General features: G+C 44.2%; 56 protein-coding genes and 5 pseudogenes (2 of these 61 running past the window's edge). 17 read left to right on the top strand and 44 right to left on the bottom strand.

Annotated elements, in window-relative coordinates:
* Window positions 1–184, top strand: partial view of a hypothetical protein gene (locus ACE1TF_RS10895; RefSeq protein ID WP_375016668.1) — the 3' portion only. Its footprint begins 53 nt before the window's first position; the window shows 184 of its 237 coding nt (coding positions 54–237); its start codon lies off the left edge, out of view; the stop codon is at window positions 182–184.
* A gap of 720 nt (window positions 185–904) precedes the next feature.
* Here the strand turns inward: ACE1TF_RS10895 and ACE1TF_RS10890 are convergent.
* From ACE1TF_RS10890 to ACE1TF_RS10875, 4 genes and pseudogenes are all read right to left on the bottom strand, one after another.
* Window positions 905–1,210: an ATP-binding cassette domain-containing protein gene (locus tag ACE1TF_RS10890; RefSeq protein ID WP_375016666.1), complete on the bottom strand. Its 306-nt coding sequence runs from the start codon at window positions 1,208–1,210 to the stop codon at window positions 905–907.
* A 333-nt stretch (window positions 1,211–1,543) separates the two neighbouring features.
* Window positions 1,544–1,864: pseudogene (locus ACE1TF_RS20465) on the bottom strand (ATP-binding protein).
* Between the two features lie 27 nt (window positions 1,865–1,891).
* Window positions 1,892–2,329 carry a Mu transposase domain-containing protein gene (locus ACE1TF_RS10880; RefSeq protein ID WP_375016663.1) on the bottom strand — a complete coding sequence of 146 codons (438 nt, stop codon included), beginning with the start codon at window positions 2,327–2,329 and terminating at the stop codon, window positions 1,892–1,894.
* A 60-nt stretch (window positions 2,330–2,389) separates the two neighbouring features.
* Complete coding sequence (locus ACE1TF_RS10875) at window positions 2,390–2,794, bottom strand: transposase (protein WP_375016661.1); 405 nt, start codon at window positions 2,792–2,794, stop codon at window positions 2,390–2,392.
* Between the two features lie 164 nt (window positions 2,795–2,958).
* On the opposite strand from ACE1TF_RS10875, the pseudogene ACE1TF_RS10870 reads away from it, so the two are divergent.
* Window positions 2,959–3,189 (top strand): annotated as a pseudogene (locus ACE1TF_RS10870) (transposase); the annotation flags it as partial.
* A 78-nt stretch (window positions 3,190–3,267) separates the two neighbouring features.
* On the opposite strand, the gene ACE1TF_RS10865 reads toward ACE1TF_RS10870, so the two are convergent.
* The 8 genes and pseudogenes from ACE1TF_RS10865 to ACE1TF_RS10830 form a co-directional block, all read right to left on the bottom strand.
* On the bottom strand, window positions 3,268–3,879 hold the full coding sequence (locus tag ACE1TF_RS10865; RefSeq protein WP_375016659.1) for a hypothetical protein: 612 nt from the start codon (window positions 3,877–3,879) through the stop codon (window positions 3,268–3,270).
* Between the two features lie 19 nt (window positions 3,880–3,898).
* The gene (locus ACE1TF_RS10860) at window positions 3,899–4,453 is read right to left on the bottom strand and encodes a M10 family metallopeptidase domain-containing protein (protein WP_375016657.1); all 555 of its coding nucleotides are present in this window, start codon (window positions 4,451–4,453) and stop codon (window positions 3,899–3,901) included.
* 129 nt (window positions 4,454–4,582) lie between these two features.
* Window positions 4,583–5,157 (bottom strand): annotated as a pseudogene (locus ACE1TF_RS10855) (transposase); the annotation flags it as partial.
* A gap of 151 nt (window positions 5,158–5,308) precedes the next feature.
* Window positions 5,309–5,701: a DUF4362 domain-containing protein gene (locus ACE1TF_RS10850; protein WP_375016655.1), complete on the bottom strand. Its 393-nt coding sequence runs from the start codon at window positions 5,699–5,701 to the stop codon at window positions 5,309–5,311.
* Between the two features lie 217 nt (window positions 5,702–5,918).
* Window positions 5,919–6,122 (bottom strand): hypothetical protein, encoded by a 204-nt coding sequence (locus ACE1TF_RS10845; protein WP_375016653.1) that lies wholly within the window; start codon window positions 6,120–6,122, stop codon window positions 5,919–5,921.
* A gap of 379 nt (window positions 6,123–6,501) precedes the next feature.
* Window positions 6,502–6,909: pseudogene (locus ACE1TF_RS10840) on the bottom strand (FAD-binding domain-containing protein); the annotation flags it as partial.
* A 412-nt stretch (window positions 6,910–7,321) separates the two neighbouring features.
* Complete coding sequence (locus tag ACE1TF_RS10835) at window positions 7,322–7,447, bottom strand: hypothetical protein (protein WP_375016651.1); 126 nt, start codon at window positions 7,445–7,447, stop codon at window positions 7,322–7,324.
* Window positions 7,448–7,534: 87 nt separating this feature from the next.
* Window positions 7,535–8,032: pseudogene (locus ACE1TF_RS10830) on the bottom strand (TetR/AcrR family transcriptional regulator); the annotation flags it as partial.
* A 191-nt stretch (window positions 8,033–8,223) separates the two neighbouring features.
* On the opposite strand from ACE1TF_RS10830, the gene ACE1TF_RS10825 reads away from it, so the two are divergent.
* Entirely contained in the window at window positions 8,224–8,715 is a 492-nt protein-coding gene (locus tag ACE1TF_RS10825) for a carboxymuconolactone decarboxylase family protein (RefSeq protein ID WP_375016649.1), read from the top strand.
* A 167-nt stretch (window positions 8,716–8,882) separates the two neighbouring features.
* On the opposite strand, the gene rlmD is transcribed toward ACE1TF_RS10825, so the two are convergent.
* Window positions 8,883–10,265, bottom strand: a complete 1,383-nt coding sequence (gene rlmD, locus ACE1TF_RS10820; RefSeq protein WP_375016647.1) for a 23S rRNA (uracil(1939)-C(5))-methyltransferase RlmD — start codon at window positions 10,263–10,265, stop codon at window positions 8,883–8,885.
* A 64-nt stretch (window positions 10,266–10,329) separates the two neighbouring features.
* Here rlmD and ACE1TF_RS10815 point away from each other — a divergent pair, with 64 nt between their 5' ends.
* On the top strand, window positions 10,330–10,614 hold the full coding sequence (locus ACE1TF_RS10815) for a DUF4190 domain-containing protein (RefSeq protein WP_375016645.1): 285 nt from the start codon (window positions 10,330–10,332) through the stop codon (window positions 10,612–10,614).
* 49 nt (window positions 10,615–10,663) lie between these two features.
* Here ACE1TF_RS10815 and ACE1TF_RS10810 read toward each other — a convergent pair whose 3' ends face one another.
* Together ACE1TF_RS10810 and ACE1TF_RS10805 are read right to left on the bottom strand one after the other, a co-directional pair.
* Entirely contained in the window at window positions 10,664–11,794 is a 1,131-nt protein-coding gene (locus ACE1TF_RS10810) for a glycerate kinase (RefSeq protein ID WP_375016643.1), read from the bottom strand.
* 291 nt (window positions 11,795–12,085) lie between these two features.
* A complete protein-coding gene (locus ACE1TF_RS10805; RefSeq protein WP_375016641.1) occupies window positions 12,086–12,985 on the bottom strand; it encodes a diacylglycerol kinase in 900 nt (299 codons plus the stop codon).
* 162 nt (window positions 12,986–13,147) lie between these two features.
* Here ACE1TF_RS10805 and ACE1TF_RS10800 point away from each other — a divergent pair, with 162 nt between their 5' ends.
* Both ACE1TF_RS10800 and ACE1TF_RS10795 read left to right on the top strand, forming a co-directional pair.
* On the top strand, window positions 13,148–13,714 hold the full coding sequence (locus ACE1TF_RS10800; RefSeq protein WP_375016638.1) for a copper resistance CopC family protein: 567 nt from the start codon (window positions 13,148–13,150) through the stop codon (window positions 13,712–13,714).
* Window positions 13,714–14,817: a copper resistance D family protein gene (locus ACE1TF_RS10795; protein ID WP_375016636.1), complete on the top strand. Its 1,104-nt coding sequence runs from the start codon at window positions 13,714–13,716 to the stop codon at window positions 14,815–14,817. Before ACE1TF_RS10800 ends, ACE1TF_RS10795 begins: the two co-directional genes overlap by 1 nt.
* Window positions 14,818–14,902: 85 nt before the next feature.
* Here ACE1TF_RS10795 and gatB read toward each other — a convergent pair whose 3' ends face one another.
* The 7 genes from gatB to pcrB form a co-directional block, all read right to left on the bottom strand.
* Complete coding sequence (gatB, locus tag ACE1TF_RS10790) at window positions 14,903–16,336, bottom strand: Asp-tRNA(Asn)/Glu-tRNA(Gln) amidotransferase subunit GatB (protein ID WP_375016634.1); 1,434 nt, start codon at window positions 16,334–16,336, stop codon at window positions 14,903–14,905.
* A gap of 13 nt (window positions 16,337–16,349) precedes the next feature.
* Entirely contained in the window at window positions 16,350–17,792 is a 1,443-nt protein-coding gene (gatA, locus tag ACE1TF_RS10785; RefSeq protein ID WP_375016632.1) for an Asp-tRNA(Asn)/Glu-tRNA(Gln) amidotransferase subunit GatA, read from the bottom strand.
* A gap of 14 nt (window positions 17,793–17,806) precedes the next feature.
* Window positions 17,807–18,097: an Asp-tRNA(Asn)/Glu-tRNA(Gln) amidotransferase subunit GatC gene (gene gatC, locus ACE1TF_RS10780; RefSeq protein ID WP_042400082.1), complete on the bottom strand. Its 291-nt coding sequence runs from the start codon at window positions 18,095–18,097 to the stop codon at window positions 17,807–17,809.
* A gap of 119 nt (window positions 18,098–18,216) precedes the next feature.
* A complete protein-coding gene (locus ACE1TF_RS10775; RefSeq protein WP_375016630.1) occupies window positions 18,217–19,416 on the bottom strand; it encodes a CamS family sex pheromone protein in 1,200 nt (399 codons plus the stop codon).
* Between the two features lie 35 nt (window positions 19,417–19,451).
* Window positions 19,452–21,464, bottom strand: a complete 2,013-nt coding sequence (gene ligA, locus ACE1TF_RS10770) for an NAD-dependent DNA ligase LigA (RefSeq protein WP_042400080.1) — start codon at window positions 21,462–21,464, stop codon at window positions 19,452–19,454.
* A gap of 14 nt (window positions 21,465–21,478) precedes the next feature.
* Window positions 21,479–23,680 carry a DNA helicase PcrA gene (pcrA, locus tag ACE1TF_RS10765; protein WP_375016628.1) on the bottom strand — a complete coding sequence of 734 codons (2,202 nt, stop codon included), beginning with the start codon at window positions 23,678–23,680 and terminating at the stop codon, window positions 21,479–21,481.
* A 14-nt stretch (window positions 23,681–23,694) separates the two neighbouring features.
* The gene (pcrB, locus tag ACE1TF_RS10760) at window positions 23,695–24,396 is read right to left on the bottom strand and encodes a heptaprenylglyceryl phosphate synthase (protein WP_042427123.1); all 702 of its coding nucleotides are present in this window, start codon (window positions 24,394–24,396) and stop codon (window positions 23,695–23,697) included.
* 286 nt (window positions 24,397–24,682) lie between these two features.
* On the opposite strand from pcrB, the gene ACE1TF_RS10755 reads away from it, so the two are divergent.
* The 7 genes from ACE1TF_RS10755 to ACE1TF_RS10725 all read left to right on the top strand — a co-directional run bounded on the left by ACE1TF_RS10755 (window position 24,683) and on the right by ACE1TF_RS10725 (window position 33,139).
* Entirely contained in the window at window positions 24,683–25,042 is a 360-nt protein-coding gene (locus ACE1TF_RS10755; protein WP_375016626.1) for a cupin domain-containing protein, read from the top strand.
* Between the two features lie 114 nt (window positions 25,043–25,156).
* On the top strand, window positions 25,157–25,708 hold the full coding sequence (locus ACE1TF_RS10750; RefSeq protein ID WP_375016624.1) for an NADPH-dependent FMN reductase: 552 nt from the start codon (window positions 25,157–25,159) through the stop codon (window positions 25,706–25,708).
* Window positions 25,709–27,074: 1,366 nt separating this feature from the next.
* Window positions 27,075–28,265 carry a CynX/NimT family MFS transporter gene (locus ACE1TF_RS10745; protein ID WP_375016622.1) on the top strand — a complete coding sequence of 397 codons (1,191 nt, stop codon included), beginning with the start codon at window positions 27,075–27,077 and terminating at the stop codon, window positions 28,263–28,265.
* Window positions 28,266–28,561: 296 nt separating this feature from the next.
* Entirely contained in the window at window positions 28,562–29,266 is a 705-nt protein-coding gene (locus tag ACE1TF_RS10740; protein ID WP_042400068.1) for an MIP/aquaporin family protein, read from the top strand.
* 27 nt (window positions 29,267–29,293) lie between these two features.
* A complete protein-coding gene (gene glpK / locus ACE1TF_RS10735) occupies window positions 29,294–30,790 on the top strand; it encodes a glycerol kinase GlpK (RefSeq protein WP_375016620.1) in 1,497 nt (498 codons plus the stop codon).
* 154 nt (window positions 30,791–30,944) lie between these two features.
* Window positions 30,945–32,600: a glycerol-3-phosphate dehydrogenase/oxidase gene (locus tag ACE1TF_RS10730; RefSeq protein ID WP_375016618.1), complete on the top strand. Its 1,656-nt coding sequence runs from the start codon at window positions 30,945–30,947 to the stop codon at window positions 32,598–32,600.
* Window positions 32,600–33,139: a glycerol-3-phosphate responsive antiterminator gene (locus tag ACE1TF_RS10725; protein ID WP_375016616.1), complete on the top strand. Its 540-nt coding sequence runs from the start codon at window positions 32,600–32,602 to the stop codon at window positions 33,137–33,139. The genes ACE1TF_RS10730 and ACE1TF_RS10725 overlap by 1 nt, the downstream gene beginning before the upstream one ends.
* Window positions 33,140–33,183: 44 nt before the next feature.
* Here the strand turns inward: ACE1TF_RS10725 and ACE1TF_RS10720 are convergent, their stop codons facing one another.
* Window positions 33,184–34,674, bottom strand: a complete 1,491-nt coding sequence (locus ACE1TF_RS10720) for a carboxypeptidase M32 (protein WP_375016614.1) — start codon at window positions 34,672–34,674, stop codon at window positions 33,184–33,186.
* 147 nt (window positions 34,675–34,821) lie between these two features.
* On the opposite strand from ACE1TF_RS10720, the gene ACE1TF_RS10715 reads away from it, so the two are divergent.
* Window positions 34,822–35,754, top strand: a complete 933-nt coding sequence (locus tag ACE1TF_RS10715; RefSeq protein WP_375016612.1) for a Gfo/Idh/MocA family oxidoreductase — start codon at window positions 34,822–34,824, stop codon at window positions 35,752–35,754.
* An 897-nt stretch (window positions 35,755–36,651) separates the two neighbouring features.
* Here ACE1TF_RS10715 and ACE1TF_RS10710 read toward each other — a convergent pair.
* Both ACE1TF_RS10710 and ACE1TF_RS10705 read right to left on the bottom strand, forming a co-directional pair.
* A complete protein-coding gene (locus ACE1TF_RS10710; RefSeq protein WP_042400065.1) occupies window positions 36,652–36,861 on the bottom strand; it encodes a hypothetical protein in 210 nt (69 codons plus the stop codon).
* A gap of 14 nt (window positions 36,862–36,875) precedes the next feature.
* A complete protein-coding gene (locus ACE1TF_RS10705) occupies window positions 36,876–37,091 on the bottom strand; it encodes a DUF2642 domain-containing protein (protein ID WP_042400062.1) in 216 nt (71 codons plus the stop codon).
* 178 nt (window positions 37,092–37,269) lie between these two features.
* Here ACE1TF_RS10705 and ACE1TF_RS10700 point away from each other — a divergent pair, with 178 nt between their 5' ends.
* Window positions 37,270–38,367 (top strand): glycosyltransferase family 2 protein, encoded by a 1,098-nt coding sequence (locus ACE1TF_RS10700; RefSeq protein ID WP_375016610.1) that lies wholly within the window; start codon window positions 37,270–37,272, stop codon window positions 38,365–38,367.
* On the opposite strand, the gene ACE1TF_RS10695 is transcribed toward ACE1TF_RS10700, so the two are convergent.
* The 18 genes from ACE1TF_RS10695 to ACE1TF_RS10610 form a co-directional block, all read right to left on the bottom strand.
* Window positions 38,358–39,446 carry a DegT/DnrJ/EryC1/StrS family aminotransferase gene (locus tag ACE1TF_RS10695; protein WP_375016608.1) on the bottom strand — a complete coding sequence of 363 codons (1,089 nt, stop codon included), beginning with the start codon at window positions 39,444–39,446 and terminating at the stop codon, window positions 38,358–38,360. The two genes, ACE1TF_RS10700 and ACE1TF_RS10695, sit on opposite strands and share 10 nt — an antisense overlap.
* Complete coding sequence (locus tag ACE1TF_RS10690) at window positions 39,443–40,735, bottom strand: nucleotide sugar dehydrogenase (RefSeq protein WP_375016606.1); 1,293 nt, start codon at window positions 40,733–40,735, stop codon at window positions 39,443–39,445. The genes ACE1TF_RS10695 and ACE1TF_RS10690 overlap by 4 nt, the downstream gene beginning before the upstream one ends.
* Window positions 40,736–40,807: 72 nt before the next feature.
* Complete coding sequence (locus ACE1TF_RS10685; RefSeq protein ID WP_375016604.1) at window positions 40,808–41,938, bottom strand: glycosyltransferase; 1,131 nt, start codon at window positions 41,936–41,938, stop codon at window positions 40,808–40,810.
* Between the two features lie 89 nt (window positions 41,939–42,027).
* A complete protein-coding gene (locus ACE1TF_RS10680; RefSeq protein ID WP_375016602.1) occupies window positions 42,028–42,798 on the bottom strand; it encodes an STAS domain-containing protein in 771 nt (256 codons plus the stop codon).
* On the bottom strand, window positions 42,773–43,438 hold the full coding sequence (locus ACE1TF_RS10675) for a cobalamin B12-binding domain-containing protein (RefSeq protein WP_375016600.1): 666 nt from the start codon (window positions 43,436–43,438) through the stop codon (window positions 42,773–42,775). Before ACE1TF_RS10675 ends, ACE1TF_RS10680 begins: the two co-directional genes overlap by 26 nt.
* A gap of 9 nt (window positions 43,439–43,447) precedes the next feature.
* The gene (locus ACE1TF_RS10670; protein WP_042400048.1) at window positions 43,448–43,795 is read right to left on the bottom strand and encodes a hypothetical protein; all 348 of its coding nucleotides are present in this window, start codon (window positions 43,793–43,795) and stop codon (window positions 43,448–43,450) included.
* Window positions 43,792–44,097, bottom strand: coding sequence for an antibiotic biosynthesis monooxygenase family protein (locus tag ACE1TF_RS10665; protein ID WP_042400045.1), 306 nt, complete (start codon window positions 44,095–44,097; stop codon window positions 43,792–43,794). The genes ACE1TF_RS10670 and ACE1TF_RS10665 overlap by 4 nt, the downstream gene beginning before the upstream one ends.
* 151 nt (window positions 44,098–44,248) lie before the next feature.
* Window positions 44,249–44,908, bottom strand: a complete 660-nt coding sequence (locus ACE1TF_RS10660; RefSeq protein WP_375016597.1) for an acyltransferase — start codon at window positions 44,906–44,908, stop codon at window positions 44,249–44,251.
* Window positions 44,901–45,806, bottom strand: a complete 906-nt coding sequence (locus tag ACE1TF_RS10655) for a glycosyltransferase family protein (RefSeq protein ID WP_375016595.1) — start codon at window positions 45,804–45,806, stop codon at window positions 44,901–44,903. Before ACE1TF_RS10655 ends, ACE1TF_RS10660 begins: the two co-directional genes overlap by 8 nt.
* Before the next feature lie 73 nt (window positions 45,807–45,879).
* Entirely contained in the window at window positions 45,880–46,134 is a 255-nt protein-coding gene (locus tag ACE1TF_RS10650; RefSeq protein WP_375016593.1) for a CotD family spore coat protein, read from the bottom strand.
* Window positions 46,135–46,200: 66 nt separating this feature from the next.
* Complete coding sequence (locus ACE1TF_RS10645) at window positions 46,201–47,145, bottom strand: serine hydrolase domain-containing protein (RefSeq protein ID WP_375016591.1); 945 nt, start codon at window positions 47,143–47,145, stop codon at window positions 46,201–46,203.
* 17 nt (window positions 47,146–47,162) lie between these two features.
* The gene (locus tag ACE1TF_RS10640) at window positions 47,163–48,191 is read right to left on the bottom strand and encodes a hypothetical protein (RefSeq protein WP_375016589.1); all 1,029 of its coding nucleotides are present in this window, start codon (window positions 48,189–48,191) and stop codon (window positions 47,163–47,165) included.
* Window positions 48,192–48,201: 10 nt separating this feature from the next.
* Window positions 48,202–48,987, bottom strand: coding sequence for a hypothetical protein (locus ACE1TF_RS10635; RefSeq protein ID WP_042400027.1), 786 nt, complete (start codon window positions 48,985–48,987; stop codon window positions 48,202–48,204).
* Window positions 48,984–49,667, bottom strand: coding sequence for an ATP-binding cassette domain-containing protein (locus tag ACE1TF_RS10630; protein WP_042400026.1), 684 nt, complete (start codon window positions 49,665–49,667; stop codon window positions 48,984–48,986). The genes ACE1TF_RS10635 and ACE1TF_RS10630 overlap by 4 nt, the downstream gene beginning before the upstream one ends.
* The gene (locus ACE1TF_RS10625; RefSeq protein ID WP_042400023.1) at window positions 49,660–50,046 is read right to left on the bottom strand and encodes a GntR family transcriptional regulator; all 387 of its coding nucleotides are present in this window, start codon (window positions 50,044–50,046) and stop codon (window positions 49,660–49,662) included. Before ACE1TF_RS10625 ends, ACE1TF_RS10630 begins: the two co-directional genes overlap by 8 nt.
* A 1,395-nt stretch (window positions 50,047–51,441) precedes the next feature.
* On the bottom strand, window positions 51,442–51,744 hold the full coding sequence (locus tag ACE1TF_RS10620; protein ID WP_042400019.1) for a YerC/YecD family TrpR-related protein: 303 nt from the start codon (window positions 51,742–51,744) through the stop codon (window positions 51,442–51,444).
* A gap of 51 nt (window positions 51,745–51,795) precedes the next feature.
* Entirely contained in the window at window positions 51,796–52,827 is a 1,032-nt protein-coding gene (locus tag ACE1TF_RS10615; RefSeq protein WP_193744710.1) for a DUF3048 domain-containing protein, read from the bottom strand.
* A gap of 49 nt (window positions 52,828–52,876) precedes the next feature.
* Window positions 52,877–54,619, bottom strand: coding sequence for an adenine deaminase C-terminal domain-containing protein (locus ACE1TF_RS10610; protein WP_375016585.1), 1,743 nt, complete (start codon window positions 54,617–54,619; stop codon window positions 52,877–52,879).
* A 319-nt stretch (window positions 54,620–54,938) separates the two neighbouring features.
* Here ACE1TF_RS10610 and ACE1TF_RS10605 point away from each other — a divergent pair, with 319 nt between their 5' ends.
* Window positions 54,939–56,333, top strand: a complete 1,395-nt coding sequence (locus ACE1TF_RS10605; protein WP_375016583.1) for a hypothetical protein — start codon at window positions 54,939–54,941, stop codon at window positions 56,331–56,333.
* Window positions 56,334–56,470: 137 nt separating this feature from the next.
* Window positions 56,471–57,412 carry an aldo/keto reductase family protein gene (locus ACE1TF_RS10600; protein ID WP_375016581.1) on the top strand — a complete coding sequence of 314 codons (942 nt, stop codon included), beginning with the start codon at window positions 56,471–56,473 and terminating at the stop codon, window positions 57,410–57,412.
* A gap of 71 nt (window positions 57,413–57,483) precedes the next feature.
* Here ACE1TF_RS10600 and ACE1TF_RS10595 read toward each other — a convergent pair whose 3' ends face one another.
* Window positions 57,484–57,671, bottom strand: the 3' end of a protein-coding gene (locus tag ACE1TF_RS10595) for a GntR family transcriptional regulator (protein ID WP_152549006.1). Its footprint extends 457 nt past the window's final position; the window shows 188 of its 645 coding nt (coding positions 458–645); its start codon lies beyond the right edge, outside the window; its stop codon occupies window positions 57,484–57,486.

The following is a 57,671-nucleotide window of genomic DNA, read 5'->3' as shown; positions in this document are numbered from 1 at the left end:
AAAACGAAATGTACTATCCATGCTTGCGCTTAGTGTCGTTGGAATTATTTTAGGCTTTATTATTCATGATATCCTTCTATTCATCGGCATCGCCTGGCTATTCGCTTCCCCGTTAATGATACTCTTAAAAGAGCACTATCAGTGTAAAGACTGCCGTAAGCAATTTAAGAAAAAACCTGCATGAGCTTGCTTAACGTGCTACTTAAAAATTAGTTCGAGGTAGTGATTAACCCTGTGTTTTTACACCATTGTACGTATAGTACGGTATACAACGAGCAATAGAAATGGGAACGAACGAATGATGTTCACGAGAAGATCAAACGTCAAAAACAGCCACCGGCTAACACACCGACCCTTCGACAAAGGAAGAGATGCGTTCCAACTGGCAAGACGACGAGCACTGCTTAAACAATCGACACACCTACCATAATAGCGGTTTACCCAATCGCTTGCCAGATTTCTGATAGGTAATGAACTATAAAGTCAGACAAGGCTCGTTACGCCATCCCCCAGGGAGCTATTCAACGAATCTTGCCGGTCGATTGTAGGCCTGCAACGCCTCTCGCCTCAATCGAGACCGGCTCATATACCTAGCTTTCGATCATTCCGTCACCCGATTGCACATGCTTTTAATGACGTCCAGCACGTGACCGACGATCACGACTGCCACGCCAATGCGCTAATCGATGTTCTCTAAAACGTTAAAGATTTCTGCCGTCGGGTGCAGATCAATAGAAGAAGTCGATTCTTCGCACCCCAAGACTTCTGGTCTGTTCGCAAGCTCGCGAGCAATCGAGACACGCTACTTTTGCCCGCCGCTTAGTTGCGCCAGATATTAGTATACGCGATGTTATCGAAGACACTCCAACACCTGGTTTCGCTGCTTACTTTATATTTCTTTGTGCTAGTTTGAACGAAACCACAATATTTTCAATGACCGTTTTTTGGCACCGAGGTTGAAATGCTGAAAGATCATATCGATGGACTTACGCGCGTTCCGCAACTCTTTCGAAGACAACCCTGTTAAGTCTTGACAGTTCACGCGCACCTCACCCACGTCAGGCATTTCAAGCAAGTTCATAATCCGAAGCAGCTTCGACTTCCCCGTCCCGCTCGCGCCGATCCTGCCATAAACATCACCTTTTTCGATGGATAAAGAGACCGAGCGGATCGCCTCAAGTCCACCTAAAAGTTTACTCACATTACTCATTAAAATCACAAAAAACACTATCATATAAAGTTTAGGATGCAACCTTTATGAGTAAGGCAAAGGACATTTACCACTAGTGCAATCTTTTGAACCACTTTGTGCATGAGAATGTACCACTCCCTGCAATCTCGTTTACCATTCAGGAAATTGAAGCCCGAAATAGCTTGATGAAGCGTATTCCGGGCATGGTTCTCTCGTCTGTGTGATGATTCTGTTAATCGAGGATTGCATCCGCAAGGGTTCCGTCTCCCAATTTCTTATACCACCCCTCCATATCAAACTGCGTACAGAAAATATGGGACTCTCTTGCTTGACGACGGGCGTTGATGATTTCTAATAATAAATGAGGGCGTGCAGAAGCCATTCTTCTAGGATGAGCAGGTCGACTTTGACGAGTTTCTTCATTAACTTACGATAACTATCATCTGCTTGATGCCTTGCAATCTTAAATGAATCGATAAGATCGGGTAATCGTGTATAGTGTACATGGTAAAACTGACGGCACGCCTGAACGCCAAAAGCCACAGCCATTCATATTTTCCCTGCCCCAGAAACCCCTTTTAGTATCAGGTTTCGCCCCTCGGCTAAGTAAGTTCCAGAAGCTAAACGCAATAACAAATCTTGATCGAGGTTTCGGTCGTCATAATAAAGGATGTCTTCAATCGAGGCGCTTTCCGGAAATTAATCAAAAGGAACCGAGTAGAACATGCTTCTCACAGAGACATGGTAATCTGGCTGGACCTTCGCTCTACGCCATTCAGAGAGGACGTAAGGGTGAGCCGGAAGAGGGGACAAGGCAAATTGTTTTTCTTCTCGGAACGCGGACCATCGGGAGCCTTCTCGCTTTGTAAAAGGACGCTGGTCCAACTCTTCTAACCGTTTTGCAAATTCTTGGTTAATTTCTTGAATACTCAAACATTTAACGTTGCGCAATGCCACAGTAATCCATGTCGATACATGATTGACGGAACTTTCCACACTCGCTTTGTCTCTAGGAGAGCGAACCCGTGCCAGCATGATCACGAAACCGTAATGGCGGGCAAACTCCTCGTACGTTTTATTTAAAACCAATTCCTTGGAGGTGTGTTTCGTTACGCCTGTTTTCAAATTATCAGGCACGAGAATTTTAGCTGCTCCTCCCATATACGTGAAGGCATTCGTATGAAGACGATTCCACGCCTACATGTCCATGGATAAAGCCCCTTCGACATAAGCCAATTGTGAACAAGGAAGCGAGGCAACAAAGAGATAGACCTTCACGTTTTCACCTGTGTCTGGGTCCGTAATGAACAAGGGCTTCCCCGCCCAATCGACCTCCATGATTTCTCCTGGCTTTCTTCGGATGCGAAGTGTAGCCTTGTGTTTTTGAGCATACGAACGGTAGTGCTCGGTAAATGTGCGATACGCATACGGTACGCTTCCGATTTTTTGTGCATCGCGTACATACTCTTCATGTAACAGAGACAATGTCACATGGGGCTTCGCTAATTCCCGGTGCACACCCTCAAAGTCAATGATATGTCGACCCGAAGCAACTAGTTTCTTTTCAGGGTAAAGAAAATCATCGATCCAAGGGTCCGTCATCTCCTCATGAAACAGTGAATCTATGTATGAAAATCTAAAATTTGTCAAAGCATATTTAAATACGATTTGAAGGTTCACACTATCCCTCTTCAAAAATCCTTATGAAATAAGAATTGAAAGAGCGGTAGAATTAAATACTTCTACCGCCTTTCTTGACAAACTTTGCAAGGGGTTCAAACGCTTGGAAAACCATTTATAATTGTCGAACAACTGTAGAGCGTGTCATTGCTTATCTCAAATAGTTTTTCCAATTGAACAACATCCGGTATCGTACCGGAGAACGAGCGAAGGTTCATTTCGATCTTGCCCACTTACTTTACAATGGTGCAAAGCTTGCCTGTGATCGTTTAACACAACGTCTGTTCGGTCACGCTGCTAAACTTTTAAAAGCATAATTTCAACATCGGTGTACTCTGTACTTTTTTAGGCAGAGGACTTATGAAATTGACCCATATAATTAATACCAAATATTTTTAGTTTATATTGTATCTTTTTGTGGCTTCTTCAAATAAATTGCTTTTAAATTCTGATGCTGCTTCATAATCACTTTTTGATGAATATAAATCAGGGTTCCCAATGTCATCGCTCTCCAAATTGAATTTACCATAATTTTGCCAGACAACTGACATATCTCCGAAGATATTCTCTTTTAAGAAAATTAAATAATCAGTATCTGCCTTTAATTCCTCATAACCTTCCGATATTAGCTTTACTTCCTCTTCTTCGTTTCCGACAATAGATAGCGGCTCAACTATTTTAATTTCTTCACTGAAATTAAATCTATCTTCTGAATAGTGCATAACATCATGAACATCTATATTTGTTAATGTATAAAAATCTTCTAGATACCCGTCTTCATAATAGATATTCACATGCTCCCTATCAATAAAATCGTCTGAGGTTCTACCTATGACTACAGCGTCAGAAAATTCTTCCATTTCTTCTAAATTATCAAAAGTTATTGTATCAGCGAAAGAAATAGCTACTGGAAAATCATCTGGATCGTCAAAATTCAGGGTATATAACAAGATCCCAGAAAAAGTTAGTAAAGTTGTAATGGATAAAATTCTAGTTTTTATTTTCAATATAATCGCCCCTTTTATATTAATTACCCCATTTATTAATTAAACTTTCCCGATCAATAGCTCTAATTGCGGAGAAGTTTTTTCTTCCTTGCACCATAATAGAATTTACACCGTCAGGTTGATGACTTAACTTTAAGGCATGACCTACTTCGTGAACTGCTACAGCTCTTGCATTAGTACTAGTGAAATTTGCTGATCGAATATTGTTATCAAAAAGCACTGATTGAGTAGTTGCCCATGTGCCATCTAAACTAGCAGGAATTCCTCCAGCATTATATGGAGTCATCCTGCCTGTAGTGTTTGCGTCACTTGTTGTTCCAACCATAAATGTGTCTGTTCCTGTTCCAGAAGATATCACTTCACTTGAAACACCAGTCCATTGATCCTCAGCGTATTCATAATATGAGGTATAATTATGTATGCTATCACTGTATGAAGTTAAAGAACTGTGATAGACAGGTGAAAAAACACCACCAGTAGCTCTCGTACCATCAAAAGATCTTGCCTCTGTAACATCAGGACTAAACACCATTGCAAAAAGACCTAGAACTAAAAACGAAGAAACTTTTTTCATAAAAACACACCTTTCAGAGTATTAAGTGATATACACTTTATTACCTTGTACCCAATTTACATCATTAACAAACATAAATATTCAGAAAAAATTTTATTTAAACAAATTTCATAACCCATTCGTTTTTTGCTAATTAAGACGCTCCGTTAGTGAATCACAAGCGAGTTTTGCACCGTTATAAAGCAGGTGAACGAGTTCGAAATGCACCATCGCTCGTTTTCCCGTCCGGTAGCGAATATTGTTCAATTGAATGAACTCTTTGAGGTAGCCAACCACACGTTCGACGGTCGTTTGGCGATTGTAGAAGGTTTTCTGCGCTTTTGAGACTCTTGCGGGCGCATTCTTTCTCACGCGAATACTTGATAGTTTCATATTGAGGGTCATAGCTGTCAAGAGCTATACGAATGTTCCCCGACACATTTCGGTGCGAAATGTTTGTCAAACCCGGTAAACTCCGCTTCATTTCGCTTATTATAGGCGTTCACGGAATGGGATCCATGTTGATTGGTCTGTTGATAAATGGCTGGGGAATCACCGCCGGCGTCCGTCGTATATTACGTGACATCAAGGTCTGGCAGTTGCCCTTTCACACCCTTAAGTAAGGCAATCGTTGCTTTTCCATCATTCGAATTCCCTGACGATTGAAGGATGTATTGACTTTGGGTCCCGACCGTGTGTAGTGCAAAATAAAAGTAACCAACATTGCAATACATAAATGAGAGTTTCGCAACACAAAAAAAAGATTGCCAGCCCCATCAAATCACTCTTTCGTGGCGTGAAAACTTTGAGAGACTAGGGTTAGTAGTTATGAAATTCGTTAAAATATATCAAGATATCTTAATTGCTCATAACAACTCAATTCATGTAGTATACCAGTCTAATGTCATCTATTTCATTACATCCTGTAATGTAATAACCATCTACTACATGTTCAATTGAATGACATTGCGTTGAAAAAGGTTCAAGGTTTGAATAGTCATCTCTTGAAGGATCATACTCCATAAGTAAGCCATTATATAGATCATATGATAAATCTATAAGTATTGGATCACCTTCTTCAGTAAATTGCGTCACCCTTAGAGAGGACTCTTTATTGCTATTCATGTCAACAATAAAATTCTCCAACTTATATAGATTTTCTAAATTCCCATGACTATCGATAACATCACCATTTCTAAGTGCACTATTTAAATCATACCCACACCCATATAATAAAAAAACTAAAGATAATAGAAACAGCTTCTTCATGGCAACCTCCTATATCTTGATTCGAAATTGTCATAACCTATATTCTGTTTTGAATTCGCATTTATCCTTGCCAACTTCTAAAGAGTTCGTTCCTCTCCTTAACATATAGACCTGACCCCCAAAAATTAATGAAATTCATTCCAAACAAACTTGGATCTTCAACATAAAAATATCTGCACTAAACAAAGTTAATTTGCTATCTGGAGCACAAGCGCGATTACCGTTCCCTTCGAGCCAAAATTCCTCCCGCCACTTCTTTTCCGATTTCTAGAGAAGCTGTCGCAACTGGTGAGAGCGCATTTATGACATGCAGCGAACGCTTGCCGGTCACGAGATAGAAGTCATCGACCATCTTCCCATCAACGGTAAGCGCTTGTGCTCGCACGCCACTCGGCACAGGCTCAAGATCTGATGCGGTCACTGCCGGGACGGGCCGTTGTAGCTTTTTACTAAGTGTGGCTTGCTATATGAACTGACCATCTCGCCAACACCCGTTTTCATATACTTACGCACAACCATTAGAAAGCCAGCCTGGGTAAGCCTGCAACTGAGTTCTTTAAGGCGAATATCCGTCTTACAATACCCTTCCTGTTCAAACTTCCTCGCATCGGCACGAGAATGTCGTGTGTCCCCTTTAAAATGGTCACTTCCGCATCAATGTGCACGTCGCCAAACATGCCCCGTTCGAATTCCTCGCCTGTCTTTTGCCAAAATTGCTTTCTGCGTGACAACCGTAGCACAAACTTTTTGCTCTGATAACTTGCCATTCTCCTTTTTTTGTAAATTCTACCATTAAAGGTGTTTGATGCTGAGTCGTAATCAATCAGCATCTCTTCAAAGTATCGTTCGCCGAGCCGCCAGTCCAATAGAAGGTCTTTTGTCAGAAATGAAGCTTCGACCATTCGCAGGCGATTGTGCATCCACCCCTCTTGGTGCAGTTGCCTTATCGCTGCATCAACGAGCGGAAATCCGTTTTTGCCACTTTTCCACAGTTGAAAATCTTCCTCGTCATACGACCAATTGAGCTTTCGATATTTTTTCTTAGGCGAGTTATTGGATAAACGTATCTGCACCTTTGTTGCCGCCATACTTGTCTTCGACAATTTGCAGCACCTTATGCACCATCCGTGGTGACAGTGCGCCTGTGCGCAAGTACGGGGACAAACGACTCGTGCCGTTAACGACCGGAAGATCACGTTCCTTGTCATAAGTAGCAAGCCATCGTTTAGAAATGCTTTCAGACGTTCATGTCCGTCCTCTTCCCCTGCTCTGTCACTCCATTGGTCGATGTTTTTCTGCATTAGTTCATTGTAGACTTTTTGCCCATTTGTAAAGGTGTCGCGCTTATCTAGACAATACGATTGTATTTTCTGTTCAGCGACGATCCGCAGCTCTAGTTTTGAGTAATTCCTTGCTTCTCAAAAATGTGTGCATCGTCTCATTACGCTCCCCCCCCCCCCCGAAGCCGCCCTCATTTACATAATAATGAACGCTGCATTCCCCCCACCCTTGCCCCACGAGTTCATAAAAAGCTGCTTCAAGAGCTCGATATATAAAATGAACAGCAATTCCCTTACTGTTCCACACGTCATCAAATGCTTTTAATGTCTTATGGGAGTATCATGTCGCTGCGAGAACGGTTTTTCTTGTCATCACCTTCAAAAACATCCAATGCAGCCGAAAGTGCAGTGCGGTACGGTCCTTCCAACGCAAATCGCGTCGGAACCAGACAATGTGAATGCTCATGAACGAATCCTCCCTCTAAAAACATAATTCCTCTTCTTCTCTCCAACAACGCTGAACGCTCAACATGGATGGTTATTTAAATTCCTTTTATTTATAGCTATTAAACTTACTAATTTCATTGAACGCGCGAATCAGATCTGTATACGGCTCTTTCATACCATTATCAATCCAACTCATCAGCATATTCCACATTCCCCCAGCATTAAAAGCTAGAGCATACATTAAATATTCATCCCCCACAAGGTACTCCAATTTATGTGTCACCACTTTATGAACATATGGCAATTGTTCATTAAAACTTTCCAGAACAAAATTCGATAAACCGTTATTGCGTAAAGTTACGAAAAAGTCCAGTTCATCCATACACAACTGGATAAACACATGGCTAATTTCCTCTATTGACAGTCGATTATTTTCTTGAAGACGACTAATAAATTCTTCGGCAAGTTGTTGTATATACTCATTAAGCAAACTTTCTTTCGTATCATAATTTCGATAAAATGTGCTCCGGTCTACATCGGCTCTTTGAGCAATTTCTGTTATCGTAATTTTTTGATATGGCTTTTCATTCATCAGTTCCATTAAAGCATCTAGTAACCATTACTGTGATTTTAGGGCGACTGGATTGTCAGTTTCGTACTTCATCTAGCTTTTCTCTCCCTCTACAACATTCGTCTGTGATATGTGGTACTTACTCAAATTCTATTGCTACTGATGTGAATTGAGTATATAATAATTTCAAAATTGCAACAAGTGTTGCAGAGGAGTGAAAACTCATGGCTGGTTTAGTAAATAAAGGGATTGTCAAAGGTGCAAGTTTGATAAACTTGAAAAATCGAATAAACTACTACAAAGTTGCTCCTGAAGCACTGGAACATATCATGGCTTTAGAAAGGTACGTAAGAAAAACGAAGATTGATCGGAAGTTAAAAGCACTGATTAAAGTCTATGTATCCAAGTTGAATGGTTGTTCTTTTTGCATAGAGATGCACACAAAGGAAGCCAAGAAGTTTAAAATATCGGACGAAGTGCTAAACGAGCTAGAGAATTGGAGAGAAAATGAGTTATTTGATGAGATGCAAGGCGTATCATTAGAACTTGCTGAACATATTACGCATATTTCTAACTTAAGAGTAAATGATGAATTATATCACAGAGTCAGAGAATATTATGATGAAAAAGAATATATTGATTTGGTTATGGTCATCAATCAGATTAACGTATGGAATCGACTAGCAATTTCTATGGGTAACACTTCGAGCACCTAAATACCAAACGAATAACTACGTGAAAAAGCCGCATTAAATTTGTTCGATAATGCGGCTTTAAGTTATGGGTTTTGATTATTATTTTCCTTAAAACAACGCAGTGACTAGTCGATACGATTGAAAAAACGATTATGCCCTCGTTTTTTTCAAAAGGTGGCAGGTACCTCTCAAACTCTTTCCAACCAGCTCACACTCTCCACATGCGTCGTCTGTGGGAACATGTCCACAGGGGTAATTTCTTTCGTTTCATACCCACCTTCTTCAAGAATCTTGAGGTCACGGGCTAACGTTGCCGGGTTGCATGACACGTACACGATTCGCTCCGGCTTCATTTCAATCATCGTATCGAGCAGGGCGGGGTCGCACCCTTTTCTCGGTGGATCGACGACCATGACGTCGGATTCGATGCCGTGGGCGGCGCGCCACCACGGGACGATTTCTTCGGCTTTGCCGACGGCGAAATCGACGTTGGTCATACCGTTCAGCTCGGCGTTGTTTTTGGCGTCACGGATGGCGTCACCGACGATTTCAACACCGTAGACGTGCCTTGCTTGTTGGGCGAGAAATAGCGAGATTGAACCGATGCCACAGTAGGCGTCAATGACCGTTTCTTTTCCGGTGAGTGCGGCGTACTCCATCACTTTGTTGTATAAGACTTCGGTCTGGGTCGGATTCACTTGGAAAAATGAACGCGGTGAGATCAGGAAGCGAACGTCGCCGATTTTGTCTTCGATCGTACGCGATCCCCACAACACTTCGCTTTGGTCACCGAAGATGACGTTCGTGTCTTTTGTATTAATGTTTTGGACGATGGAACGAACATTGTTGACTTCGTTTTTTATATCGTGAATGAGTGCTTCTTTGTTTGGAAGTTTTTTGCCGTTCGTGACGAGAACGACCATCACTTCTCCACTCGTATGGCTGTGACGGGCGGCGATGTGGCGAATCACTCCGCGTCGGGTCTTTTCATCATACGGCTGTATGGTATACTTTTTGAGTAATGATTTGACAACTTGGACGGCTCCATCATTGGGCGCGCCTTGGATGAGGCAGTGGTCCATGTCGACGATCTGATGCGAGCGCTTCGCGTAAAATCCGGCAATTAGTTCACCGTCACGATTCGCGGCAACGGGTACTTGTGCTTTGTTTCGATAGCTCCACGGCTCGTCCATCGCGAGCGTCGGATGTACTTGAATTGTACTGTTGCCCATATACTTATGCAGGGCGTTGACGATCTGCTGACGCTTTAAATCGTTTTGTGCCCCTTCGGACAAGTGCTGCAGCTGGCAGCCGCCACAACGGTCGTATATCGGGCACGGCGGTTCAATTCGATGTTCACTCGTTGTCAATCGGTTCATTAGCTTTCCGAAGCCGAAGCCTTTGCCTGCTTTTACGACTTTGATTTCTGCTTCTTCGCCGGGAAGTGCATTCGGCACGAAGAGCGGATAGCCGTCAATTTTAGCGACACCTGCCCCTTCGTGGGTCAGATCTTCAAAGGTTACGGTCAGGCTTTCATTTTTCTGGACAGGTGCTTGTGCTTTTTTTCCCAAAGGTTTCACTCCACTAACTTTACGTCTTAGAGTTTAATTGTACACAATGAAAGGGGGAATTTCTATGACAGAGCAGTATTCACAACCGCAAACGAACAGCAAAGCCGTTACTTCTCTCGTACTCGGGATTTTGGCCGTTGCGATTCCTTATGCCGGCCTTGTAATTGGAATCATCGGACTTTTCATCGTTCGAATGGCCAACCGAGAGCTCGCTCATACGGGTGAGGGTGGCAGAAACCTCGTGCTTGCCGGAAAAATTTGTTCAATTGTCGGGATAGCGCTTTATGGTGCGATTATTCTATTCTTTGTATTTTTTATGCTTTTAGGTATGCTTCTTTCATTTTTATGAGAATGACAAAATCCTCTGAGCGACTTGGCTTAGAGGATTTTGTATAGGATTATTTATGCCACACTCTTGCAATATTTTCCGCGGCATCTTCTAAATAGGAGGTGCCATTGGTCATCGCGTCTTCGAGTGACACTGCTCCGGGCACGATGCTGAAAACGGCGTCGATGCCGTGCTCATACACGTCTTTGTATCCGGTGCCAAGCGCTCCACAGACGGCAATGACTCGTTTTCCTTCTCGCTTCGCTGCTTTCGCTACACCGACCGGTGTTTTGCCGTAGACAGATTGGCCGTCAATCTTCCCTTCGCCAGTAAAAACTAAATCTGCTTTCTGGACGCGCGTATGAAAATCGGTCTCGGCGAGAACGAGCTCGATGCCTGGTTGTAACGTTGCATCGAGAAAGGCTAACAGCCCAGCTCCTAGACCGCCAGCGGCTCCTGCGCCGGGGATATTGCTCACATCTTTTCCGGTCGCTTCGATCGTTCGCTCATTAAATACCTCAAGGGCGTGGTCAAGCTCCACTACGGCTCGTTCACCCGCGCCTTTTTGCGGTCCGTAGACGGCACTTGCCCCTTCGGGACCGAGCAGTGGATTGGTCACGTCACAGGCGACAATAATTTCTGTTTTCGCAAGTCTTTCGTCAAGACCGGAGATGTCGATTTTCGCGAGCTTTACGAGTGCCCCGCCTCCCCGGTTAATCGCGTTTCCGTTCTCATCCAAAAGCTTTGCCCCTAAGGCTTCAATCATTCCGGCACCTGCGTCATTGGTCGCGCTACCGCCAATGCCGATCATGATTCTTGAGACACCTCGATCTAGCGCCGCGCTGATCATTTCACCGGTTCCATACGTGGATGCTTCATAGACGTTGCGGTCGGCTTTCGCTGTAATATGAATCCCGCTTGCTGCAGCCATATCCATGACTGCGGTTGTTCCGTCTTCTGAAAGTGCATAATGTGCGGTTACGCTTTTAATATTAGGGCCTTCAACCTGCAGTTCAATCCTTTCACCCCCGAGATTGGCGGTTAAGGCTTCCATCGTCCCTTCTCCGCCGTCCCCCATTGGAATGACATCAAATGTCGCTTCAGGATCGGTTTTTTGGAACCCTCGTTGTATTGCTGTAGCCGCTTCAAGTGCTGTCATACTTTCTTTAAAAGAATCGGGAGCGATGACAATGTGAACCATAAGTATTCGCACCTTTCAAGTAGGATGGTTTGTCTTGACGGACCTACAAAAAACTCGTATGATTTCTAGTAAGAGCGTTTCCCTTCTTTGATGGACAGTGTCACGTACATACGCTGTTGCTTCTTAAGAATGAAACTGTTGCAGGAAGGATGAATGTTTACAATGGATATGCCACATTGGTTTGTCATCGTAACAGTAATCTATTCGGTTGCTGTGCTTGCATGGTCAGTGTTTAATATCACGGTCGCAAAGAACTAGGAATAAAACACGACGGAGAAATCCGGTCGTGTTTTATTTTTCTTCTTGTTCAGGAACGAGCATTTCAAAATGGTGATGAAGGTTCACGAATTCTTTCGGAATCGTGCCTCCGTGCTCCCCGTCTAAGTTCAACTGCATCTCGCCTTCGATCTCCAACTTAATTCGGTTCGCTTGAATATAAACCACTTTGTCCTCGTGAATATGTTGACCCGTTAAGGCAAGACTACCGATGCGGACAAAATCAGGCAAATTCGTCTTTTTCAACAATAGCAAATCAAACAATCCATCATCCAATCTGGCTTCTGGACTTAACTTCTCAAACCCTCCTACAGAATTGGAGTTGGCAATTAAAAAGAGCATGATCTCTCCTTCAAACAATTTCCCGTCGTACTCGACTCTCGCTTGCCTAGGCTTTAAAAAGAAAAGCTTCTCAAACCCTTTTACGTAATACGCCATCTGTCCGAGCATCGTTTTTAATCGGCTCGGTGTATCATACGTAAGCTCGGTAAGGCTCCCACCAGCGGCAATGTTAACAAAGTATTGGTCTCCTGCCTTACCTACATCAAGTGGGGAGACGTGAGATCCGGTGAGTACGTCACAAATTTCTTCAATATCCAATTCATTCATATGAAACGCACGGGCAAGGTCATTCGTCGTCCCAGCAGGGATTAAACCGAGACGCGGGCGCTTCTCTAATTCCGCAAGTCCGTTAATGACCTCAAAGATCGTCCCGTCACCACCCGCTGCAATGACGAGGTCGTAGCCATTTTTCCCCGCTTCAAAAGCCGCGTCTTTCGCACATCCTTCTTTTTTTGTTTGGTGTGCGGAGGCGACATAACCTGCTTGTTCTAAACGATCAAGGATATACGGTAAATGTTTCTTTAATTGCTCTCGACCTGACGTCGGGTTATAAATGACTCTCGCATTTTTCAAGGTTCATTTCTCCCATACAAATAAAATCCGTCAAAAAGACGTAACTGGAATAGTTTTCGTTTTCTTTTATACTATGTATTGTATAGGAGAAATGATAGACAGGCAAAGTCTGATCAATCTCCTCATCGGATTTATATATATTTACAGGGGGTTTTTAACAGTATGAAATCATTCAAAGCTACGTTTGTTGTCGTATTGCTCGTTTTTGGATCAGCAACTATGGCCTCACAAACGCTCGCCCATTCATACGTAGACACAAGCACACCTGAAGATGGTGAAACTGTCGAAGAGACAGTGGATACGATTACGATGCATTTCGATGCGGGTATTGAACCCGCGACTACTGCCGTAGTTACGGATGTAGATGGAAATGAATACACCATCGGATCGGAAGAATTTGAAGGCGATGATTTTATTGTCAATCTGGACGAGCCTCTTCCTAGTGGTGACTATACTGTTGCGTGGCAAGCGCTCGGTGCTGATGGCCATGGAACAGAGGGAGAATTCAACTTCACCGTTGATGCTCAAGATGAGGAAGAAATTGTAGAGGAAGAAGAGCCTGAGGTGATTGAGGAAGAGGAAGAAGATCTAGAAGTCGAAGAATCGGCTGAGACAGATGTAGATGACGAAGAAACTGATCAAAACAGTGGTCTAGTAATTGCCATTGTTGTCGCCGTTCTCGTCGTAGGTTTAGCGGTGTTCTTTATGTCTCGTCGCAATAAATCATAATGACTGTCATTATCGCAAACATCGTCTTGTTCATCTCACTATCGGTATGGACAGGGATCCATCTAGTAGAGGCTCTCCCAAAGCGAAAACGTCCATCGTTAACGATTTCGAGAAAATGGCCACTGATCATCGGTGGTATGATCATTATTTCAAGTAGTATTCCAGCATTTCTCGTTGCCCAATCAACCGCTGAAATGTTCGACGAACCGCTCGTGAGTACACTTGGCTCTGTATTGCTAGAATATCGCATCGGACAATCAGCTGTTGTCGTCTTCATCCTGATTGTCGTCACACTACTTGCTCGTTTCACATTGGAAAAACGCGCACACTTGATGTGGATCCATTTAATTCCGACATTCGGCTTGTTTGTAGCGAGCAGTTGGAGCGCTCACGCTGCGTCACTTGCCGACATGGGCTTTTTTCTAAATGTCTTCCACCTTATGGCCGCTTCAATTTGGGCAGGGACACTGCTTACTGTCGGATTTTTCGCCTCAAAAGAGCGTGACGGCAATTGGCTTCAATTCTTTCAATGGTTTACGCCTTTTGCGATCGGTCTCGTCCTGACGATGATTGGAACGGGCATTGGAATGATGATGATGATTACGCCAGACTATACAGATAGTTGGCTACTTGATTACGGACAACTGCAAGTGCTTAAACATCTGCTTTTCATTCCACTCGTGTTTTATGGATTTGCCCATGGCTTTCTCATGAAAAAGAAATTGAAGCGTGGGCTTGAGGAAGAAAAAACCGTCCGTTCCGTCCGAATGGAAGCGGTATTACTCATCGTGATTTTCATTGTGACCGGTGGAATGATTAATCAAGAACCTCCGCACGTTGTCGCCGAAACGCTTGCATATACGGAAATGGCGGTACCAGCTGAGTCCTTGATTACGACGAGTTTTGAGGTAGGTGACGAGATTGTATGGACACTTACACTTACTACTGGACTTCTAATCTTCACGGGGGTTTTCATTCTCGGTTTATTCATTGATCATGTTGGAAATGCCAGGAGGCCTCTCGCTGTCCCCATTTACGTATTTCTGTTCGTTATATGCATTTACAGTGCCATTATGTTTGGCGCAGTCAAGATACCCGCCTAGACACTTTTTATCGAGGCACATACCGTATAAAAGAGGGGCAAAACCCCCGACACTTTTCATTAAGCGTCGGGGGTTTTCATATTCGTTATCGAGCTTCGATGCCTTCTTTAATGAGCTTATTTATCACTTGTGGGTTGGCTTTACCTTTCGTTTCCTTCATCGCTTGACCGACTAAGAAACCGAAAGCTTTATCCTTACCATTTTTGAAGTCTTCAATGGATTGTTCATTGTTATCTAGAATCTGATCAACAATCTTCTTGAGCTCACCCTCATCCGAAATTTGTACAAGCCCTTTATCTTCAACAATCTTTTTCGCGTCGCCGCCATTTTTCATCAGCTCCGTGAAGACTTTCTTTGCGATTTTTCCAGAAATCGTACCGTCTTCAATTAACTGAATCATGCCTGAAAGCCCCGCAGGTGTCATTTGAATGTCTTTAAGTTCAACACCTTCTGCGTTCAAATAGGCGTTCACTTCACCCATCAGCCAGTTTGCCGCTTGCTTTGCATCTGCACCTTCAGCAACCGCGGCTTCAAAGAAATTCGCCATCGCCTTCGATTGCGTTAATACGTCGGCATCGTATGCAGGAACATTCCAATCGTTCATGTACCGCTGTTTACGTGAATCAGGAAGCTCAGGAATGTCTTGTTTGACACGGTCGATCCACTCTTCATCAATAAACAGACGCACGAGATCTGGTTCAGGGAAGTAACGATAATCGTCAGACCCTTCTTTAATTCTCATAAGCACCGTTTCTTTGCGGTCTTCATTCCAACGACGTGTCTCTTGCAAAATCTCCCCGCCAGAAAGCAGTTCTTGTGCTTGACGCTTTTCCTCGAACGCCAACCCTTTTTGTACGTTTGTGAACGAGTTTAAGTTTTTAAGTTCTGCTTTTGTTCCAAACTCGACTTGTCCTGCTGGTCGTAAAGAAATGTTCGCATCACAACGTAGGGACCCTTCTTCCATCTTACAATCCGATACCTCTGTGTATTGGAGTATCGCTTTAAGTTTTTCTAAATACGCGTACGCTTCATTTGGCGTGCGAATGTCTGGCTCTGAAACAATTTCAATAAGCGGCGTGCCGACACGGTTGAAATCAACGAGTGAGGCATCATCATAATCATCATGCGTCAACTTCCCCGCATCTTCCTCTAAATGTATGCGTGTAATACCGATTCTCTTCTTGTAACCATCCACTTCAATTTCAATCCAGCCATTTTCACCAATCGGCTTATCAAACTGTGAAATTTGGTAGGCTTTTGGGTTGTCTGGATAAAAGTAATTCTTCCGGTCGAATTTCGTCTCTTCGGCAATGTCACAGTTTAGGGCGACGGAGGCTTGAACGGCAAAATCAACCGCTCGTTGATTGAGTACCGGTAGCACACCAGGATGACCGAGACAAATCGGACACGTTTGCGTGTTCGCCGGTGCACCAAACGCTGTAGAACAGCTACAAAAGATTTTCGTATCAGTTTTTAATTCTGAATGGACTTCGAGTCCAATAATCGTGTCGAATTTCATATCGATTCCCTCCCTATAGCTGCGGCTTTTCTTTCGTAAATTGTGTGACTTGTTCATACGCATAGGCCACTTTGTACAACGTGCGCTCTTCGAACGGTTTAGCGATAAGCTGTAAGCCAACCGGTAAGCCATCGGAGAAGCCGCAAGGAACTGAAATGGCTGGGTTACCTGCAAGGTTTACAGGGATGGTCAGCAAGTCCTTTAAATACATCGTTAACGGATCATCGGTATTCTCTCCGACCTTAAACGCGGTTGTTGGCACGGTTGGTCCTAAAATTACATCATAACTGTGGAGGATTTGCTCATAGTCCTCCCGAATGAGTGTGCGAACCTTTTGTGCTTTCTTATAGTACGCATCATAATAACCAGAGCTAAGGGCAAATGTTCCGAGCATAATGCGGCGCTTCACTTCATCACCGAAGCCTTCGCTTCTTGATTTCTTGTACAAATCGAGAAGATCTGTGCCTTCTTTTCGAACACCGTAACGAACGCCATCAAAACGGGCAAGGTTCGCGGAAGCTTCTGATGAAGCGAGCAAATAATAAGCGGCGACAGCGTATTTGGAGTTTGGCAATGACACTTCTTCCCAAGAAGCTCCAAGCTCTTCAAGTTTTTGTAACGCTTCTTGGATGCGCGCTTTAACGCCTTCATCGACACCTTCACCGAGGTATTCTTTCGGTACAGCTATTCTCAAGCCTTCAACGCCGCCGTCAATTCCTTTAGTATAGTCGGCAACATCCATATGGGCAGAAGTCGAGTCGAGGGGGTCATGACCGGCAATTTGTTGAAGCACATAAGCATTGTCTTCAACGGTTCTTGTAATCGGACCGATTTGATCTAGGGAAGAGGCAAACGCAACGAGGCCAAAACGTGAAACACGGCCGTACGTCGGCTTAAGGCCCACGACACCACAAAAAGAGGCCGGTTGGCGAATGGAACCACCTGTATCTGATCCAAGAGCAAACGGAACTTGTCCTGCGGCTACCGCAGCTGCTGATCCCCCGCTTGACCCTCCAGGAACATGATCGGTGTTCCAAGGGTTCCGCGCTGTCACGTATCCAGAATTCTCATTAGATGAACCCATAGCAAACTCATCCATGTTCAGCTTGCCGACAGAAACGATATTCGCATCGTTTAAACGGTTCATGACCGTCGCATCATGGACGGGCTCAAAGTTATCAAGCAACTGGCTCGCACACGTTGTACGCAACCCTTTCGTAACAATATTGTCCTTAATCCCGGCAGGAATACCATACAACAGGTGATTGGCGTCTTGCTTGTCCAATTCAGCTGCTTTTGCCATCGCACGCTCTTCATCTAGCGTAAGAAATGCATGGATTTTATCATCAGTTGCTTTAATCTGGTCAAAAGAAGCCTTTGTGAGCTCTGTAACCGTTACTTCTTTATTTTTTATCTTCGTATGTAATGAAGACAATGTTTCATCAAAGAAACTCATCGCTTGTTCACTCCTTATTCGAGGACAGACGGCACTTCAAATTGCCCGTCTTTTTGTTTTGGCGCATTCTTTAGTGCATCTTCACGATCTAATGAAGGTTTCACTTCATCTGCTCGCAAAACGTTTCTCACATCCATTACATGTGTCGTCGGTTCTACATTCTCCGTATCTAATTCATTCAGCACTTCAGCGTACTCAATGATCTTACTCATTTGTTTTGTGAAATCTTCAATTTCATCTTCGTTAAACGTAAGTCTGGCAAGATCAGCAACATGCTGAACTTGTTCTTTTGAGATCTTAGACATCTCTTCACCCCCGCGTTGGCTTATCATTAGAAAAACTTGGCAAAGCGCCAAGTTTTCGCTAAACATTCTTAAAGTATACCAAACACATACTAGAGCAAGCAATTGCTTAACCCTTTCAGTTAATCGTAAATATACACATCAACTTCTTCGCCTGCTGGGCGCCTAATTAATGCTTCTTGCTGATCGTTGCTTCTTACCTTTGCGACAATATCAACATTGGATGAAAAGCGCTCATCAATTAAGCTTGCCACTTGTTGAGTAACAGCAATCGTTTCCATCTTACTTTGGAAACGAATCGGAACCGTAATGGTTAGTTCTCTCAACTCACTGTTTTGATAATATCCGATGGCGGTAGCGCCAATATGATCATCGAAGTAGCTGTTTAACTCCATATGAAATTCGTTAAATCGGTCTGCGTCACCCGTAACTGCATCAGACGCCGCATTAGATGGGAAGAAGTGATGCGTCTCATCCAGCTCGGTCCAGCCTCCAAGGCTACTGCCCGGATCGGCAACCGCATAGCTGACAAATTCCCCTGGCGTTGTTGATTCGCGAACAGCTTCATGATACACGGCTACAACAATAGGCACTTCATCCAAGTTGACGCCATCGGTTCCGTCGTGAGATTCACGTAGCCGTTCAACGACTTCTTCAGATATCCGGTCTCTTGCCGCATCCAGCTCTTCCTCTGATAACTCTTCATCAAATGGACCGTGTAGGCCTTCATCATCTTCAACGGTAAATGTATACACCGAGTTTAACGAGATGGCAACCGCTACCCCTGCTACAGCAAGGTCACCTTCACTCGTTTCTCTCATAAAATTATGTTCGGTTAAGTGAGATAACACTCTCGGTGCATTACGCTCTCGCTCAACGAGTGTTTCCCCTTCACCAAGAGGTGGGTTTAAACCGTTAGGGTTTTCCATATTGCCGTCTTCGTCTTCGGTTTCGTCAAGGCGACGCAACCAGCTGTTTAGCACGTTCCGCTGAATAAATTGACCTTCTTGAATAAAATATTCTTCAGGTGAAAATGTTTCCGAAGCAATCTCACTTAAGCCCACTTCTAATCGTTCAAGGTCGTGGCGATTATGAACCATCGCTGTCCCAAATCCTCTTGCATGCCCCGGCTCATAAGATCCGTCGCGAAAGATCGTTCGATAATAGTTCGATAAGCTTGGGATTTCCCCGCTCACTTCCGCCGAGTTTTCCGCCTCTTCCGCTTCTGTGTCTGCCTCTTCCTCTGGTTCTAGAAAAGCCATACATCCTGCTAAGAACATGAGCATCATCGCAAAAAGTGGGATGATGAGCGCGTTTCTCATACCTAGCAGCTCCTCTCCGTATTCATTTCATTGACCTAGTCATCTTGAGAAAGAAATTCAGCTGTTTCTTCCTCGTTCCAGACGGTAACCCCTAAGTCTTGAGCTTTATCAAGCTTTGATCCAGCGTCTTCCCCTGCAATTAACAAATCCGTCTTCTTACTTACACTAGACGTTACTTTTCCACCATTGGTTTCAATTAATTGTTTCAACTCGTCTCTTGTCCATCGTTCTAACTTTCCGGTTAGTACGATCGTCTGATCAGCAAATCGACCGTTCTCCACGTCCGTGGTGGCACCAGTGAACTGAACATTCACGCCCGCAGCTTTTAACTTTTCGAGCAGATCGAGGGCTTCAGGTTGGTCAAAATATTGAACAACCGCATCGGCCATCTTTTCTCCAATCTCTGGGACGTTTGCGAGCGTTTCAACATCAGCTTCTTTCAACGTTTCCATAGATGAAAAATGTCTTGCCAATGTCTCGGCAGCTTTTGCACCGATAAAGCGTATGCCAAGACCAAAAAGAAGCTTCTCCATCGAGTTTTGCTTAGACGCTTCTATCGCTTTAAGAAGGTTGTTCGCTGATTTGTCCCCCATCCGCTCCAGCTCAATAAGCTGTTCGTACGTGAGTGCATACAAATCGGCGACGTCTTGGATGAGCGAATGACGAAACAATTGCGTAATCACTTTTTCACCTAGACCGTCAATATTCATTGCCGTTCGTGATACGAAATGAATCAATCCTTCTCGAACTTGGGCCGGACACTTTGGGTTAATGCAACGAAGTGCAACCTCTTCTTCAAGATGAACGAGTTCACTCTCACATTCTGGGCAGTGCGTCGGCATGGTAAATTCGGTTTCTGATCCGTCACGTTCATCCTCTAACACCCGGACAACTTCTGGAATGATGTCTCCTGCCTTTTTAATGACAACTCGATCCCCAATACGTATATCCTTCTCACGAATTAAGTCTTCATTGTGCAACGACGCACGACGGACGGTCGTCCCCGCAACGACGACAGGCTCCAAATGTGCGGTTGGAGTGACTGCCCCTGTTCTCCCAATGGAAAGTTCGATCCCGGTTAACGTCGTCATTTTCTCTTCAGCTGGGAATTTAAACGCAATCGCCCAACGTGGGCTTTTTGCTGTAAACCCGAGCGTTTGCTGCTCCGTTAGTGAATCGACTTTAATGACAATCCCATCCGTTTCATAGGGGAGCGACTTTCGTTTTTCTGACCATCGGTTTACGTAGTCAATCACTTCATCAATGGTTGCATACGTTGCTGTTTCCCTGTTCACTTTTAGCCCGAGTGATTCCATATACGAAAGAGCTTCTGAATGACCGGTTAACCCTTTGCCACGATCGTTCGCAATGGAATATAAAAAGATGTCCAAGTTACGTCTCGCCGCCACTTTCGGGTCCAACTGCCTCAGTGAACCTGCTGCTGCATTTCTCGGGTTGGCAAACAGCGCTTCATCGTTCTCTTCTTTTGCTTTGTTCAGCGCTTGAAAGGACCGATGAGGCATATACACTTCCCCGCGCACTTCAAGGTTCGCCGTTTCTTTTAAACGAAGGGGAATCGAGCCGACCGTCTTCAAGTTCGTCGTAATGTCTTCCCCTGTTGTGCCATCTCCACGAGTGGCTCCTCTAACGAACTTCCCGTCCTCATACGTGAGGGAGACCGCAAGCCCATCAATTTTCAGCTCACATACATACCGGGGCTGTTCATTTCCTGACCCTTGTTTAACGCGGCGGTCCCAATCTCTTAAGTCCTGTTCGTTAAAGGCGTTACCTAAGCTGAGCATCGGCACTTCGTGGCGAACTTTCGTGAATCCAGCGAGAGGCTCACCACCAATACGCATCGTTGGTGAGTCTTCGGACTGATAGGCAGGATATTCTTGTTCCAATGAAAGCAACTCTTGTAGAAGTGCATCATAGTCAGCATCAGGAATTTGTGGATCGTCTAATACGTGATACTTATAATTATAGTCGTGCAATTGATCGCGCAACGCTTCAATCTTTTGCTTCGGGTCTTCATTATGAGAAGCCATGCACGTCTTCCTTTCTACGATTTAGTAATGGGCGCAAATTTAGCGACAAGCCGTTTAATTCCTTCATTAGGAAAAGCGATGTCAAGTTCTTGATTTTCCCCTTCACCTTTCACAGATACAACCGTCCCTTGCCCCCACTTGCGATGTTGGGCCTTATCTCCGACCGCCCACGCTAGCGCGTCACCACCGGTTTGTGTTGTAGATTTTAGACGTGTTCGTCTCTGTTGGTGAGCATTCGTCCTACTACGCGGTTGCTCCACTTTTTCTGGCTGTTCTTCAAACAACTCCGTTGGCACTTCATTAATAAACCGAGAGCTTGGGTTCATTTGCGTACGCCCATACAACGTGCGCGTGGACGCTCTAGACAAATACAATTCCTCTTCTGCCCTCGTCATTCCCACATACGCCAACCGTCGTTCTTCTTCCATTTCTTCTTCCTCAAACAGCGACCGGCTGTGCGGGAAAATGCCCTCTTCCATCCCAATGAGAAACACGACCGGGAACTCAAGACCTTTCGCAGCATGAAGAGTCATCATCGTCACCGCTCCACGGTCCCCTACTTCCGGCTCATCAAGACGATCAATGTCAGCTACAAGTGCCAGATCAGTAAGAAATGCGATTAACGATTTATCATCATTCGCTTTCTCAAACTCTTGAGAAACGGTGAGAAATTCATCAATGTTCTCTAAACGACTTTGTGACTCCAACGTATTCTCCGTTTTTAATGCTTCACGGTACTCCGATTTCTCAAGTACTTGTTCGACGAGCTCAACGACGGAAAGATAGTCTTGTTGCTTAATCCATCCATCTAACATTTCCGCAAAGCTTCGTAGTTTTTTTGTCACAGCAGCGGATAGTCCGATATGTTCAGCTTCCATAAGTGCCGTATGCATGCTCATCTCCTGATTCACTGCATAAGAAGCGACACGATCAACGGTTGTTGCGCCGATGCCTCGTTTCGGTACATTAATGATTCTCATGAGACTAATATCGTCATCTGGGTTGGCAATTACACGTAAATAAGCGAGAACATCTTTAATTTCTTTACGGTCATAGAACTTTGTGCCGCCGATCATTTGGTACGTAATATTCGACTTTACGAACATCTCCTCGATTACACGCGATTGTGCATTCGTCCGATACAAGATCGCAAAGTCTTGATATGAACGGTCTTTATCCCGAACGGCTTCCTTGATTCGATCAACAACATTAAAAGCTTCTTCCCGTTCATCCATCGCTTCTTGCAACTGGATCTTCATGCCGTCATCATTTTCTGTCCATAAGTTTTTTGCGCGGCGGCCTCCGTTGTTTCGGATCACTTCGTTAGCAGCCGTTAAAATGGTTTTCGATGAGCGATAGTTCTGCTCTAACAAAATTACACGTGCATCACTGTAATCTTGCTCGAATGAAAGGATGTTTTTAATATCTGCACCCCGCCATTTGTAAATCGACTGATCAGAGTCCCCAACAACACAAAGGTTTCTGTAACGCTCAGCAAGCAGCCTCACTAGTTCGTATTGTGCGCGGTTTGTATCTTGATACTCATCGACATGAATGTATTGAAACTTTCGTTGATAATAGCCAAGCACTTCTGGCACTTCATTAAACAGTCGGATCGTCATCATAATCAGATCGTCAAAATCAAGCGAATGGTTAATTCTCAGTCGCTTGCTGTACTCTAAGTACACATCTCGAGCCACTTCCTCAAGTGGTCCTTCTGCTTTTTTCGCATACTGCTTTGCAGTAATCAATTCATTTTTTGCGCCGCTAATCATGCCGAGCAACGTGCGGGGTGGGAATTTTTTGGAATCAAGGTTCTGATCCTTTAAAATCTGCTTGATGACAGACTGCTGATCCGTACTATCTAAAATAGAGAAGTTCCGGTTTATCCCGATGCGGTCGACATCTCTTCTAAGAATTCGTACGCATAATGAGTGAAACGTTGACATCCAAATATCATCTGCCACACCACTCACTAATTTGCCGACCCTCTCTTGCATTTCTCTTGCTGCTTTATTCGTAAACGTAATCGCAAGAATATTCCAAGGAGCCATTCCTTTTTCACGAATTAAATAGGCAATCCGATGCGTAAGCACTCGGGTTTTTCCACTGCCTGCTCCTGCCATAATGAGCAGTGGGCCTTCGGTCGTTGTTACAGCTTCTGACTGTTCTTTATTTAATCCAGTGAGTAACTGTTTTACGCGATCGTCATACATCGCATCTTCCCCCCTTATGCTTTCAGTTCACGGACAGCTTGGACCGTTTTTAACGCTTCTTCTTTGTCTTCGTAAATGGCATTTCCAACGACAATCGTGTCCGCAAAGCTTGCCATCTTTCGCGCCTGCTCTGCATTTTTAATGCCACCGCCATAAAAAAGTTGTGCCTGGTTCAAAGTCTCACTCACTTTTTTGACGACGTGCTCACTGCCATAGGTTCCACTGTATTCTAAATAAAAGATCGGCATTCGAAGCACAGTATCTGAAAAACGGGCAAAGGCTTCAATGTCGTCGATGTCAAGCGCCGTATCTGAGTTCGTTCGCTTTGCTGCACTTGAATCTCGATTTAAGATGCAATACCCTTCTCCAATCACATCTGCCATATCGAGTAGCGGACCATGAGCTTTTAATGCTTGTTGGTGAAGGCCACTAATAAAAGCAGGATTGTGAGAATTTAATACTACAGGGATGAGGTAAGCATCAAACCCCGGAGTTAAAGCTTCTAATTCCGTTACTTCAAGAACACAAGGGACTGAATACCTTCGAATTGCTGCTAAACATTCTGTCACATTATCGATGGTGATCCCATCGCTGCCACCGACAATTATTGCATCTGTCCCTGACTCACATATATCTGCAAGCCATTCTTCTGAAAATGAGCGCGCCGGGTCTACTTTAAACACATGACGCCACGTTTTTATCTCTTGTTGAATCATTACGAAAGCCTCCGCTTCGAGCTTTGCTACCCCGCCCTGTGTCGATATCGATTCTCTCGAACTCTCATCACGTGAGTAACCGTGTTATCTATCCTTATGTTGTTCATTTATTACATTCCTCAGCCTTTCATTATAGCAGAATTCCACTACATTCTTAATAATTATGAAGAAAAAACTTCTGGTAATCCTCCCACCAATATTGTTGCAGGATTGGTGCGGGTTTTGTCGAATGATTATAACGGAGCCAACCCATCCCTTTCTATAGAAAGGAGCTTTAGTTCATCACATGCAAATTGTAACGTGCGACTCCTCTGTCGGAAAAGAAATGACAATGGATGATTCTTCATTTATTTTAACACCAATCATCCGTAATGCTGCGCATATTCGCATGGCCATGCTCACATTAGAGGCCAATCAAACCATTTCAGAACACGAAGCCAATCCCGATCAACTGTTTCTCGTCGTTCAAGGAAGTGGCTGGGTTAGCGGTTCAGACGCCACGCCAACGGAAATTCGAGCTGGACAAGCAGCCTTTTTTGCTGAAGGTGAAAAACACGCTTCAGGAACAAATGATGGAATGGTCGTTCTATCTATTGAAGGGATTGATCTGCACAATACGATCCCCCTCCTCTATTATTCAACCTAGACTCCTTTTGTAAGGAGTCTTTTTCGTTCAGTCAAACAGACAACTGGATTTTTCATTCATATCGGTGTAAAATACACGATTGAATTTACGATAGGTTATTGGAGGATATTAATCATGAAAATTGCAGTCATCGTAGGTAGTACAAGAAAAGACTCCTACAACATGCATGTGTCAAAATATATGAAGGAACGCTATACAGATAAAATGGATATGAATATCCTAAACATCGCCGACCTTCCTTTGTACAATCAAGATACAGAAAACACACCGACGGACGCGGTCGTCAACTTCAAAGCAGAAGTGAAGTCAGCGGATGCCGTTCTTTGGGTAACACCTGAACACAACGCGACGATTCCTGCCGCTCTAAAAAATGCCATTGACTGGCTGTCCCGAGTTGACAAAGTCATGATCGGTAAACCTTCATGGATCATCGGAGCTTCTATGGGGACCTTAGGATCAGTAAAAGCCCAAGCCCACTTGCGTGACATTCTTTTTGCCCCTGGCCTTGCCTCACCTGTACTACCTGGGAATGAAGTTTATATCGGTGCGGTACACACGAAATTAGATGAAAACGGACAACTTATAGATGAAGGGACCGTTCAGTATCTCGATACGGTTGTAAGTAACGTAACGAACTGGATCAAAGGATTAAACACGGAGCAATAATCGTAAAATAGGCGAAGGGACAGCGCACATGCCCCTTCGCCTATTTTGTTTTCTACTATAGTACGCGTTTTCCTCTCATCATTTCCACTAATGCAATTAAATTTCGAGTGATCATTTATGGGTCGTTGGATCTAACATCTTGCTGGCGCACCTGAACCGGATTTGTTAGCTAGTTGGCAGCAACCCACCCTCGGTGTGGAATATGTTCGCTAACTTGATCACAGATGGAGCCAACTAGGGTACAGTTTATCGACCCTTTGACCTTGCGACGGGGAGCGCAACTTGTTGCCGACATGAATCGTACCGAATTTCGTTTGTTTTTGTTTCGGCACCTCTAGTGCCGATGGTTGCTAGCCCTTCACGTTTATGTTAAGGAACCCTTGGCTTTTCCCAACGATGAAAAAGACTTGCTCTTTTAAGTGACAATTCCCTTCTAAAAATAGGCATTTTAAGGAGACAAACGTCTCATAAATCTCTATTTGTGACCGCTCGATAAGTTTGTGTGACAATCTATGTTAAGAAAAACAGATTTAGCTCGATCAAATGCCTCAAAAGTACATATTTGAGACACTTGAACCTCATCTGCTTTGTGCGGAACGGTTCAGTTGTCTCGCTACCGAAGTGGCCGTTATAGTTCGGAGTACAACTCTCTGCCATTAGTGGTTATTAAGCACACAACCCCATTCAGGAGTATCAAAAACTCAGCATATCTATATAAGTTGAACGAAAGAATTTCTTCAAGATCCAATGGGAAGCTTGGTAAAGTGGAAACTGTGCTCGAGTTGCGACCGAACTGTTCTCAAGTTGGGGAAAATCGCAGGAAAAGCGGTAAATTCTCCTAAACTAGGGAACAGAATGCGCAAACTCGGTAACAGATCACCGGGTCATGTGTACCATCCCCGCCCCGAAGTACTTACAAGACGTCGGAGCGAGCCGCGCCGAACCGAGTTTGATTTGGTTTCGGCCCTGCTGGGGTGGACAGGGTGCTCGCTTATAGGCATTGAATCTGCGCTTCAGTTGGAACAAACTGCGCGCAAAATGGCACCCAGCACTGCGCTATCCCTCCAACCCAACACCCAACTGCGCAATCAGGAAAATCATAAGTTCATTCTATATAGACCGTTTTCACTAAGATCAGACACGTAGTCATAAGGACAAGTCATACAATAAGCCTGTTCAATTTCTGAATCCATTCACACTCGAGATAGATTGGCTCTTTGCAGCCTTTTCCCCCTAATGCTTACTTTCACAATTAATTAGTGACCTCTAGTCCACATCGGCTACTACTTGTTGTGTTATGCGTAAAGTATAGATGTTCAGACAATTAGTAATCGTTTACAATAACCGTATGAAGGAGGAGACTGACATGAACACAGAACGCTCGCTACATCAACCCACTCCCTATCAATCAGAACGGTTTGTGCTTTTACTTGGCATTCTTCTCATAGCGTCAACATTGCGGACTCCTATGACTTCAGTCGGCCCACTTTTGCCGTTCATTCAAGAAGGTTTGGAGCTATCTAACGCTGTTGCTGGAAGCATAACTACAATTCCATTACTCGCGTTTGCGTTATTGTCCCCTTTTGCTCCACGTATTGCTGAGCGCGTCGGGACAGAGCGCCTTGTGTTTGCTGCACTTCTATTTATTCTGGTCGGTATCGGCGTTCGTTACTTCATGTATGTACCAGCACTGTTTATTGGCACGGTGTTTATCGGTGCCGGCATTGCTGTTGGTAACGTGTTGCTACCTGGAATTGTCAAAAAGAACTTCCCGTTACATATCGGCCTTGTGACTGGACTTTATGGAATATCCATGAATATTGTAGCCGCGATTGGCTCTGGAGTGAGTGAGCCAATCGCTCGCGCTGGACTGAATTGGAATGGGTCTCTAGCCATTTGGGGATCTATTGTTTTCTTCGCTCTCGTCGTTTGGGGAGTTCAACTTTCCAAGAATAAAGGCGAAAACCAATCGGTTTTGCCATCGGCTCAAACCTCATTATGGCGGTCTCGTCTCGCTTGGAGCGTAACGATTTTTATGGGGATCCAATCGTTGCACTATTACACAATGATGACTTGGTTGCCTCAACTTCTTGCTACACACGGTTACACGCCAACGTCTGCAGGGTGGATGCTTGCCATGATGCAAGGAGCTATCGTTCCAATGACATTTATTATTCCTGTTCTCGCTGGTCGAATGAAAGACCAACGAATCATTGGCATCGGCATCGGGGTATGTTTTTTACTAGCTAATCTAGGTTTGTACACAGGAGTTGCTCTTCCCGTATGGGTCATCTTAATGGGAATAGCTTGTGGAAGCGGGTTTGGCCTCAGTATGATGCTATTTGCGTTAAGAACCTCTACGAGTATCGGAGCGTCCAAGCTTTCTGGAATGGCACAAGCATTCGGTTACCTACTCGCTGCATTCGGACCAATGGTTTTCGGCGTCACGTACGACTTCTCTGGTAGTTGGCAAGCACCGCTTCTCATTCTCGCTACGTTGTCCATATTCATCGTATTCGTCAGCTTACGAGCAGGGAAAGGACAAATCAACAATTAAATAAGAATTTTTCTTTACCCAGTTGACCCCGATGATAATGCAGAAATAGTGTTCTAGGAACATCTTAAACTGAATAAAGATAGATTGAACAGCTCGTTCACGGTGTCTCACAATTTCCTAATATTTCAATATTAAGTACTACGAATGCGTTTACAAGTATACGTTCGCCGTGTACAATGGGGTCAAGTTAATGTAAACAAGCTGATGAGCTCATGAGAGCAGCTTTTTTGACGGAGTCCCAGGATGACGTGAAAAGAGCTGCTCTTTTTTTATTATTCGCTTAAGGAGGATGAAAGATGTTAGAAATCATTGCAGAATTTATAGGCACGATGATCTTGATTATTTTTGGTGCTGGTGTCGTTGCTGCTGTCAATTTGCGTGGCTCAAAAGCGGAAGGTGCAGGTTGGATTGCGATCGCTTTAGGCTGGGGGTTTGCGGTTACGCTCGGTGTGTACGTCTCAGGAACTGTGAGCGATGGTCACATTAACCCCGCTGTAACCTTAGCTTTTGCTGCGATTGGTGACTTCCCGTGGTCGCAAGTTCCTGGCTATATTATCGGGCAAGTTGCCGGAGCGTTTGTTGGAGCAGTCATCGTATTTTTCCATTACTATCCGCATTGGAAAGCAACCCCAGACCCAGGTACGAAGCTTGGCGTCTTTGCGACAGGGCCTGCAATTCGCCACTTGCCGTCCAATGTTGGAAGCGAATTCATCGGAACTGCAGTACTTGTGTTTGGTTTACTTGCAATTGGGGCAAATACATTTACAGAAGGTTTAAACCCCATTGCGGTCGGTGTACTCATCGCTGCGATCGGTTTGTCTCTTGGCGGTACGACCGGCTATGCGATCAACCCTGCACGTGACCTCGGCCCTCGGTTAGCACATGCGATTCTTCCAATTGATAAAAAAGGACCATCAGATTGGGCGTATGCTTGGGTACCCATTCTCGGACCGATTGCTGGCGGTATTGTTGGTGCATTCCTATTCGTACTCATTTTCTAAATTTGATGATTTAAGGAGGAGAACACTTTGACGAAAAAACATATTCTTGCCATTGATCAAGGAACAACGAGTTCAAGAGCTATACTTTTTGATGACCAAGGGGAAATGGTCCAAACCGCACAACGAGAGTTCAAGCAATATTTCCCTCATCCAGGTTGGGTGGAACACAATGCAAACGAAATCTGGACGTCAGTATTAGCTGTCATTGCTGAAGTTTTTTCGGAATCGGATATCACCCCACAAGAAGTAGCTGGCATTGGCATTACGAATCAGCGAGAAACAACAGTTGTCTGGGATAAACATACAGGCAAACCGATCTATCACGCTCTCGTTTGGCAATCACGACAAACCGCATCCATCTGTACAGAGATGCGAGAAGCAGGATTAAATGACACATTTAGAAAGAAAACAGGATTATTACTCGACCCCTATTTCTCAGGTACAAAAGTAAGATGGATTTTGGACAATGTAGACGGTGCTCGGGAGAAAGCCGAACGAGGAGATTTGCTATTCGGGACAATCGACTCGTGGCTCATTTGGAAACTTAGTGGTGGAAAAGCCCATGTTACAGACTACACCAATGCTGCCCGGACACTCATGTACAATATTCATGATCTTCATTGGGATGATGAGTTGCTCGAACACCTAGACGTGCCAAAGAATATGCTCCCAGAAGTGAAGTCTTCATCAGAAATCTATGCAGAGACGGTAGATTATCATTTCTTTGGAGAAAATGTGCCAATCGCAGGTGTTGCTGGTGACCAACATGCAGCCTTATTCGGTCAAGCTTGCTTCGAAGAAGGCATGGTGAAAAATACGTACGGTACCGGTTGCTTTATCTTAATGAATACAGGAGAAACCGCTGTTGAATCTAAAAATGGGCTGCTTACGACACTCGCTTGGGGAATTGACGGCAAAGTTGAATACGCGTTGGAAGGCAGCATATTTGTTGCGGGTTCTGCGATCCAATGGCTGCGCGATGGTATTCAAATTATCGAAGATGCCCCCCAAAGTGAAGCGCTTGCGACGCGGATCACTTCTTCGGACGGCGTGTATCTCGTTCCGGCTTTTGTCGGACTCGGAACCCCGTATTGGGACAGCGAGGCACGGGGCGCAATGTTTGGTCTCACTAGAGGGACGGAGCGTTCACATATTGTAAGGGCGACGCTCGAGTCACTCGCATATCAAACGAAAGATGTGATGAGTGCGATGGAGAGCGATTCAGGGATTGAATCGAAGAAACTTCGCGCTGACGGGGGTGCCGTTGCGAACGATTTCTTAATGCAATTCCAAAGCGATTTGCTGGACGCACCGGTTGAAATTCCTTCTGTTACGGAAACGACAGCGCTAGGCGCAGCATACTTAGCTGGTCTTGCCGTCGGGGTATGGGAAAGCAAAGAAGACATTGCCAAGAAATGGAACATGGACCGCTCCTTCTCCCCAAATATGGATGATAAGGAACGAGACGATCTCTATTCTGGCTGGAAGAAAGCAGTCGACGCCACCATGACTTTCAAGCCGTAACGCTTTACGAATGATCCTTCATCACGTACAATAAATATAACAAGTTAATGAATATATCTTTGAGACGATGAGGGGATTACAGCATTTCAAGTGGACACAGTCTGCTTGATTTCGTTGTAGTCCCCTTTTATTGTCTTGACTAGGAGGGCATCCGTTGGATTTCTCATCACGAAATAGAACGCACATGCTACAAGAACTACAAACAAAAGAACTTGATGTGCTCGTATTAGGCGGCGGGATCACAGGAACTGGGATTGCGCTAGATGCACAAACAAGAGGATTGGATACTGGACTCATTGAAATGCAAGATTTCGCGGCAGGAACGTCAAGCCGCTCGACCAAACTCATTCACGGTGGACTGAGGTATCTCAAACAGTTCGAAATTAAGCTCGTGGCAGAAGTGGGTAAAGAACGTGCCATCGTTTACGAAAATGCTCCTCATGTGACAGAACCAGTCCGGATGATGCTTCCCTTTTATAAAGGTGGGACGTTTAATTCGTTGTCATCATCGGTTGGGTTGTCCGTTTACGACCGGCTCGCAGGTGTTAAAAAAGCGGAACGGCGTACGATGATGAGTGCTAAGAACGCACTCAAGCAAGAAGGAATTCTTAAATCAGAAGACCTAAAAGGGGCCGGTATGTACGTTGAATACCGAACAGACGACGCGAGACTCACAATGGAAGTCGCAAAAAGTGCAGCCGAGCGTGGCGCGCACCTCTTAAATTATGTGAAGGCAGAGTCCTTTATTTATCAGGACAAAAAAGTCATTGGCGTCCACGCAACAGACGTTACAAATGGCAGCAGTGTCAAAATCTATGCGAAGAAAATCATTAACGCAACCGGCCCGTGGGTCGATACGTTGCGTGAACAAGACCGATCGCGAGAAGGCAAATCGATCCATTTGACGAAAGGGGTTCACCTCGTCTTCTCAAAAGATCGTTTGCCTTTGCAACAAGCCATCTACTTTGATACTCCCTTTGCAGATGGTCGGATGATGTTTGCGATCCCTAGAGACGAAAAAGTGTATGTCGGCACGACCGACACCGATTACGATGGAGACCAAACAGAGCCTGGTGTCACTGCTGACGACATGACGTATATCATTGATGCAGCAAATGCGATGTTCCCTGGGTTTCACTTGACCAAATCGGATATTGAATCGAGCTGGTCAGGAGTAAGACCGCTCATCCATGAAGATGGCAAAGACCCGTCCGAAATCTCAAGAAAAGATGAGATTTTCCATTCCGAAAGTGGCCTAATGACTATTGCTGGCGGGAAGCTCACTGGCTATCGGAAAATGGCCGATACGATCGTGACCCTTGCCGCTGACGAAATTGCCCAAGAAACAGGCAAAACATTTCCGAGTTGCCAAACGAAAGCGCTCGTTCTCTCTGGAGGAAATGTCGGAGGTTCGAAAGGCTTCCCTGCATTTAAAGAGAAAATAACCAGCGATGCAAAAACGCTCGGATTGAGCGAAGCATTTGGGCAGGAGCTCGTCACCCGTTACGGCTCAAATGCACCCGAAGTGCTAAACTATATCAGAAACGCGTCGCCGACTGATCACCTCCCTAAAGAAGTGCATGGAATGCTTCTTTACAGCCTAGAACATGAAATGACGGTTACACCGGTTGACTTTTTGTTACGCCGAACCTCTTATCTGCTCTTTGATATTCACCGTGCAGAGCACGTTATGGATGGGGTTGTTCAGACGATGGCAGATCATTTGGACTGGACGGATGAAAAGAAAAAGGAATATGTGGATGACCTCAAAAAACAATATGACCTTCTCACCTTAAGGAGCATCGGGTAATGTTTAATGGGCAAGAGATTCTCCCAGCTGTCAACTCGATGAAAGACTTTGAATCGGTGATGAAAAAAGAAGAAGACTATTTCGTTGTGCTGGATGTACATTTATCAATGCTCGCAACGATGAAAGAGTTCTCATTGAAAGCAAATAAAAAGATGCTTTTGCATGCCGATCTCGTGCAAGGGTTAAAAACGGATCGGTATGCAGCTGAATATATTTGCCAAGTCGTCCGCCCAGCTGGCGTTATTTCGACTCGGGCAAACATGCTCAAAACAGCTAAGAAAAATGGGTTGTTAGCCATCCAACGTGTGTTTTTATTAGACACGCTCGCCTTGCATACGAGTTATCAAACGACACGCACCGTTGAGCCAGATGTATTAGAAGTTCTGCCTGGGATCTTGCCCGAATACATTCAAAAAGTGCGAACTGACACGGGCATCGATGTGATCGCTGGAGGACTCATTAGTACACACGAAGATGTCGCAGCTGCCATCCGTGCCGGAGCGAAAGCTGTCACCACATCCAGAAAAGATTTATGGTAAAAAACGCCAGCTTTGCCGGGAATGGCAAAGCTGGCGTTTTTTTATTAAGCGTACAATGTTTCGTATTTATTCTTCAAGTAGGCGAGCAATGGCTTGGCATCTACTCCAGACCCGGTTGCATCCCGAATGATTTCGTCAGGTTTTTTCATGGCGCCGTGTTTGTGAACGTGTTCGGTCATCCATGCTCGAATTTCCTCTAACTCACCCGTTTCTAACCGCTCTTCAAAGTCAGGTATGTCAACGAGCAAGCGCTCATGAAGCTGAGCCGCGTATACGTATCCTAACGCATACGATGGGAAATAACCAAACATCCCTGATGGCCAATGAACGTCTTGCAATACCCCTTCAGCATCAGTAGCTGGAACGATCCCGAAGTAGTCTTTCATCTTCTCACTCCAAGCTTTCGGAAGATCTTTGACTTCAAGTTCTTCAGAGAACAATGCTTTTTCCAGCTCATAACGAACAATGATATGCAAACAATACGTTAGCTCATCGGCTTCGATTCGGATGAACGACGGTTTTGACTCGTTAAGCGCAAAGAAAAACTCGTCAAACGACACATCGTCAAATGTTCCTCCTGCATAGCGTTGCAACACAGGATAGTTGGCTCGCCAAAAGCGCTCATTTTGTCCGACAAATTTTTCCATAAATAATGATTGTGACTCATGAATGCCAAAAGAACTGGCCGACCCTGCAAACGTTCCCGCTAACGTTTCGCTAATGTTCTGCTCATACAGCGCATGGCCACCTTCGTGAATCGTGCCTAGAAGTGCGACACGAAAATCATGTTCATCGTACTTCGTCGTCACACGTACGTCCCCACGATTAATTCCCGTCGCAAACGGATGAACCGTTTCATCCAAGCGTCCTGCATGAAAGTCATAACCAATCGTATCCAAAAACGCCAAGCTTAATTCCCTCTGCTTATCTTTAGGAAAATGATGAAACAACACGTCAGTATTCGGTTTGTTTTTTGCAATATTCACGTGCTGAATGAGAGGGATTAACCCTTGTTTTAGCTCTTCAAACAGAGGGTCTAACTTCTCAACGGTCATTCCTGGCTCAAAATCATCGAGCAAACGATTGTACGGATGCCCTTCATATCCTAAGTATTCAATCATTTTTTTCTTAAATGCAACAATTTTCTCAAGATACGGCTTGAACCCCTCGAAATTATTGGTCTCTTTTGCTTCTTCCCAAAAAGCTTCCGACTCCGACCGTAACATCACATACGCCTTGAATTCATCAGCTGGAATCTTTTTATAAGCATCGTGGTCACGTCTAAGTTGCTCAGCAGATTTCTTCGTAATCGCTGTAACCTGCTCATCATTCTCAACCGCTTCGAGTAAACTCGTCACTTCTTCTGACGTAATCATCTTGTGCATTTCACCTGATAGTGTACCAAGTACTTCCGCACGTTCACCTTGGCCTTTTTTCGGCAACCCTGTTCTTGAATCCCATTGCAACAAAGCGGTGGCTTGCCCATAATGGTTTAGCTTTTTCATATAATCAAGAAATGCTTGCTCTTTCGACATTGATATCACCTCTTTATGGAATACTGCTATTCTACTATTGTTTGAAACAATTGTCTCATTTTTTTCCGGTACATTATGTTTGTCCATTCATTCTAGTATGGTTTGCATACTATACCGAGAAACGATTGTAGAAAGCGAGGATACAATATGAAAATAGGTGTTATTGGTGCTGGCAATATGGGCGAAAACCATTTGCGCACGTATGCTTCCATGCCTCGCCATTGCGAACTAATCGGCGTATATGATGTGGATCAGTCAAAGCGTGACCGCGCGGCTGAACAGTACATGATTACGTCATTTCCATCTCTCGAAACGCTCCTTGAGTCGGTTGATGCGGTTAGCATTACGGTGCCGACCCCGTATCATTTTGAAGTCGGAATGACATGCATTGAGTACGGAATTCATATGTTGATGGAGAAACCGATTGCTTCAACTGAAGATGAGGCAAAAGAACTCCAGAAAGCAGCGATGAAAGCGGATGTTACATTGCAAGTCGGACATATTGAACTGTTCAATCCCCTCATCCAAACGTTAAAAACCATCTTATTGAAAGAACAACTCCTATCAATTGAAACGCACCGAATGGCGCCATTTGCTGAAAACACAAGAAATGTGGATGTTGTGCATGATCTTATGATTCATGACTTATACTTGATTCACGAACTTACAGGCGAGTCTTTTGACCATTTGCATTCCTTTGGAATTGCTGAAACGAATCCTTCTCATGCGTCAGTGCTAGCGAAGTCGAAACAAGGAACGATCATTGAATTGACGGCAAGCTTTCGCTCAACAAAAAAAGTGCGGACGATGCAAATTCTAACCGATAACAATCATATATTTGCAGACTTACTTCAAAATACGATTACAATTACAAAAACAGCTGAACCTGGAGGGGCAACCTATCCGAAAACAATTTCTGAAAACATTTATATTCCATCGTTTTTGCAACCATTAACCCTTGAACTATCGGATTTTATTACAAACGTCGTAAACAAACGAACACCAACTGTGACCGCTCAACATGGTATTGAAGCACTCAAACTTTCAAACAAAATTAGTAATGAAATAAAAAACAATTAAGACCGTTCAGCATCACGGTCTTAATTGTTTTTTTGCCGTGTAAACTTCGCTGTGTCTCCTTCACCGTGAATACAGAAGAAGCAAGGATTGTGTGAATTCTGGATTTATCAGTTTGGGAAAGTTAACGTCGTATCCGGCGCATTCCTATGCTGGAGTGGGTTTTTAACCATAAAAATGGCAAAAATGAGCTACCCGTCGGCACCTTCGGTGCCGACGTCTCGTAGGTGTTAGCTGTCTAAAAAGAGAAAATGGGAGGTCGGGATTTTTATTAAAGAGTACGCACCACTTCCCTAGTGGCAAATTTATAGGACGTATAAACCCAGATACTGGAACACTCTGTCCGGACAGGCACTCTATACGGACACATAAATCCAAATACTGCAAATCTCTGTCCGGACAGGCACTCTATACGGACACACATACCCAGATACTGCAAATCTCTGTCCGGACAGGCACTCTATACGGACACACATACCCAGATACTGCAAATCTCTGTCCGGACAGGCACTCTCAACCCACATACTGGTAACCTCTGTCCCTAACCCCCGAATTTAGGAAGACAGCATTTGTACATATCCCTATATGACTTCTTGCCAAATAAGATTTCTAATTTGGACAGATAAAATTCGCTCACGCAGCACTGTACGAATACCGATAATTTTCTCATCGGCTCTTTCGTTTTCTTCTTATATCCACTCATCCTGTTGTCGGCCCTTCAAATCGATTAGAGAATTTCTTTAGTCCACCTCATGTTGCCACTGTTTTCACTAGAAAATGGGCGATATGGACCGATTATACTGCGCATGCAAGTCATCGCACACTAACACCTAACCTCACTAAAAGATCAGTGACCTCAAGTTTGTCTACATGAGCATCTGCTGCTCACTTCATACTGCTTTAGATTACAGCGTCGGCATCGCGGAAGAAGTTAATTTCATTTGCATTAATAAATTGTCTCGTAATGCTATAGCCGTCATCAGCGTCGATGACGACAAGGCTAAAATTCACATTTACGAGCGTGCCTTCAATCAAACTGTTATCAGTAGCAATTTGAATCGGTGTCCCGATCCGATTTTGCAATTCAAAAATAAATAACGGTCCAAACATAAGAATCCTCCTTTTTATTCAATCACGTCAGTGATAACTTCAATTTTCGTAAATCTTACGAACGCTAACGCTCCGTCTGCTTCTTGAATCACAACATAGTCGCTATTTACTTCTAAAACCGCCCCAATTACAACACCAAATTGCGTTGTGATTTGCACATTTTCATTGATTAAACTCGCCAGTAATTGATACAGAGAAGTTGAATTGATATTGTTCACATTTATGGTCAAGGTCTACTCCCCCTTTTCTGCAATATCTATACAGTAGATGCACAAACACATGATTATGAATGTGTGTACAACTTGGTTTTTCAAGATCAATCGTTCACCTATCATTTTCATCCAAGACGAGCGAATCCAACAAGGTTGTTTGAAACATTCTTTTAAATATAGATTAGGAGTGAGTACCTTGAGCTACACGATCATCCCGAATCCGATGGAACTCATTACGAGTCCAAGCACCATGGAAAAACAATATATCGTTCTCATCCCTACGTTTGAGCGGCTCATTCATAACAACATCGATTCGCTCATAGATAGGATGGGTGACCACGACGTCCTCGTCATGCAAACGGCTTCCACACAACAACAATGGCCTCTTGTCATACGAACTGAACTGTTTTTGACCCACCCTCTTCCTACAATAGACGAGTTGCCTTTTGAAGATGCCTTACTAGCAAAATGGCTTTGCCGTATTCCGACTTCTCGTATGAAAAGAACGGAAGACCGGTTAACGAGAACGAGCACACAATTCAATACGACGGAACAAAAAATTAAACAATCAATCTTAACAAAATTCACCCCTCCAAAAATCAAACCGTTGCCAACGGTCGGAGTCATGCTCTCAGTGCTAAATGCAGAACGTTGGATCCGGAATGCGCTGAGTTCGATCGCTGATCAAACGGTACGTGCCGACCATGTTTTCGTTGTTGATGACGGATCTACCGACAATACAGTACGTGAAATATTTAAAATGACCGAACGTTTTCCTTCATTCACACTGCTTCGAATCCCGACCAACATTGGAAAAGCACGGGCTCTAAATGAGTTACTCCACTACGTAGATTGCACGTGGCTCATTGAGTTGGACGGAGATGATTGGTTGGATGCTGACGCCATTGAAAGGACGAAAGAGATCGGTCAACAATTGCCTGAACGTACGGGCGCCTTTTATGGGAATTTACGCTATTGGAAAGGCGAAGATATGATGTCTTATAAACGACATGTGAAAGGGTATCCAGTGCACAGTCCCGATGATTTGCTCGGTTATCCTCTGCCTTTAGGACCGAGAATTTACCGCACAACTTCATTACTCTCACTCGGAGGCTATCCGGTCATTGATTTTGAACAAGGACGGCTCTATGAAGACGTCAGTTTATTAAAAAAGTTTCTAGCAACCGATTCGCTTCATTATGTAGACTGTACCTTTTATAACGTTCGTCAACATAAACAATCGATTACGAAAAGAAATCATTCCAAATGGAATGATTTCAAAGACTATTTATAATACGCGTGGATCGTTTGGATAATATATTCTTGGTCACTAAACGCTAGCTCTGGAGAAATCGGGAGCGCGATGATTTGCTCGGCTGCACGTTCTGCTAACGGGAAATCCCCTTTTTTATACCGTAAGTGTTGCAGCGCTTCTTGTAAGTGTAACGGTATTGGATAGTATACAGCAGAGGAAATACCACGTTTCGCGAGATAATCCATTAAGGATTTCCGATCTTTCACTTCAAAACAATATTGGTGAAAAGAGTGCAAGTATGGGTCTGGAACTGTAGCGTAACGCTTTAGCTCTTCGGAATAGCGCTTGGCGATGACAGTTCTCTTATGCAAAAATAGATCTAAATGTTGAAGTTTGACGAGTAGAACTGCCGCTTGCAATTCATCAAGTCGGCTATTGATTCCGATCGAGCGGTGTTCGTATTTTGTAACGCTACCGTGATTTCGTAATTCTAATACGCGGTCATATACGTCTTGATCATTCGTAATGACCATGCCCCCATCACCAAATCCACCTAGATTTTTGGATGGAAAGAAAGAAAAACAACCCACATCGCCAATTGTACCTGCTTTTTTTCCATAATCATCTTTCGTGCCGATCGCTTGGCACGCATCTTCAATCACACGAAGGTTGTGTTTTTTTGCGATGCTCATAATCGCATCCATATCACAAAGCTTTCCGAATAGATGTACAACGAGTATCGCCCGTGTTTTAGGCGTAATCTTTGCTTCAATCTGTGTGGTGTCCATGTTATACGTCAGCGGATTGATATCCACAAACACCGGTGTGGCTCCAGCTTCTTCGATCGCTTCACCACTGGCAAAGAAAGTAAATGGCGTCGTAATGATCTCATCACCTGCCCCAATTCCCAGTGCCTTTACAGCCAAGTAAAGGGCATCTGTGCCATTCGCAACACCAACAGCATATTTTACGGGATGATACTGCTCCATTTCTCGCTCAAGTTGCTCACACTTCGGCCCTAGAATGTACACCCCACTCTCCATCACTTCTTGCACCTCTTTGTGAAGTGCATGTTTTAACAATTCATACTCTTTTTTCAGATCAACCATTGGAATCATTGCTTTGCCCCTCCAATCGCATCAAATCCCATACCGAGTTCAGCAAATTGGGTCGGGTCCAACACATTTCTACCGTCAAACACGAACGGCTTTTTGACAAACTGTGAAAAATCCAAACTACGATATTCATCGTGATATGCTTGGAGAATGATGATGTCTACCTTTTTCATTTCCTCATTTGTTAGTTCGAGTGGCTCTACGTTAAACGTTCGCATTTCCTCTTCAGAAAAATGTGGATCATGAACGAAAGATGCGGCTCCTCTTTCCTTCAATCCTTCAAGCAATTTCCAAGCCGATGACTTCTCTGTTTCTTTCACATTTTCACGGTATGATAAGCCAAGAATTAACACATTTTTGCCTTGCAACTTGCCGCTTTGTGACTCGATTCGCTCCAAAGCGTAGTTTGCCATTTGATCATTTTTCTTTCGGGATTGTTGAACAATTCCTTCATCTAAACCTCTTGAAATAAAGAAATATGGATAGATCGGAATGCAATGACCACCCACACCAACGCCGGGAGCATGAATGTGAGAATACGGCTGGGTATTGCTTGCTGCCGCTGCATCTCTCATATTCACATTCATCTGGTCCGCATAAATGGCGAGCTCATTGGCAAGCGCAATATTCACATCGCGGTATACACACTCTGCAACTTTTGCAAATTCAGCAGTGTCTGCATTTTCCACAGGCAACACATCACACCCGAGTGCAAGTTTGTAAAACGTACTCGCGTTAATGAGGCTCGCTTCATTAATTCCACCAACAATTTTCGGATACTTTTTTAAATCACGAATAATTGTATTTGAGTAGACACGTTCGGGGCTGTAAGCAAGATAAAAATCAACCCCAGCTTGCAAACTGGATGCTTGTTCAATCATTGCACCAAAACGCTTTCTCGTATCTCCCGTAGGTAACGTCGTTTCGTAAATCACGGTCGTTCCTTTTTGTATCCCTAGACCAATCTCTCGGGTTGCAGCATCAATGTACTGATAATCCACGTCATAATCGTCATCAATGAGGACTGGAACAATCACAACAACTGTTGACGCTTCCTGGACAGCTTCTCTCGTGGAAGCCGTTGCACGGAGCTGTTTGTTCACATAAGCCTCATGCACAAGTTCCTGTAAACCTGGTTCATTCTGGATGTGACTTTCCCCCCGGTTTACTGTATCCACGACGTTCTGATTCACATCTACACCCACTACTTTATACCCGTTACTTGCATAAACAGCGGCCAGAGTAAGCCCGATTTTACCGAGTCCGATGACCGCTACAGTATTTTTATTCATTCATATCACCCTCTTCACTTACAATATGTGAAGAGCATGCACGTTGTTTGGACATCTCTAGAAAAAAGGTGTCTATACTAATAGCGTTTCATATAATGCGAGTAATCGCCTCTCCATATGATCCCAACTCATCTCACGCTGCATATAGCGTCGTGCATTCTCACCCATCCGTTGCAATTGGTCATCGCAAAAGCTTAACATGCCATTCGCATAATCGGTCGCGGCCGGGTTTTCCATTGGAATAACGATCCCACATCGTTCTTTTTCAATCACTTTTCTCATCTCTAGGCAATCGTTCACAATGACAGGCACGCCCGCATCTAAAAAGCTAAAAAACTTATTCGGCAAAGAAAAATACCGGTTCATTGATCGTTTCGTATTCATATCAATCCAGCCGATGTCGACATCTTCAAGTTCAGAAGGGATATGATCGTAATCAACCCAACCGGTCATCTCAATACGATCGTGTAGATGATCTGGAACGAGCAGTTCCGTTTCATGTCGTGGTGCTCCACCTATTATTTTGATGGAATACTCCGATTGTTCAGCAATATCGACGAGCTTTTGCCAGTTTCCTTTGTCTTTAGTAACCATACCGACGTAACCGATCGTTCGATGTGAGGTTTTCTTTTTATGAACAAACAATGTGAATGGTGGAGAGTTCACAATCACTTCAACTGGCCCTTTAAAAGATAGATTTTTGTAATATTCCGCTATGGAAGGAGATACCGTAATAATCGCATCCGTTTCTTCAAGCATTTGCCGTAACCATGCTTCTTTTTGTTCACGTCTCCGGATGCTCGTTAGTGAACGGTGGTCGACGAATAGTTCATGGCTATCAAAAACTAAACGAGCATCAGACACCGCACGCTTCATAAAAACTGCCGCATGAAGTGACTCCATTTCATGGGCATGATACAGATCGGCACGTACTTTAATTCCTAGTCGAACGAGTGATGATTCTGGCGTCTTGTTTTGTCTCAATTCAAAAAACCGGTGTTGGTCATCTTTTAGGCGGTCCGGCACGTAGGGGACAATCGTTATCTCATCAATGAGAAAAGGCACTCCTTCACGTTCTGTAGCTTGAGACGGTGAAAGAATCGTGACATTGTATCCAGCTCGCGCAAGACTTTTTGCTTCGCGGTGAAAAATCCGAGCATCTTTGATCGGGTGTTCAGTGACGACAAAACAGACCGTCTTCATTTGCTCCCCTCGCTTTTATCCGTTTCCAATACGGTATGCGCTCGTATCGTAGCCGACACCGTAAATGCGCATAATAAAAAGCATGAACGTCACGACGTTACATCCATGCTTTTTAAAGCCCGCTCGAGGGAATGAATAAAGCTAATGTTCCATTTTTGAACTTCATATTGTTTAAAAGACTTGGCCACCTCTTGATTGACACCGGCGATAAGCAACTCACATCCCATAATGGCGAGGGACTTAAACATTGACTTTAAGGCTCTTACTCCGTCATTCGTCACTTCTCCAGAGGCTGTAAAATCAAAAATAATCGTGTCGGCGCTATCTTCATAAATTTCTTGAAGCAATTTGACTTCAATGGACTGTATTTTTTCTCGGTCGAGCATACCGAACATCGATACTAACCCGACTTCCTCACTCAGTGGAATAAATGGGGCAGACAGACGGCGGTTTTCTTCTGCAAGCAATTCGAGTCGTTCTTTTTCATGCATGAGCTCGATGTTCGTGTCTTGAAGTCGAGCACGAAGCTTCGTTAATTGCCCGAGCACACGTGAAAACGCCTCATCTTTTTTAATCACAAGAACCTCAGCATGCAGCTCACTTTCCCACCCTACATAAACATCTACGAGTATGAGCTCTCCCTCACTCGTAAGCATGTTCACTTCAAGACTCACTTGCTCATGCTCAGGCCTGAGCCATTCCCTAACCTTTTCTTGACTTTCCACGTCAACGAGCGATAAGAAGGAGCGTTCAAGACGGAACATTTCTTCTGCTTCCATCGAGCGCTCGAGAATCTCGAAATTCTTATCCATTTTAAAGGTAGGTAATGGCAAGTTACGGTTGGTCATTCGTTCTTGCATGTGCCTTCCCTACTTTCCCGTTATCAAGCCATACATCCAGTTGCCGCAAACTTCCTATCACTTCGACTTGATCGAGTTCCGCCGCCGATAATTGATACTCATATGCTACACGGCCGCCAATGAGAATAGACGGTCGATGCTTCAAGGTGAGCAACGAGCGAACGTACTCATGAAGCACGGGCAATCGGTACAAAAGTGCAATAGAGAGCACAATCACATCTGGTTTCCAAATTGTAGCAGAGGACTGTAAATGGTTTAACGGCAAGTTAGGACCGAGATTCCGAACGTTCCATCCTCGGTCACGAAACAGAGAACCGACCATTTTTAGACCGATGTAATGCTGTTCGTCCTCGACGCCACAGAGAAGTACTTTCCGATTTGTAAGACTGGATTCTTTACGATCAACCTGTTCCATAGCTGTAAGGATAAAATCAACGGTTGCGGTGGCTAAATGTTCATCAGCCACCGAGATTTCATTTCGCTCCCAACGCTTGCCGACAAGATACATTGAGGGCGTAATCAATTGCTCAAACACATCAATCTTTCCCATCGCCTGCAGTGCATGCTGAATAATCGAAGTCGCTTCTCCTTCATCACCGTCAAGCAATCGGTCTGCCAGTTTTTCAATTTGAGCTTCCACACGAACACCTCATTGTAAAACAGCTTTTCCTTGCGCTAAACAATCCATAAAAAATACCTCTTGCTCCTTCGGGACACTCCCACTCAAGTGGCGTTCCAACCGTCGATAATTGTCAATGATCAAGTGTGTGCCTACATTACGACTCGTAAGCACCGTATTTAACCACGAGGTGTATTCAACAAAGAAATGAGGCTGCTTCATTTCATAGGCGGTCAACAGATGGTTAAGATGGTGAACGTTGTCTTCTTCTGTGCGAGCGCGACCATGATCACCGAATTTTTCCCATAAAGTCGGATACTCCTCATATATTTCTTCCGTAATACGAAAAGCAATTTGTGATTTTTGCGTGTCATTCATGTCGCGACCACTGAAAACATTCCAACACGGGCAGTGATCGACGCCAGTTCCTGATCAGGGTAGTTCTTCTCTAGATCATGAATTTCCTTATATTCATCACTGGATACCCAGCGAATATAGTCTTCCTTTGAATCCCAAATGAGATGAACCGTCAATTCTTCCGGCTTTTTATCATTTTGGAGGAGATGAAACGATTGAAACCCTTGAGCTTGATCAACTTTTCGTGAGCGTTTCTGATAGATGCCAATCACTTCATCCGTTTTTTCTTTTGGGACGGTGACTGTCGAAGTTACAATATACATCGATGTCCCTCCTTCTCATATACAGTATCGTAAGTTTACCATAATATAAGGCTTTCCTAAAGAATAACGGGACTGAACAACATCACACTAAAACATAAGTATCAAGTCCCCATCAATTGACGGGCGACTCGTTTTCAACCGATCTACAATTTTACCGGATCGGTTTTGCAGGAACACCAGCAACAGTAGTATGTGCACGAGCGTCTTTCGTCACAACCGCACCTGCCCCTACGATCGCTTCTTTTCCAATCGTAATTCCAGGTAGCAACGTCGCATTGTTGCCAATTTTAGCTCCTTTCTTAATCGTCGGGCCCTGCATCTCATACGGTTTTGCGCCCATATATTTATCGTTGCTCATTGATACGCATGGCCCAAGAAACACATGATCTTCAATCGTCGTATCCCCAGTCACATACGCACCCGTTTGTATCGTACAATGGTTCCCAATAACCGTATTCAACTCAACAATGGCCGATCGCCCGATTACTGTTTCATTACCAATCCGGACGTTTTCTCTTACACTGGCCAAGTCTCCTAAAAAACAATGTTTGCCGATTTGACTACCTGCATACAAGGCAACGAGACTTCCGGTCTTTGTGCCTGAGTGTATAACGAGACGCGCGGCTTTTTCATTTGACTTTCGCATCCGGCTATTTCCTCCTGGGCGAATGCCGATCACATTGTTTGCGCCAATCACGACATTGTCTTCGACGGTCACATCCTCATAGATCACTGTATTGTCACCGATCACAACGTTCTTCCCGATAATCGCTCCGTCTTTTATGACGACATTCGTACCGATTTCACTCATCTTTGTTTGTCCCCTTTTTAATTAGTTGATAGAGCTCATTCACCCGCACTTCTAGCGAATGATTCTTTCGTACCCAACGATATGCCTCATCAATGATTTTCATTCGAGCTTCTACATTCGCCAAGTAATATAACGTACGCGATTTTACGGTAAGCGTATCAGCAGGTACATAATGTTGCCACGGAATAAAGCCGAGTTGACGAATATCTTTGCATTCTGGTGCGACTAACAATGTGCCACTTGCAGGGATTTCAAAGTATTTCTTCACTGGGTATTCATATACAGACGGGCAAGCAAAGCTAATCTTCGCCCTTTGCAACTGCTTAGCATAACCGATTCCGGCAACGTGATCGGCAACATTTTTATACCCTGGATGAGGGAGATGAACAAAGGAAGGAACGTGTTGGATCTGTTCGAGGGTGTGCTGTCTAAATGGATACGTTTCGCTAACAGCTCCTGTAAGCAAAAGGTCGATGTCTTTTTTATCTTCTCTAGAAAATACGTCTGTATTGACGAAATGAGGAAGCCATTCAAAGGAAACATCAGGATAGAAACGTTGGAATCCTTCGGAGACGACAGAAAACACTTGATCAAACTGTTGTCTCAACAAATAATTCTTCCGAACTTCAGTAAAGCGGTGCACATCATTCACAATGATTCCACACGGTATTGAGATTTGATTCAGTCCCGTAACCTTCGGCGTAAACGTCGATCCAATATCATTCACTACCAAAATATAATCGGGCTCGAATGTCACTTTTGACAATACCCATTGAATATGTCCAGACGTTCGCCACACGGCAAATTGTTCACACTTCTCTTTTAAAGCTTGTTCAATATAGGAATAATTTCGGTCGACGTATTGAGACGTATCCACACCGATGTACAACACGTTCATCTGACCCCACCTTTAGAAACCAAAATCACACGATGTAAAAAAACGATGCCGAAGCATCGTTCATGTCATCCACCTACCACGGAAATGGGCGTCGTCGCCCCGGACGTGGGGGTGGTCCCATTTGCGGTGGCATATGCGTGTGTTTCACTTCCGTTTGCTGCGCGTAACTGTGCGTTTCTGGATGTACAGGAACGTATTTATACACGTGATTTTTCACATGTTTTTGTTCGGTCGTGAACACTTCTGGCACGATAAATTCTTGTCCTGGCGGGTACATGCCCGGAGGCGGAACGGGATGATGCGGGTGACGGTTTCTTCTTGGGAACATAATCGAATCCCTCCAACAGCTTTGTCGTTTACTCCCACTGTATGTTTCCGCTTATCAATGCGTCATTCATCCGCCGCCTATTTTTTTGTATATAGCTTCTTTGATTTGCTCGCGCAAAAACGTGAGATTATAGCTTCTTCCGAAGTGTACACGATTCGTCAAGAACACGACGCGCAGTTTCTCTACCGGATCACACCACATATTGACACCCGTAAAGCCTGTGTGTGAAAATGTTTGACCCGACATTTGCCATCCAAGACCGGTAAAACTGGCCTCAATAAGTGACTTGGACAAGACCTCGTTACGAGGATTTTCATAAATAGCTAAGTACTTTTGCAAATCTCTCGCTGTAGAGAAAAGGCCTGCATGACCACTAATGCCACCCATTTGTTCTGCCTTTTCATCATGAACGATGCCTCGTTTATATGTGCCGCGCCTCTCATCGTACTCGGTAGCAGCGATATTCTTTTTTATTTTCGGGTTGAACGACGTACAATCCATACCTAGCGGCTGGGTCACCCGTTCATAGAAATAGGATTCAAACTCGTTGTTGAGTATTTTTTCACACAGGAAGTAAAGCAGCATCATGCCGAGGTCACTATATACTCTTTTTACACCAGGATCAACGTGCACGGGTTGCTCCAACAAGTCTTTAATAATTTCTGGTCGTGTGTAGCCTGCATACTTCAAAGAGTGATCGGCGCCAAGCCCTGACGTGTGATTAAGTAAATGCCGGACGGTCACACGTTCGTGAGGAAATGTTGGAAAAACGTCTCGAACGCACGTATCCAACTGAAGTCTGCCCTCATCGACGAGCAAAAGGGTGACAGGCAGCATCGCTGTCACCTTCGTGAGAGAGGCAATATCAAACCGTGTATTTGTTTCCATCTGTTCTTCTTTAGGAAAAACAACTTGGTTGCCATACGCTCGATGGCACACTTCGATGCCTTTATGCACCACGGACAAGACAGCACCTGGAATGTTTTGATCTTTAATCGCTTCTTGAATCATCATCGTGCCCCCTCGTCTTAGTGAATCGTCATGTATCCGTGATAGATGTCTAGACTCGACTCGTCCTCTGGCACGAGGTCAGCGCGAAATGCCAATTGTCCAGAAGATGCATCAAATACTTCAACGATCGCTGATTGGTTATCTTGTTCAGACAGAGAAAATAACTGGTCATTTACGACCGTAACGAGCGGATTGTCAACGTGTTCGATCGTTACGACTTCTTCAAATTGCCCGTTATTTTCTTTCCAAAGCGTTGCTTCGGATAATAAATAGAACGTATCTTCCCCAGCGTACAAGGTGTGGGCACTCGTTGCTTCTTCTGGAAGCTCAAGTTCTGCCTTCACTTCACCATCCACAAGGTCATATACTAAAGCCATTCCTTCATCAGTGAGTAGCGCCGAACGAGAATCCGTCATCTCCATTCCCATTCCGTATTGAGAGAAAGCACGACCGGGTCGTTGTTGATGATCGATCACTTCTTCTTGATTCACGTCAATCGTTAGGTGATGGTTCTCATCATCCGCTCTTACTAAGATGTACAAATGCCCATTCTCAACGTATAGATTTGTAATCTCTCCCCATTCGTCCAAAGGAAGGGACGGAATTGTTACTCTCCAATCATCTTCGGATTGTTTATCGACAAATTGCACACGTAACTCGACCCCTTCTGAATCTAGGAAATGTTCAAACTGGGCGCCTACAAGAAAATGGTCATTTTCAAAAATCGGTCCGTAAAAATATTGCAAAGCTTCATGCTCATCACTAACTGTATTCTGATGCGGTCCACTTTCGTAATCAAACATCATTGACCGAGCAGCGGTATATTGTGTACCTGTGTTCGGATGAAAAATAAACCCATCGGTGAATTGATTGCCTTCAACTCTACCGGTATAACTAAGTTTCTCTGTAAAAGAAGAATCTCCTTCGACATTTTCTAAATGAAAGCTTGGCATATTACTAAACATGGTAGCGGTTTGAACGTAGTGAAACATCACACCGCCTACAGCAAAAACTGCGATTATGATCGTAACAAGTGCGCGATTCATCGTTTTCCTCCTAAGCGGTAACTTTTCTTAATAATAAGAATCTCGAAACGAATAAGCTAACGGCGCAAATGCCGAGAGTAACCCCAAGCATGACTAGTAATAATTGCAGTTCGTATACTCTTCCGAACATATTTGCTGCTACTCCATACAACATGAATGCTGCAATGACATACGCGGTCCCTATGCCAAGCCCGATAAACCCAAACGACCTCTCAAACAAAATCGCTGAAAATAGTACACAAACAAGCGTAATCCCTAATCCATACACAATAAAGAAGTCAAGTAACGTCGGCGGATAAACAACAATTAAAGCAGAGGTAAAGAACAAATGGAAAGGTTCAATCTGCCCACCATAAAGTGAGTTCGGAAGCACCCACTCAAACAGCCCCATCTGCACCGGTAATACGAGACGGTAAATGCTTACTACAGCGAGTGTTACCAGCACAATTGTCACGAGCTTCGCTGCAAACACATTCATCCGGCTACTTGGAAGCATGAGTAGACGTTTCATAAACGTGCCTTGACCAAACCAATCCCGATACCAAACGATGAAAATGTATAGCCCGATCGTAATCACCGGCAATGCGAGCGACAAGTTGTAAATCCCATGTTCAAATACATTGATAAAAGTAAAAGTTATAGAGGGTATCATTTCTCCTGATTCGATTTGCCCTACCCAATAGCGAGGTAACAGCAATGTGAGGGCAAATTGTGTAATAACGACAATGACGACGAGAGCGAGAAACAGAAAACGAATTCGGTTCAATTCAATAAATAACAATCGTAAGAAGCTCATCGGTACACCTCTCTCATTTTATCGAGCAGAGACTTTTGCTCTTCCTCACGCAACGACTCTACATAGAAACTATCGACAATTTCACCATCGTTCAGGAGTACAGCTCGGTCAACGATCGCTTCAATCTCTCCGACTTCATGTGTCGTAAGAAGGATCGTTTTGCTTTCTACAAATTCACTCGTTAATAGATCAAGAATGTTTTCTCTCGTTAAAGCATCAATCCCAGATAGAGGCTCATCCATCAAAATGTACGTGCATCCGGCGGCGAGACCGAGCATTAAGTTCACTCGCATCTTGTAGCCTTTTGATAGATTTTTCAGCTTTTCATTTTTGTCTAGCTTAAGGTATTTCACGAGTTCTTCGGCTTTATCTGTTTCCCATTTCGGATAGTGTAGTTGCATGAATTCCATTGATTCTGCAACCGTCATCACCCTCGGCATCGAAAGATCGTCTGTAATAAATATCAAATCTCGATTGGTCGCATGTGTATACGGTTTGCCAGCAAAACGCACGGTTCCTTTTGAAGGAGTTAAGTTCATAATCGCCTGCAAAATCGTCGTTTTCCCTGCACCATTTAGTCCAATTAAGCACGTAATTTCATTCGTATTCGCATGAAAAGACACGGATCGAACGACTTTTTTTCTACCGAATGATTTCGTCATTTGCTCAATTTCAATCATCGCTCGCGCTCTCTCCTTTACGATGTATTTGTTGTTGAATTCGGGATACGATTTCATCTAATGGAAGTTGCAACGGTTCAACTTCATCGAGAAAATTAGAAATCGATTCGTGTAGAAGCTCTTCTCGCACACTTCGTAATATGTGCGCATCTGTCGTCACTTTACTCGGGACATTTCGCTCTGTTTTAATCAACTTCTGTTCCTCCATTTCTCGGTACGCCCGTTGCACAGTATTCGGATTAATCTTTAACTGCGAAGCTAGTTCTCTTCGGGAAGGAATCTCCTCACCAGCAGTGAGAATACCCTTCGCAATACTCAACTTAAAATGTCTGACGACTTGCAAGTAGACGGGGTCACGAGTATTAAACGATATATTCATAGGCATTACCTTCCATCTATAAGTGTGTGTATTAATTAGTTCATACACTTGATGTATGACTGTACTATACTCTTAATACAGATCATTCGTCAAGCGTTGCATGTAAAAAGTTACATTGGGATAGGCAGACAGCAGGCACATGGATAATAGTCATCTTGTTTGCTTTCGCATCGGTACCGGGCAATCACCTTATTAATCTGTGTTTCTGAAATGATTCAATATTTTTGTTCGAGAGCCAAAGTAGCAATTTTAATTCAAGAAATTCATCGCAATAATTTAGAGATTACTTATTTTCTAATGAAAGCAACCGTTACGGTGTGATCTACATAAATTGCATCAAAGAATTGATAGTGTATCTGCATGAAACTTTCGTTCCACTCGCTCGACTCAACAAATGCTAACATCTTTTCTATTACAAAGACGACCGCTCGGTTGATCTTCGGCACCTCCGGTGCCGATAGTTGCTAGCTCTTGAGGTTTATATGAGTAAACAGGTTGACGTTTAATATAGAAACAAACGTTCATAGAGTGCCTAGTATGGGGTAAACTGCGGTATTCTGAAGCAACCTAGATCACCAATCCCCCTACAAATTCCCAAAAATGAGCGACCGTCGCCACCGCTGGAGCTGAAAATCGTGGAAAACGATCTATATAAGTTGAACTAAAGAAATTCTTCACGAATCAATGGTAGCTTGTGAAATTGGAAACTGTGCTCGAGTTGCGACCAAACTGTTCTCAAGTTGGGGAACATCGCAGGAAAAGCGGTATATTCTCATAAACTAGGTAACAGAATGAGCAAACTCGGTAACAGATTACCAGGTCACGTGCACATCCCCGCCCCGAAGTACCCACAAGCGGTTGGCGCGGTTCGCGCCGAACCGCGTCCGATTTATCTTCGGCAGCGCTCAGGCCGATAGGGTGCTCACTTATGGTCATTGAATCTGCGCTCCAGTTGGAACAAACTACGCAGGAGTTTAGCGGGATGAGCCCCAAATATCGTTAAACTAGGCAAACATGCGCGCAAAATGGTACCTAGTACCGCGCTCCCCCTCCAACCCAACAGCGCACATTAGGAAAACGATTTAGAACATTATATTCCAGAATATACCAAATACATTCAGGCGCAGAACCCGAACGATCCACCGTGTATCTCAAAATGATTGCCAAACATCTACACTCAGTCATAACGGTCCAGATCGCTTAGTACGTAATCTAGACCGCCAAATTCCAATATAACCCAACCTTGAGCGTGCACAGCACAAGAACGTCCCCCTCCCCACGCAAAACCGAACGTACTGCTCACTCTAACGTACACGCAATTACCATGCTAAAAACCGGATGTCCTCAATGAGACATCCGGTTTTTAAACGATTTTAGTATAGCTTCTCACACCTATTAAGAGTGGTTTTCACTATGGACACGGTCGAGCGTCATCTGATAACTATCATTACCGTAATTCAAGCAACGTTTCACACGACTAATCGTCGCTGTACTTGCGCCAGTTTCGACTTCAATCTTATGGTAAGTACTTCCTGATTGTAACATTCGGGCCACTTCTAAACGTTGAGCTAAAGATTGAACTTCATTTACTGTGCACAAGTCATCAAAAAATTGATAGCATTCTTCGAGATCTTTCAATGATAATACCGCTTGAAAAAGTTGATCCAACTCTTTTCCTCTTAATTTATCGATTTGCATAGAGATCACTCTCTTTCTTTAGTAAGGTAAGAAACATGCGCACAAGCACATTTACTCGTCCTGAATCGTTACAGAATCTAGTGAATCTACGATGTTTATCCATGTATTGCCTTCAATTAATTGCTCCCCGTCGGGAACAATCCGGCCATCAACGTTTGTCCAATTCACTTCCTGGTACTTTCCGTCCTGCAACAATAAACCCGCACCACCTGCTAATACATCAATTTCCCGTCTGCCTGCATCATCAATGATCGAATGCGGAGCTTCTACAACCATCACATTTTTAGTCCGATACGCCTCTCCAGAAACTTCGTCGATCAAAGGCTCCCCGTCGCTAAAACGGATATACTCCCGGTCCTCTGCATCAAATTGATATTCCGCTGATGATCGTCCCATATAGGAGATGGTTACACCAGATGCAGCGTTCCCGTCAATCGCTTCATCACGAAATGAGAGGGGCGGTGTGTCAAGAGACATCGGAATTCCGGCCTGCTCCGCATGAGCTAAAAGTTCATCGTAATGCACATAAGAGTTGTGTGGAGCCGGGCGCGTAGCGACTCTCTTAAAAAGGCTTCCATCATAGTGCATCCCATTCACCTCGTACAAATCGTCAGCTTGAATTCTCGCTTCGGCTCCTGGGCTAAACCCGTGTGCAACAAAGAGCGAATCAAATCCTGAAGATAGATCAATAAATACTTCTCTAGCACTTCGAACAGGACCAATCGTCTCCGGATGCTCGCTATGATAGATTGCAATGAAACGGGTAATTGAAGCTTCTGTTAGCACTTCGTACACGATGTCTGCTTCTTGCAAACCTGTCAGAGGGCGTGCGTTCCGATCGTTGGAAACGACAACTGCCAACGGTCGAGTCGTTTCTACCTCGTATGTCCCGATCCCACTAAGTGGATGCACAAATGGTAGCTCTGCTTGTTCAACTTCCACAGCTTCTTCACGCGCAGGCACTTCATTAAAGGGCTTGCGCTCTAGATCATCGCCTTCTTGAAGCGGCTCGGGCTCAGATTGGCACGCTGTTACAATCAAAAGCATGAGCAACGGGACAACCATACGTTTAAAACGGTTCAAATCACTCATCCTTCCACGGAGTGAGTAAACACTTCTTCACTTTACTATTTTAACGCATTATCGTTGGAAAAAGCACGCTTTTCTTATGCACATCGTAAATTCCTTTAGACGTCATTCTAACATATGGCAAGTGCGTTGATGAGAAAAAGAAAATGCTATATAACGGATCGTCAAACGAATATCCCGCTTCTTTCATCACGTTTTCGAACGCTCGATGTTCCTCAATCAGTGTTTCCATCGGTTGGTCAGACATGACACCGTAGTAAGGGAATTTCCAGTTACAAACATTTTGTTCGCTTTGCACAATGGAGATGCCGCCGCCTTGTTCCTTTAATTGCTCGAAAGCTTGTTTCATGGCTGACTTCTTCTTACCAATCAAAACGACATCACCTGTAATGGAGTATGAAGTTGCCAATCCATCTAAATTCGAAGCAAACCCTTTAATGATTGTATTCATGCGCCATTTGCCTTCTTTGTCAAACATCGCAAAAAAGCATTCATCATGATCAGGGCTTAATTCATCAACAGCTCCATCGACATCAATATGGTAAGGCTTCAATAGTACAGAGTTTACTAGGTGAATGCCCATCGGCATCGAAAAGTGCAAATCATCGTCTTTAAGATCCCAGTTCAGCGGCTTCCACGGCTTCGTGTAATCGTTCCAAGGAAATGGCTCGTTCGTATACACAAGCTCTTTATCTCGTACGATCCATTCCCCTTTTGCCAATACACTCACAGGTGCTGGATTCGTAACATCTTCTAGGAAATTAAGGTGAGCCAACCGGCCAGGCGCAATCATTCCGTGGTGAGCATCAATGCCATAGTGTCTGGCAACATTGTAAGAGGCCATTTCGTAAGCGGCTATCGGGTCAATGCCACCTTCAATCGCAATTCGGAGCAATTGATCCATGACACCTGGCTCATAAAAGCTCGGATTTCCTCCATCCGTCGTCATTAAGAAACGGTTAAAGTTCGTAATTCCCGCATCCACGATTTCTTTAACGAGCAGCGGCAAATCCGGTCGCAATGAGGAATGACGTAACGTCGTCGTATAACCTGCGTCTAGTCGCTTCAACACTTCTTCACCAGAAATGGCCTCGTGGTCGCTCGTGACACCTAAAATGGCTAACTGTGCCAACGTACGTTCAGAAGCACCTGGAAGATGACCTTCAATGCGTTTATTTCTCTTTAACACTTCCTCCATCCAATGCAGAAGTGTATCATCTCCTGAAATAACTTTTGGCCAACCTGTTAACTCGCCTCCTTGAACGACGAGCGGGTGGTTTAACCACTCTTCAAGCGCCTGAGGTGTGAAAACGCTATGCTCATCTTTCGTTTCGGTTTGCGAGTCGATTCGACAGGACCAATAGATCGATGAAGGTCCTTTATTCATTTCCGTAATGAGAGTAAGCGCTTTCTTTTTTTCGAGATTCATCATGAGGATGAGGTTATCGTTGAAGATCGTGCTCGTTCCTCTTTCCAGCGCATAATTCGCAAACGTTTCTGGGTTGTAGCCAATAAACGGATGGGCATGGTGCTCAATATATCCTGGTACAATCCATTGTCCAGAAGCATCTGTCCACTCCGTACCTTCTGTTTTTGTCGGTAAGGCGTCTCCGACGTACACAATGCGGTCAGCGTAAATCCAAATGTTTGCAGTTGTCCATTGTTTACGACCACTGTTTAGAAATGTTGCATTTGTTATCACTTTTGAAGGTGCCCGCTCGCCGCGAACAACACTAATTTGATTTCGTTTTTCACGTTTGTTCCATAGTGAGTGATGAGGGTGCATGTGAATCACCTGCTTTATCAATAATATTCGTGCTTTAACGATACGAATCAGCTGTATCCTTTGTCCCTTTATTCTACCACAGTTTTTAATGCCGATCGGGAAACTCCGTGACAACAATGTAACAATCGAGCCTATTGGCCTCATTATAACGTAAATCCAAGCATAACGGTTGTTTTATGTCAGAATTTATTACAAAGTCCAAATTCATGTGAAATTGGTAGCAATCCATTTAATTTCGTCGATCACCTTTCCGATTTGCACCTTCGTCTAGACCGATGCGTAGAATAGTCTAATCTTGTGCGAAGGAAGGGCGTGTACTATGGAAATCATCTCCTCACATTGGATTTATTTCGCCGGGATTCTCATCATCATCTTGACGATGCTCATGAGAAAGAATGTTGTAGTGCCTGCCATATTAATGACCTTTCTCATTGGCCTCATTTATACAGGCTCTCTCTCCACGGGTTTGCAAACAATCTTTAATGCCAGCCTCGTGGCCGCCGGAGAGCTTTTTAGCATCTTTTTAATTATTGCCATCATGACCGCTCTTCTCCAAGGACTTGAAGTCGTTGGAGCGAATGAGCAAATGATCAAGCCATTTGGGAAGATCATGACGAATGGACATATCTCCTACCTTGTCATTATTCTCGTTACGTATGTGATTAGCTTGTTCTTTTGGCCCACACCAGCTGTCCCCCTCGTGGGCGCGCTACTATTGCCTGTCGCAATTCGAGCCGGCTTACCTCCAATAGCGGGGGCTGCCGCTATTGCCATTGCCGGTCAAGGGATGGCGCTATCAAGTGACTATATTATCCAAATCGCTCCAATGCTTAGTGCAACCGCTGCTGGGGTAAGTGGTCAGGCCGTCGCGGACCGTGCTCTTCTTTTATCCATCATTACAGGGGTCGCCGCGCTTACCATTGCCTATCTCATGATCCGTAAACAGATACAACAAAAAAACGATCGCCACTTAGAAAAATGGATGGAAGGAAAACGAATCGAAAAACGTACAGAAGCCACTCGAAAAGGAAAAGCATTCGCCATCATTGTGCCCGTTACATTCGCCGTCGTCATCTGTTATATGCTCTACACGACGTTTTTTACCGACCTCAGCCTTGAAGGGGGAACGGGTGCTGCGCTCATCGGCGGGGTTGCCTTGTTATTACTCATCGCTGCGAGTGTTTTCTATAAGCCGAGGCAAGTGTTTGAAAATGTGAGTGACTGTATGGTCGATGGGTTTTTATTCGCATTTAAAGCGATGGGACCCGTCATCCCGATTGCCGGCTTTTTCTTTCTCGGTAGTGACGAATTCTCAGCAAGCATACTCGGCACCGAAACGGCACCTGCTTTTCTTTTTGACCTCGTACAATCCGGGCAACACTTAATTCCAGAACACGCCGCTTGGACTGCATTTGGCATTCTCATCATCGGCATGATCACCGGACTTGATGGGTCAGGATTTTCTGGCCTTCCGCTCACAGGCGCTCTGTCCGGCGCTTTAGGTCCCGTTGCTGGAGTCGACCCTGCAACGCTAGCAGCGATTGGTCAAATGGGTGCCATTTGGGTTGGTGGCGGTACGCTCATCGCTTGGTCGTCCCTCGTTGCAGTTGCCGGTATATCAAGAGTGAATGTTCAAACACTTGTACGAATCTGTTTTATCCCTGTCATTACAGGTTTATTATTGAGCACCCTTTTCGCTGTTTTATTCCTTTAAAGAAATGTACGTCCACATTACAGCTTACGTTTCATCAGGAGAGATGAATGTGAGCTGTTTCTTTTTTTATTAAAACACTCTATCCCTTCGTTTGCCGTGTTATGATGAATCAAATTAACGTGAATGGAGGAATTACGATGCAATATCGTCATTTAGGTTCAACCGGAGTTCGAGTGAGTGAAATCAGCTTAGGAAGCTGGCTCACCTATGCCGGTTATGTGGACGACCGCGCAGCTGAACAGACAATTCATACTGCCTATGATCTAGGAATTAACTTTTTTGATACAGCCAATGTGTATATGAAAGGGGAAGCGGAGAAGCTGGTCGGTAATGCCTTGAAATCATATGATCGTTCCTCATATGTACTCGCTACAAAAGTATATGGAGAAATGGGACAAGGAGTAAACGATCGTGGTCTTTCTCGAAAACATATTATCGAGCAGTGCGAAGCAAGCTTAAAGCGATTGGACCATGATTATGTTGACCTTTATTATTGCCATCGCTTTGACTCTTCAACACCTGTCGAGGAATCAATTCGTGCGCTCGACGACCTCGTCCGCCAAGGAAAGGTCTTGTACATCGGCGTAAGTCAGTGGACTCCCGCACAGATGAGTGAAGCCCTACACATCGCTGATCGCAAGCTGCTAGACCGATTCGTCGTTAATCAACCGCTTTATAACATGTTGGATCGATCCATTGAAGACGAAGTCATCCCACTTGGCAAACAGCACGGTTTTGGCCAAGTTGTCTACTCCCCTCTAGCTCAAGGTGTGCTAAGTGGAAAATATAAGCGAGGTTCCGACATTCCAAAAGGTAGTCGGGCAGAAGAAAACTTTACATCCATTCAACGATTCATGGCCGATGAGCAATTAGACACCGTCCAAGAACTACAGACCATTGCTCGTGAACTCGATCTTACTCTTTCACAACTTGCTCTCTCCTGGATTCTTCGCAAAGATAATGTATCCAGTGCGATCATTGGCGCCAGTCGCCCTGACCAAGTTGAAGAAAATGTCCGTGCAAGTGGGGTTGTGCTCGAACAAAACACCTTAGAAAAAATTGACGCATTGCTCGGATAGACCGCATTAAAACATCCTCTATTCTTCCTTCAGCTCAGCTTACATCGCCATTGATGTAAGCTGAATGTTTGCTACCCCTTTTCCCGCTCGAGTTGTTCAAGAACACGATCTCTCCCTTGGTAGATATGTTCATGCATTGCACTTCTTGCTCGCGCACTGTCTTGATCTTTAATCGCAGCGATAATCACTTCATGAAGATGAAACGATTGTTCCAATTCACGCTGTTGAAACCAAAAAAATGAATGAAAGACAAGCGGTA

The sequence above is a fragment of the Geomicrobium sp. JSM 1781026 genome (assembly GCF_041949955.1).
Taxonomy (GTDB): Bacteria; Bacillota; Bacilli; order Bacillales; family Marinococcaceae; genus Geomicrobium_A.
Note: the sequence above shows the minus strand (reverse complement) of the source record. Positions and strands in the feature narration are given on the sequence as shown.

Coding starts and splice junctions, on each gene's coding strand:
- ACE1TF_RS10660 (WP_375016597.1), bottom strand. CDS start 44,908: ATGAGTGAAATCGGTACGAATGTCGTCATAAAAGACGGAGCGATTATC.
- ACE1TF_RS10630 (WP_042400026.1), bottom strand. CDS start 49,667: ATGATTGAAATTGAGCAAATGACGAAATCATTCGGTAGAAAAAAAGTC.
- ACE1TF_RS10695 (WP_375016608.1), bottom strand. CDS start 39,446: ATGATTCCAATGGTTGATCTGAAAAAAGAGTATGAATTGTTAAAACAT.
- ACE1TF_RS10740 (WP_042400068.1), top strand. CDS start 28,562: ATGTTAGAAATCATTGCAGAATTTATAGGCACGATGATCTTGATTATT.
- gatA (WP_375016632.1), bottom strand. CDS start 17,792: ATGAGTTTCTTTGATGAAACATTGTCTTCATTACATACGAAGATAAAA.
- pcrB (WP_042427123.1), bottom strand. CDS start 24,396: ATGATTCAACAAGAGATAAAAACGTGGCGTCATGTGTTTAAAGTAGAC.
- ACE1TF_RS10605 (WP_375016583.1), top strand. CDS start 54,939: ATGGAAATCATCTCCTCACATTGGATTTATTTCGCCGGGATTCTCATC.
- ACE1TF_RS10685 (WP_375016604.1), bottom strand. CDS start 41,938: ATGAAGACGGTCTGTTTTGTCGTCACTGAACACCCGATCAAAGATGCT.
- ACE1TF_RS10645 (WP_375016591.1), bottom strand. CDS start 47,145: ATGATTCAAGAAGCGATTAAAGATCAAAACATTCCAGGTGCTGTCTTG.
- ACE1TF_RS10750 (WP_375016624.1), top strand. CDS start 25,157: ATGAAAATTGCAGTCATCGTAGGTAGTACAAGAAAAGACTCCTACAAC.
- gatC (WP_042400082.1), bottom strand. CDS start 18,097: ATGTCTAAGATCTCAAAAGAACAAGTTCAGCATGTTGCTGATCTTGCC.
- ACE1TF_RS10815 (WP_375016645.1), top strand. CDS start 10,330: ATGACAGAGCAGTATTCACAACCGCAAACGAACAGCAAAGCCGTTACT.
- pcrA (WP_375016628.1), bottom strand. CDS start 23,680: ATGTATGACGATCGCGTAAAACAGTTACTCACTGGATTAAATAAAGAA.
- ACE1TF_RS10810 (WP_375016643.1), bottom strand. CDS start 11,794: ATGGTTCACATTGTCATCGCTCCCGATTCTTTTAAAGAAAGTATGACA.
- ACE1TF_RS10635 (WP_042400027.1), bottom strand. CDS start 48,987: ATGAGCTTCTTACGATTGTTATTTATTGAATTGAACCGAATTCGTTTT.
- ACE1TF_RS10875 (WP_375016661.1), bottom strand. CDS start 2,794: ATGACGGACCCTTGGATCGATGATTTTCTTTACCCTGAAAAGAAACTA.
- ACE1TF_RS10610 (WP_375016585.1), bottom strand. CDS start 54,619: ATGCACCCTCATCACTCACTATGGAACAAACGTGAAAAACGAAATCAA.
- ACE1TF_RS10850 (WP_375016655.1), bottom strand. CDS start 5,701: ATGAAGAAGCTGTTTCTATTATCTTTAGTTTTTTTATTATATGGGTGT.
- ACE1TF_RS10620 (WP_042400019.1), bottom strand. CDS start 51,744: ATGCAAATCGATAAATTAAGAGGAAAAGAGTTGGATCAACTTTTTCAA.
- ACE1TF_RS10890 (WP_375016666.1), bottom strand. CDS start 1,210: ATGAGTAATGTGAGTAAACTTTTAGGTGGACTTGAGGCGATCCGCTCG.
- ACE1TF_RS10745 (WP_375016622.1), top strand. CDS start 27,075: ATGAACACAGAACGCTCGCTACATCAACCCACTCCCTATCAATCAGAA.
- ACE1TF_RS10690 (WP_375016606.1), bottom strand. CDS start 40,735: ATGAATAAAAATACTGTAGCGGTCATCGGACTCGGTAAAATCGGGCTT.
- ACE1TF_RS10725 (WP_375016616.1), top strand. CDS start 32,600: ATGTTTAATGGGCAAGAGATTCTCCCAGCTGTCAACTCGATGAAAGAC.
- ACE1TF_RS10835 (WP_375016651.1), bottom strand. CDS start 7,447: ATGAGCATTCACATTGTCTGGTTCCGACGCGATTTGCGTTGGAAGGAC.
- ACE1TF_RS10655 (WP_375016595.1), bottom strand. CDS start 45,806: ATGAACGTGTTGTACATCGGTGTGGATACGTCTCAATACGTCGACCGA.
- ACE1TF_RS10800 (WP_375016638.1), top strand. CDS start 13,148: ATGAAATCATTCAAAGCTACGTTTGTTGTCGTATTGCTCGTTTTTGGA.
- ACE1TF_RS10775 (WP_375016630.1), bottom strand. CDS start 19,416: ATGAGAAACGCGCTCATCATCCCACTTTTTGCGATGATGCTCATGTTC.
- ACE1TF_RS10825 (WP_375016649.1), top strand. CDS start 8,224: ATGGCTGGTTTAGTAAATAAAGGGATTGTCAAAGGTGCAAGTTTGATA.
- ACE1TF_RS10650 (WP_375016593.1), bottom strand. CDS start 46,134: ATGTTCCCAAGAAGAAACCGTCACCCGCATCATCCCGTTCCGCCTCCG.
- ACE1TF_RS10755 (WP_375016626.1), top strand. CDS start 24,683: ATGCAAATTGTAACGTGCGACTCCTCTGTCGGAAAAGAAATGACAATG.
- ACE1TF_RS10625 (WP_042400023.1), bottom strand. CDS start 50,046: ATGAATATATCGTTTAATACTCGTGACCCCGTCTACTTGCAAGTCGTC.
- ACE1TF_RS10665 (WP_042400045.1), bottom strand. CDS start 44,097: ATGTATATTGTAACTTCGACAGTCACCGTCCCAAAAGAAAAAACGGAT.
- ACE1TF_RS10710 (WP_042400065.1), bottom strand. CDS start 36,861: ATGTTTGGACCGTTATTTATTTTTGAATTGCAAAATCGGATCGGGACA.
- ACE1TF_RS10680 (WP_375016602.1), bottom strand. CDS start 42,798: ATGCAAGAACGAATGACCAACCGTAACTTGCCATTACCTACCTTTAAA.
- ligA (WP_042400080.1), bottom strand. CDS start 21,464: ATGGCTTCTCATAATGAAGACCCGAAGCAAAAGATTGAAGCGTTGCGC.
- gatB (WP_375016634.1), bottom strand. CDS start 16,336: ATGAAATTCGACACGATTATTGGACTCGAAGTCCATTCAGAATTAAAA.
- ACE1TF_RS10600 (WP_375016581.1), top strand. CDS start 56,471: ATGCAATATCGTCATTTAGGTTCAACCGGAGTTCGAGTGAGTGAAATC.
- ACE1TF_RS10640 (WP_375016589.1), bottom strand. CDS start 48,191: ATGAATCGCGCACTTGTTACGATCATAATCGCAGTTTTTGCTGTAGGC.
- ACE1TF_RS10715 (WP_375016612.1), top strand. CDS start 34,822: ATGAAAATAGGTGTTATTGGTGCTGGCAATATGGGCGAAAACCATTTG.
- ACE1TF_RS10795 (WP_375016636.1), top strand. CDS start 13,714: ATGACTGTCATTATCGCAAACATCGTCTTGTTCATCTCACTATCGGTA.
- ACE1TF_RS10860 (WP_375016657.1), bottom strand. CDS start 4,453: ATGAAAAAAGTTTCTTCGTTTTTAGTTCTAGGTCTTTTTGCAATGGTG.
- ACE1TF_RS10720 (WP_375016614.1), bottom strand. CDS start 34,674: ATGTCGAAAGAGCAAGCATTTCTTGATTATATGAAAAAGCTAAACCAT.
- ACE1TF_RS10670 (WP_042400048.1), bottom strand. CDS start 43,795: ATGAATGACACGCAAAAATCACAAATTGCTTTTCGTATTACGGAAGAA.